Here is a 54,348-nt window from a genome sequence, read left to right as displayed (position 1 = left end):
ACCGAGGTACCGCAGGTGCTGCAGCAGCGGAAGCGTCCGGCCCACGAATGGATGGAGCGGGTGGGTGATGATCACCGAATCCTGCGACGACGGCTGCTTGGATGGGGTGCGCTGAGATGGGTTTCCCCGAACCCGTCACGAAGGTCATCGCGGTGGCACTGACCGCGGCGATGGTGGCCTACCTGGGGGTGGTGCCGGTCTGGGAGATGGGCCGGGGCTTCGTGCGGCTGTGGGACGATGCAGAGAGGGCAACGAGCATCATCGAGTTGCAGGACATCGGACACCGCTTCGGGCGTGTATTGGGGGCGAACGGCACACGCGTCCTGGTTCTGCTCGTTACGGCAGCCCTTGGCGGCAAGAGCGCGATGGCGGCCCAGGGGCCCAGGCTCCCGGGCTTCCCCCAGGCCGCGATTCGGGCGCAGGCTGAGTCAGGATTCCAGCTTGCGGAAGCTTTGAGCGGCGGGGTGGGCTCAATCTCGTTGCCGGCTGCCGGTGTGCTCAACGTGACGCTGGCTCCAGGAGCTGCGGCTGCACTGGCGATGTACTCGGACGGGCGGTTTCCGGGTGACGAGACGGGACCTGTTCATCACATCTGCTCGAACAAGAACCCCATCTCCGATGCTACCGGCGGTCCTTGGACGCCTCGGTGCGAGAAGGTTTTCAAGAAGGCTGGGATGACGCTCGAAGATGTCGCGAACAAGGTGCGGCTCAACGGACACAAGGGGCCGCATCCAGAGCGCTACCACAAAGAGGTGATGGACCGCTTGGAGCGAGCTGTCGAGCGATGCCGAACGACGGAAACCTGCCGGGACAGCTTGATGAAGGAGCTTGCGAGGATCGCGAACGAGCTTCTGACACAGGGCTCCGACTTGCGGAGTCTCCTTGTGAAGGCGGAGGGATGAGGTGGAGCGCTATTTCTATTGGGTGAGGCTGGGTGATGTGCCGCAATGGCTCATCGAGACACCGACACGGGGTTCAGGTGAGGCCTTTGACGAGCCCTGGATGTTCGCTGATGGCCGTGTCCTTGATGAACCGGGGGGGATGAAGGCCCTCATTGCAACCCCAGGCAAGAGGCGGGCGTTCGTATTCTCCGTGATCGAACGGGCCCCCATTGTCAGCCATGCCATCGCGAACGTTTTCCGGGCACTGGCCCCCGATGACGTTCAGCTCTTTCCGGTGATGGTGGAGGGAGAGGCCGACCCCTTCTTCGTCGTCAATGCGACCAAGGTGATCGATTGCATCGACGAGGCACGGTGCCGGGAGGTTCACCACGATGACGAGGACGACTCCTCCCCTGAATATGAAGGGGAGTACCGGTGGATCTACGGACTGCGAATCGACCCCTCGAAGACCGAGGGCGCGCATGTCTTTCGGCTGAAGAAGTTCAAGACAGCGTTCATCGTGTCGGAAGACATCAAGAACGCACTCGAGGGGGTCGGGAACCTGGGTGTGTCGTTCGAGCGCGTGACCGGAGCACCTGAGCCCCACTGACGGAGGAGCGCGCTCAGGGCGCGAAGCGCGCCAGGAAGACCTTGTACTGGAGCGAGACGAAGAGCGTCTTCGGCGCCACCAGTCCCGCCTGCGCGAACATCGCGAACAGCGCGGCGTCGGACTCGATGGGCTGCATCTTCGCCATGCCCTGACTCCGGGCCTCCAGCTTCTCCCTCGTCACGCCATACGCCCGCAGCCGCCGGAACTCGACGTTCGTCAGCTCGGGGTCCTGGCCGATGCGGCAGCCCAGCACCAGCGGCGCTCCCGGCTTGAGCCTCCGCGTCACCTCCCGCAGCAATTCGATGCGGGCGTCCTCCCCTTCCACGTGGTGCAGCACGCCCATCAACTGCACGCCGTCGAACGGAGAGCCATGCGGCAACGTCCGCAGCTCGCCTTCATGCAGCTGCGTGCGGGAGAGCAGCCCTTCCTCCTCCAGACGCTTGCGCGCGACCTCCAGCATCGCGCCCGAGGGCTCCACGCCCGTGAAGCGCCAGCCCGGCACGTCGAAGCGTTTATAGGGCAGCAGCTCCGCGCCCGTGCCCAGACCCACGTGGAGCAGTGACGCCGTCTCCTGTCCGTCCAGGTGAGCAGCCAGGGCACTGACGCCCAGCTCGTATGCCGCCTGGTAGCCGGCGAGGCTGACCGCCGCCTGGGCGTCGTAATGGGGCGCGCGGTCGGCTCCAAAGCCATGCACCGGCGCATGTGCGGAATGATCGTGGGTCATGACCGGAAGATGCATCCGCCCCGCGCTGAATGGCAGAGCGGGGATTCAGACGGAATCAGCGGATCTTTCGATGGAGGCCTACTCCTCCGGAACGAACCCTTTCCCCTCGCGCCGGAACACCGCGCCGACCGGCGCGTCCAGGATGGCGTCCAATTCCTTGTACCGGCCCAGCAACGAGCGCAGCGGGACGATGACCGCGTTGTCGCTGTCCTCCATGTACTCCTCGGTCTCCAGGCCCGAGGTGAAGAGCCAGCCGCTGTCCTCCTCCGCCGCGGGCTCCGAGCGCTCCGCGAAGCGGATGGGTTCCCCGTTCTCCGTGATGAGGCGCGTGACGAGCGCCTTGCGCTGACGCAGCCGGATGCCGCGCATCATCCGCTGCCGCTCCTCCGTGCCCAGCTCCACCCGGACACGCACCGTCCGCCCTTCCGCGTCCAGGTGCCGGCTGACCGTGAAGATGCCGTCTCCCCAGCGGTTCCCACACCCCACCACGCGCGCACCGTCCAGCACGAGCGAGGCCGTGTCCTCCTCGCTCTCCCGCAGCCCGGCGTTCAGCTTCTCCAGGTTGCAGTGCGGCCGGTAGTCCACGCCCACCGCGAGCCCTTCCTTCTCGAGGCGCTCCTGCAACGGCGTGGCCTTCTCCCCCACCCGCTCCATGGGCAGGTCCTTCCACCCATACAGCCCGCCGCCCAGGTCGCTCGCGCCCAGCTCCTTCGCGAGCTTCGGCGCGTCCCGGCCGTGAAACACATAGTCCGCCAGCCCGTCCTCCGGCTCCCACATGCGGAACCGTCCCATCGGGCCCAACCCGGTGAACAACAATTGACCGTGGTCCACCATCACCCCGGCCACCTGCTCCGACCGGGTTGCTTCCGCCTTCCCGTCCACGACGAGGTCGATGGACCGCCAACGCCCGCCGAACTCTCCCGGCGGCATGGGGATTCCAATCACTTTCAACCCACGACCCGAGGGCAGGTCACCCACGACCACCGCCCACAGGCCGTTGTACTTCACGACCCCCAATCCCTTTCCAGCCTCCAGCGCCAGCCGCGCCCGCTCCGTGTGCGGAATCCGCGCTGACAGCACCTCCGCTCGCGCGTCGAAGCCCCGCTCCTTCGCGAACCCCGCGAAGTGCGCCGCCGCGTCCGCCGGGTCCTTCCTGTCGAAGAGGAAGCGCGGGTCGAACTCGCGGTCGTAGGCCTGGCCCGCCGCGTCCGCGTCTGGCCCGGTGATGCGCAGGTCGTGCTCCGGCGGCGCCTTCTTCCGGGGCGACGCCGGCTCCGCGTCATGCCGCCAGAAGCGCCCCAGGCCTGGATCCAGGATGAGCAACACCCCCCCCGGCAGGTCGATGTCTCCCAGCTCCACGGGCTTGGGTGTCGTCGCGGTTCGAGCCATGGCTCCGGACCCTACGCCACGCGGTCAAACGCGCCCCGGACAAACATTCCAAATCCTGGACTGTGTGCCCCTACCGGTGCCGACACACACACAGCTGTCTTCCAAATCCAACCAACCCGTAAGGCTTTAACAAGGTTCTAAAGGAATCAGACCTATTACGTTTTCTTTTCAGTACCGGCACTGGGGGCCGCACGATGAGAGAAGAACTCGACAATTCCGACATGGAGTACGCCGATTTCGCGGTCCGTCATCAGCCCATCCTGATGGCGGTCGCGCGAAACATCTGTGGGGGGAATGCCACGGCTTGTGACGACCTGGTCCAGGACGTCCTGCTGCGGACCTTGCTGAAGTGGGACTCCTTGCGCGGCTGGGCGGAGCCGGAGCGCCGCGCGTGGCTGGTGCGGGTGCTGCACAACCGCTTCCTCGACCAGTGCCGCCGGACGCGCACGGAGGCCACCACCGTCATCAACCTGGGCAACGTGCACAAGCTCTTCGAGGAGCCGCAGGCCCCGGACCTGGAGCTGTGGGAGTGCATCACCGAGGCGGAGCTGCAGAAGGCCGTCGCGACGCTGCCCTTCAACCTGCGCCGCACCTTCGAGCTGCACTCGGAGGGGCTGCGCCACGCGGAGATCGGCCGCCTGCTGGGGTCGCCCGTGGGCACGGTGGGCACCTGGCTCTACCACGCGCGGCTGAAGCTGCGTGACCAGCTTCGCGACATGGCCGAGGCCCGTCGGAAGCTGGGGAGCGGATGAACAGCCACTGCGCCCACCTCCCGGCATTCGTGGACGGGGAGCTTCCGCTCGAACACCACGAGGACTTCCGCGCGCACCTGGCCTCCTGCGAGGACTGCGGCCTGCGGTTCCATGACCTGCTCCAGGCGGACATCCTGGGACGGCTGGCGCACGCGAAGGCGCCGCCAACTCCCGAGGCCACGGGGATTCCCCCCACTCCGTGGCCCCTCACCCCATCCCAGCCCGCTGGCGTCAGGGCACCTCCACCGCATCCCCGCCGCTGGCACCCCCACTGGAGTCACGTGGGGGCGTTCGCCCTGGCCCTCGCCGCCGTGGGCACGTGGGCGGCGCGCGTCACGCGAGAGCCTTCCTCGCCGTGGCCCGCGCCTGCATCCACCCGCTCCCTGGAGGCCCGGCTGACCTCCGAGCCCCTGGATACGCACCGCCCCTACGTGCCCATGCGCGGAGGGACTCCCGCGGCGGCCCCGCTGCCGCTGCGGGCGCTGGCCGGGATGGAGGACCGTCAGGACTGGCGAGGCATCGCCTCCGTGTACCTGCTCGCGGGCGACGCGCGGCAGGCCCTGAACTACCTGGGCAACGCGCCCGCGTCCCCGGACGTGGACTCCGACCGCGCGGTGGCGCTGGCGCTGGCCCATGCCGGTGCCTCCGAACAGGCGTCGCTCGACGAGGCCCTGGCCGTGCTGGAGGACGTGCTCCGGAAGCGGCCGGAACATCCGCAGGCCCTGTGGAACCATGCGCTCGTCCTGCGCAACCTGGACCTGCCCCTGCTGGCGGCGGACGCCTTCGACGCCGTGGCGAAGCTGGGCGAGCCCGGCTGGGGTGAGGAGGCGAGGGCCAAGGCACGCGGGCTGCGCGAACAGACGCTGGCCCGGGGCCGCGCCTGGAAGCAGGCCTTCGCGGCGACACAGGACCTGATGGCGGACGCCAACGCACCGCTGCCATTGGAGGATGCCGCGAAGCTGCCGGGCATCGTCCGGCTGGCCTTCTATGACGCGGTCCGCGCGACGCCCTCGAAGGACGCGGCGCTGCGGCTGCTGCCGCTGGCGGACACGCTGGACCGGGCCTACGGCGGCGGCACGGTGCTGCGCGCGACCGTCACCCGCGTGGCCGCTCGGAACTTCCAGAAGCGCGGGCCGCTGGCACGGGACTACGCGCGGTTCGTGCGCGGCAGGACTCCGTTCCCTCCGGCCTTCCTGGAGACGCTGCGGCACTCCGGCGAGGACGACCTGTACGTGGGCGCGCTCGGCTACGAGCTCCAGGCGGGACGGCCCGTGGACGTGGCGGCGTTCGCTCGCGCCGCGGACGGACTGGGTGATCCGTGGTTCCACCTCATCGCCGAACGCGAGCGCGCCAACCAGGAGGTGCGCGACGGCCAGTGGTGGAAGGCGGAGGCGCGCGTGCTGGAGGCGCTGCGCACCTGCGAGGCGGAGCAGCTGGACTACCGCTGCGTCGACCTGCGGGCGTGGCTCACGGACATGTACCTGGGCGAGCTGCACCGGCCCGCCGAGGCCCAGGCGCACGCGCTGGCCGGCTGGCGGCTGGCGAAGCAGCAGGGGGAATGGCAGCAGGAGCGGTTGTTCCTCCAGGAGCTGGCGCAGGTGGCGCGCTTCCACCACGTCGCCTCCACCTCGGGCGCGTACCTCCGGGAGTCGCTGGCGCGCGTGCCGGACGACCCCGCGCAACTGGGCTACGTGCACCGCAACCTGGCCACCCTGGCGTGGATGGACTTCCGAGTGGACGAGGCCCGGCGGCACCTGGAGCGAGCGATGGAGTCCGGCGTGCCGCTGGGGCTGAATGGCGCGGGCGTGCTCGCGGACCTAGCCCGCTTCGGTCCCATGCCCGGTGCGGCGGACGCGCTGTCCCGCGCCCTCTCCGGACTGAGACAGGGCCAGCCGCGCCCCGGCGAGCGCGCGCTGCTGGACGCCCTCCAGGGCGAGTTCGAGCTGGAGCGCGACCCCGCCGCCGGACGCGCCCTGCTGCACGGCGCCCTCACTCAAGCGGAGCACGCGCCCGACGACATGTACGCCCGCCGCGCACGGGCCCGCGCCTCCGCCGCGCTCATCTCCGACGCAGGCCGTACGGGCGCGTCCTTGGAGGCGCTCACCCTCGTGGGCCGCCAGCTCCAGATGACGGAAGTGCCGGAGCGCTGCGTGCTCGCGGTGTCGGTGCAGCACGAGCGCACGCTCACGGTGGCGAGGGGGCCTTCGGGCGCGGTGCTCGGGGACTTCAACCCGACGCGCACGGCGCCGCTCGGACAGGACGCGTCCGGGCTGGTGCCCCCTGCGTTGCAGGAAGCGCTGCGCGGGTGTGACCAGGTGCTGGTGCTGGCACCGCCTCCGGTGAACGGCCTGCCCCGGCTGCTGCCTCCGGACATCGCCTGGAGCTACCGGTCGGGCCACACGACGGTGCGTCCGCCTCCGCTGGTGGACGGCGGCACGCACCTGGTCGTCTCCAACGTGGACACGCCCGCGGCCCTGGGCCTCCCGCGCCTGCCGCCCATGTCTCCTCCCACACGGGAAGACACCCGGCGCGTGATGCTGGAGGGTGCGCGGGCCACGCCCGCGCGCGTGCTGGAGGCGATGTCCACCGCCACCGAGGTGGAGATCCACACGCATGGCGTGTTCAGCCCGGAGCTGTCGGACGCATCGCTCCTCATGCTGGCGCCGGAGCGGGATGGCCGGTACGCGCTCACCGCCAGACAGGTGCGCGCGCACGGACTCCCCAAGGCACCGCTGGTGTTCCTCGCGGCCTGCGGCGCCGCGCGCACCGCGCCCTTCACGCACGAGTCCTTCAGCCTGCCGGTGGCCTTCCTCGACGCCGGAGCGCGCGCGGTGCTGGCCGCCACGGTGGACATCCCGGATTCGGCGGGCCGCTTCTTCAACGACGTGCGCGAGCGCATCCACGCGGGCGCCGCGCCCAGCGTGGCCCTGCGTGACGAGCGGCAGGCGTGGCTCCAGGCCTCCCCTGGAGATCGCTGGGTGCACGACGTGCTCCTGTTCGAATGACGCCCTGTCAGGTCGCTTAAAAGAACCCGACCTGGAACGTCTTCAAGAGGAAGCCGCACGCGGGGGTTGGTGAGGCCGGCCCCCGCGGCGGCCGCGTCAGGAGGACACGGTCATGTCGAGATGCCGGATCAGCCCCATCCTGGTACCCATCCCCCACAAGCCCCAGTAGGACCTCCCGGACAAGCCGCCCCCGGGACCCGCTGGGCTGGATACGAAGACCGCCGTGTCGCCGCGGAAGCCCCGCCACCCGCCCCAAGACGACCTGCCGGCCAGGCCTTCGCCATGGCCGGATGGCTTCGATCGCTGACGCTTCAAGGCATGGCGCGGACCTATGCTCCCGCGCCATGCCGTCGCATCCGTATGTCGTGAGGGCCGTGCAGTCCCGAGACGAGCTGGAGCAGGTGCTGGCCCTGCAGCGCCGCAACCTGCCTCCCGCGCTGTCACCCGAGGAGCAGCACGCCCAGGGCTTCGTCACCGTCCAGCATGACCTGGCCACGCTGGAGCACATGCATGCGCTCGTCCCCAGCGTCATCGCCGTGCAGGGCTCCGACGTCGTGGCGTACGCGCTGGTGATGCCTCGCGAGTGCCGCGCGCGGGTCCCCGTCCTGGACCCGATGTTCGCGCTCCTCGAAGGGCTCGAACACCGGGGCCGGCCGCTGAAGGACCAGCGCTTCTACGTGATGGGGCAGGTGTGCGTGGACAAGGCCCACCGGGGGAAGGGCCTCTTCGACGCGCTCTACCACCAGCACCGCGAGCAGCTTCGCTCGCGCTTCGACTGCGTCGTGACCGAGGTCTCGGTGAGAAACCCCCGCTCCCTGCGCGCGCACGCGCGGGTCGGGTTCGAGACCGTCCACACCTACCGCGACGCCAGCGACACGTGGGCCGTGGTGCTCTGGGACTGGGGCGCGGGCACGTCGCGCTGAAGCACGGGGTCCACACGCACTACCGGCGTGGGCCGGTTCGCCATCCGCTTGTGGTGCATACCGGACAGTTTCAGCGCCAGCTCCGGACCGGTGACACCCTTGGGGATGTAGCCGTCCGCGCCGGACGCGCGCACCAGCTCGCGCAGCCGTGACTCGTCCATGGACGAGTACAGGATGAAGAGCGTGTCCGGACCCGCGAACTGGCGCACCACGCCCAGGATGCGGTCGCCGCTCAGCGCCGGGATGTTCACGTCCAGGAGGACGATGTCCGGCTGCTCGGTCCTCAGCAGGTTGGCCACGCCCAGCGCCGCGCGCGTGGTGACGACCTCGAAGCCGTAGCGGCTGATGGAGCGCTCCACCAGCTCCAGCACGAGTGGGTCATCATCCACCACAAGCGCCTTCAACTTGCCTTCCGCCATCGCGTCTCCGCCTTTCAAGACCTCGGGGGAAAGGTCTGAAGTGCATTACGTCCAGGTAGGCTGTGCAATATACGCCATAACTGTATTCGCGCACAATGCCCCAAGGTCTGAAGACCTGGGAGTCCCGTACATTGAGTACGAATTCCAGGTCTTGATGTCGCGCGAAGGTAGGGAAAAGGGCCCTACGCCGCAGGGGCGGCCGCGACACCGGACTGATACTCTCGGTGAAGAACGGGAGGCCTCGCGCGGGTGGGAGGCCGGGCTTCGAAGCGGCCTTCGGCGCGGGCGTGGCAGTTGTCGCAGCGGGCGCAGTCGTCCTCCAGCGGCTCCTCGAACCAGGTGCCCAGCACCTTCCAGCGGCACGCGGTGGTGCTCCCGTAGCGCATCATCGCGTCCAGGCGCTCGCGGTCTCCCTGGTGGCGGTCCTCGTAGGCGCGCAGGTACGCATCCAGCTCCTCGGGCGTCTCGAACGCGCGCAGCTGCTTCAGGCCTCGCGCGCCCTTCTCCAGCACGCCCGCGGCCACCAGCTGCGCCACCAGCACGCGGGTGCGCTTGTCGCCCAGGCCGCTCGCTTCCGACAGCCGCTTGAGGGCCACGGCCTTGCCTTGCGCGCACAGCGTGTTCGCGGCCTGGTAGAGGCGCTGGCTCTCGTCGCGGCGCGGGTACTTGCCACCCAGGAAGAAGCCCTGGATGCGCCGGTCCTCCAGCCGGTACAGCAGCGCCGCCTTCGCGGGCAGCCCGTCTCGGCCCGCGCGGCCCGCCTCCTGGTAGTAGCTCTCCAGCGAATCGGGGAAGTGGTAGTGCACCACGAGCCGCAGGTCCGGCTTGTCGATGCCCAGGCCGAAGGCCTTCGTCGCCACCACCACCGGCGTGGTGCCGTCCATGAAGTGGCGCTGGTTCTCCTCGCGCTCGGCGGCCTTGAGCTTGCCGTGGTAGCGGCCCGCCTCCAGTCCTTCCGCGCGCAGCCAGCGCCATAGCTCATCCGCCTTGCGCACGGTGGCCGTGTAGATGATGGCGCTGCCGTCATTGGCGCGCAGCAGCTCCAGCAGCTTCTGGCGCTTGAGCTCCGGATTCACCGTGCGGTGGACCTCCAGCGTGAGGTTGTCGCGCTGGATGCCGGTGCACACCACCACCGGATCCTCCATCCCCAGCTGCGCGCGGATGTCCTCGCGCACGCGGGGCGTGGCGGTCGCCGTGAGCGCGAGCACCCGAGGCCGGCCGAGCGCGCGGATGGCGTCCCCCAATGACAGGTAGGCGGGCCGGAAGTCGTGCCCCCACTGCGAGACGCAGTGCGCTTCGTCCACCACGAAGAGGCTCACGTTCGCGCGCTTGAGCAGCGCCAGCCGCTCCGGGTTCTCCAACTGCTCGGGGGTGACGTAGATGAACTCGTGCTCGCCCCGGCGGATCTCCTTCTGGAGCGCCTTCAGCTCGCCGGCCTTCAGCGTGGAGTCCAGCTTCGCGGCGTCCAGGTCGTAGCGCTCCGTGAGGTGTTCGCGCTGGTCGTGCATCAGCGCGAGCAGCGGGCTCACCACCACCGTCGCGCCGGGCACGAAGAGGGCGGGCAGTTGGAAGGTGAGGCTCTTGCCCGCGCCCGTGGGCAGCACGCCCAGCACGTCGCGCCCCGCGAGCACCGCCTCGATGATGTCCCGCTGGCCGGGCCGGAAGTCCTCCACGCCGAAGCGCTCGCGCGCCTCCTGCTCGAGCTGGGGCCAGAGGGGGGAGCGGTCCTGCGTCGCGGTGGGCATGGCCTGAAGGTAGGGATGGCCCTCGTCCGGCTCCTCCCCGTCACGCGCGGTGCGCTTGGCCGCCTGCCGGGCTGGGAGGGGTTGTTTTCCCAGGTGTTCCGTTCACGGACCCGCGCAGGAAAGCCGTGCGCGGCCAGGCGGGGCGAGGCAGCTTTGGGGGATGGCTCCTGGAACTCCCGCCAACAACGACTTCGCCCTGCTGGTGGCGGTCCTGCCGCCGTCGCTCCAGGAGGCGGTGCGGCAGCTCCCCGAGGCGGAGCTGCTGGAAGTGGTGATGGACCTGGGACGGCCTCCGGAGGCGCGGCTGGTGCACGGCGTGGCGCGCCTGTCGGAAGCGCCCGTGGATCAAGAAGCGCTCCAGGCGGTGCTCGCCCACGTGGGAGAGGTGGGCGGCGACAACCGCGCGGGCATCGAGCGCACGCTCCACCGCGTGTCCGCCATCCGCAACCGCCAGGGCCGCGTGGTGGGGCTCACGCTGCGCGTGGGGCGCGCCATCCAGGGCACCATCGACATGCTGCGCGACCTGGTGGAGTCCGGGCGCAACCTGCTGCTGCTCGGGCGGCCGGGCGTGGGCAAGACGACGAAGCTGCGCGAGGTGGCGCGCGTGCTCGCGGACGCGCTGGGTAAGCGCGTGATGGTGGTGGACACGTCCAATGAGATTGGCGGCGACGGGGACATCCCGCACCCCGGCATCGGCGGCGCTCGGCGCATGCAGGTGAGCCGGCCGGACCGCCAGCACGACGTGATGATCGAGGCGGTGGAGAACCACATGCCCGAGGCCATCGTGGTGGATGAGATTGGCACCGCCGCGGAGGCCGCCGCCGCGCGCACCATCGCGGAGCGCGGTGTGCAGTTGGTGGCGACGGCGCACGGCAACACGCTGGAGAACCTGGTGCTGAACCCCACGCTGTCCGACCTGGTGGGCGGCGTGCAGACCGTCACGTTGAGCGACGACGAGGCCCGGCGCCGGGGCACGCAGAAGACCGTCACGGAGCGCAAGAGCACGCCGACCTTCGACATCGTGGTGGAGATGGTGAACCGCGACGAGGTGCGCGTGCACCGCGACACGGGCGGCGCGGTGGACCGACTGCTCACGGGCGCGGAGGTGGGCGGCGAGAAGCGCCGGCAGCAGGACGGCGCCGTGCACGTGGAGGCCGCGCCGGAGGTTGTGGAGGCCACGCCACCAGGAGGCAGTGTGCCGAAGGGGACACCCGCGTTGGGTGCGCCCCGGCCCGGGCCCACGCGCATCGCCGCGCACGCGGTGAGCCGCGAACTGCTGGAGCGCGTGCTGCGCGACCTGCCGGTGGAGGCCGTGGTGGTGGGTCGTCCGGAGAACGCGGAGGTGGTGCTCACGCTGCGAAGCCGCGCGAATTCGCCCCGGCTGCGCCGCGCGGCCGAACGCGTGGGCGCGCGGGTGCTGGCCATCAAGCGCAACAGCGCCACGGAGATCCGTCGCGCGCTGCGCACGGAGTTCCACCTGCTGGAGGGAGTGGACCCCGCGGATGTGCACGCCGCGGTCGCGGACGCGGAGGAGGCCATCCAGCGCGTGCTCGCGGAGGGCATCAGCCTGCCGCTCGCGCCGCGCCCGTCGCGCCTGCGGAAGTTGCAGCACACCCTGGTGGTGAAGAACCACCTGGAGGCCGTGAGCGTGGGCAGCGAGCCCCTGCGCCACCTGGTCCTCTATCCCCTGGGCACCGTCCTCACGGAAGCGTCCGACGCCGCGCCGGAGTACGTGGACGCTCCGGAGCCGGACGACGAGGTGGAGGACGACGACGCCTTGTCCGCGGACGAAGAGACCGGGGATGACGAGGACGCGAACCCGGAAGCCTCGCCCGCGGACGAAGGCATCTCCGAGCCCCCTCGAACCTGAGCACTGCCGCCTCTCCGGCGGCGACCCGAAGAAACCTGTCCGACTGTCGGACAGGTTTTGGACCGGGGCCGGGCCGGAGGTGGACCACGCGAACTTGTCCGACTGTCGGACAGGTTTTGGACCGGGGCCGGGCCGGAGGCGGACCGCGCGAACTTGTCCGACTGTCGGACAGGTTTGGACCGGGGCCGGGCCGGAGGTGGACCGCGCGAACTTGTCCGACTGTCGGACAGGTTTTGGACCGGGCGGGCCCGGACAGGGGCGCCCCTGGGTGCGCAGCGCGCTGCACACGCCGCATGGAGTCATGGGAGCCCCTTTCCCTGGGGTTTCGCGGGGTTGAGGGGGGCATGCCGGTTGCTGAAGGCTCGGGGTACGGTCCCTCGCGATGGCGCGGGGGGAGCCGCACCGTCTTTCCGGAGATCTTCATGCGCCGCATTGCCCTCGCCGCCCTCGCCGCCCTCGCCACCACCGCCTGTGGAGACAACGTGCCCACGCAGGAGGAGATCGACGACGCGAAGGCCCGCGTGGAGCGGCTGGCGGCCTCCACGCACCAGGTGCGGGGCGCGTTCGAGATGCTGGGCCTGATGCCCGTGTACACGTGCGGCGAGCCCCGGCGCTCCTTCCTGAACCGCGCCGTGGAGGGGCTGAGCGCCTCGGTGACCTGCGCGACCTTCCGGGTGCAGGCCGTGGACGCCGTCACCGACTCCGTCGTCGTGTCCTTCCCGTCCGCCTGTGACGTGCACGGCCTGCGCTTCACCGGACGCGCGGTGCTGGAGTACCGCGGCGGCGAGGACCTGATGGAGATGAAGGCGGACCTGCGCGAGCTGGCCGTGGATGGCCAGACGCTCCAGGCGAAGGTGGGCTACGGCACGTGCTCGGACGAGACGCGCCTGTTCGCGGAGGTCGAAGGCCAGGTGCCCGGCCGCGAGAGCCACAGCTTCCACATCAACAGCACCGTGGGGAAGCGCGCCGGGCTGCCCATCATCGGCGGCTCGTCGCTGGTGTTCGACGGTCCGGGCGAGCTGACGGGTCCGAACGGCACGGACCGCATCACGCTCACGTCGCTCGAATATGAAGTGGGCAACTACCTTCCCAAGGAAGGCACGGCCCTGGTGGAGACCGCGGACGGACACCGCCTGAGCTTCGCGTTCCAGCCGGTGCTGTGGCGCGTGGGCAAGGTGCAGGTCACCGTGGACGACAAGGACCCGGTGACCGTGCCCGTCGTGCGCTGAGGCCTACTCCTGGAACGACCGGGTGAGCCGGGCAATGGCGCCCGGCAAACCTCTCACGCGCAGCCGGCTGCCCGTCTCGTCGTAGGCCTGGGACACCACGGTGGTGTGCTCGTACACCTCACCGATGCGGGCCTGTCGCGCGTAGGGAATCACCAGGTCCGCCTCCACCATGGAGGCCTCGAAGAAGGCGATGACCTCCCGGCGCAGCCCGGCCACGTCCTCCGGCCGGTGCGCGGACACGAGGAGCGCTTCGGGGTGCTCGGCCCGGAGCGCTTCCTGGGCCGCCGCGTCCAGCCGGTCCACCTTGTTGAAGACCAGCTTGCCCGGCACCACGTCCGCGCCAATCTCCCGGAGCACCGTGCGGGTGACCTCCCGCTGCGCGGCCCAGGTGGGGTCGGACGCGTCCACCACGTAGAGCAGCAGCGACGCCTCCAGCGCCTCGTCCAACGTGGAGCGGAAGGACGCCACAAGGTCGTGCGGCAGCTTCTGGATGAAGCCCACCGTGTCGGAGACGAGGATGCGCGGCCGGGTCTCCGGCTGCATCGCGCGCACCGTCGTGTCGAGCGTGGCGAAGAGCTGATCCGCCACCAACACCGTGCTGCCCGTCAGCGCCCGCATCAGCGACGACTTGCCCGCGTTCGTGTAGCCCACCAGCGCCACGCGCAGCTGGTCCCGGCGCGCGTAGCGGCGGTGGTCCTGGTCCTTCTGGATGGCGGCCAGGCCCTCGCGCAGCTCCGCCAGCCGGTCGCGAATCTTGCGGCGGTCCAGTTCCATCGCGGAGTCGCCGGAGCCGCGGCCCTGCTGGCGCTCGCGGCCTCCGGGGGCTTCGCGCAGGCGCGGGGCCAGGTAGTTGAGCCGGGCGATCTCCACCTGCATGCGCGCCTCGTGGCTCTTGGCGTGCCGGTGGAAGATGTCCACGATGACGCCCGCGCGGTCCAGCACCTGCACGCCCGTGGCGCGCTCCAGGTTGCGCAGCTGGCTGGGGGACAGCTCGTGGTCCACGACCACCACGGTGGGCCTGGGGCCCGGTTCGATGGCGGTGGCCTCCACGTCCGCGTCTGATTCCGCGTCCGTGTCCGTGTCCGGGAAGGCGTCGTCGTCCTCCTCCGACGGGTCCTCCACGTCCGCGCCCACATCGCCGGGAGCCGCCGGGGCGTCCGGGTCCTCGGGCTCCGCGTCGGCTTCGGCCTCCCACTTCTCCCGCGCCTTCGACGTCTTGCCCTGCGCGCCGGACGGGATGACGCCCGAGCCGCCGGTGAGCGCGGACAGCTCCTTGAGCTTGCCGGAGCCGAGCACCGTGCCGGTGGCCAGCCGCTGCCGGCGCTGGGACACGGTCGCCACCGCGTCGAAGCCCAGCGTGTGCACCAGCCGCTTCAGCTCCGCCAGGTCGGCGGCATGCGCTTCATCCGTCACCCCGGGAAGCTGGACACCAACGAGGACGGCGCGCGGGCGCTCGGGAAGGGTTTTCGCCATGCATGGGCTCGTAACACGCCGGGCCCCGGGATGAGCGGTATGGTGTGTCTGTTGACGGGGGCCCGTCGGGGCTCCCACGGGGGGCAGGCATGTACTACTGCACCATCTGCGGCTTCTACGGCTCCTTCATGCTCCAGCCCCAGAGGTGCCGGGGCTGCAGGGCCATGGGTTCCATGAAGAAGGTCACCCGGGTCATCTTGAAGGGGAAGCCCAACCGCAGGCCCGGGACCTACACCCTCCGCAGCGGAGAGGTCATCCGCCGGTCGGGCTTCAAGGTGTCCCCGCGCTCCAACGAGGCCCGCAGGGAGATCAAGAGCTTCAAGGCCCCGCTTCCCGACAACCTGCGCTCCCGCGGAAAGCAGCGGCAACCGCTGTCGGGCAAACGGCCCTCCCGGCGGTCGCCGCCGCCCATCGAGCTCGCGATGGTGGTCGACGAGAAGGAGGAGGAGGCCGCGCTCGACCTGGGCGTGGGCACCTTCAACATCAACCACTTCAGCGCGAAGACGGAGCAGGACAAGAAGGACCTCCTCCTGCGCCTCTTCCTCCAGAACCCCTGGCTGGACGTGCTCGTGCTGCAGGAGATCAACAAGAAGGCGCTCCCCCTGCTGCTGGAGATCGACTTCGAGAAACACGGGCTCGCCCTGGCGCTGGGGCCGCAGATGCAGGCGGTCTACCCGAAATACAAGGGCCAGAAGGTCACCGAGGAGGACTCCGACGACGAGGAGGAGGAAGAGGACCTCGAGGCAGAGGAGAAGGGGACGGGCGACTGGAGCCTGGGGAAGAGCCAGTGCGAGTGGTACCCCATCATCTACAGGAAGAGCTCCTGCGCCCATACCGGCTGGCGCGCCTTCAGCGATGACTCGGTGGTGCGGCGGAGCTCCAGTAAACGCGCCAAGGAGCCCATCCACTGGGCCAAGCCGGTCAACCGCACCAAGGCGCCCAAGGGCTGGAGCACGCAGTTCCCCAAGCTCCTGGCGGAGCGCAAGCAGCAGTACGAGCAACTCAACGAACGCTTCATCTCCTGGCGTCCGGTGGTGGTCCATGACGTGCGCATCGGCGGGCGCGACGTGCACATCGGCGTGGTCCACACCTCCCCCGCGGGGAAGGGGCTGGGCCGGCTGGGTGAGTACGAGCAGGTGTCCGGCTTCTTCGAGCACGTCTCCAAGAACAACGACCTGCCGTGGATCATCGCGGGCGACTACTACATCGACCCCGAAGCCTCGGTGGGCGTGAACTCGGACACGAAGAACCGCAAGTGGGACGACCTCTTCCACGAGAGGGCCGCGGCGCTGGAGCTCACCCTGGCGGTTCCCCTCTCCGCCACGAACCAGTCCCCCCAGACCGGGCGCAGCGTGAACTCGAAGAAGAACAAGGAGCAGTTCGAGCAGCAGGGGTACATCAAGGACTGGGCCCAGGTGGGCACGAGCTTCAAGCTCAACAAGCGCGCCGACTTCTTCGTCATCAGCCGGGCCTTCGCCCTCCATCACACCGGCATCTTCTCCCCCTTCAAGGGGCTGCTCCCGGTGGATCCGAACCACCAGGCGCTCAACTTCTGGTCCCGCACGAGCGACCACGCCCCCACCGGGGGCATCTTCTGCACCACGCCGTTGTCCTCGAAGTGGGCCCAGAACCGGCAGCTCATCTCCGAGTCCCTGGGCTCGCGCCAGTCCCAGGCCCAGCTCCAGGTGTGGGAGCTCCACAAGCAGGCGGTGGACGCCTTGCAGTGCTCCACCACCCAGCTGGGCTCCCTGCTGAAGCGGCTGCCGGAGGATGCCCAGCGGCTGACGCAGCGGCTGTGCGTCCTGGTGATCAAGGCGCTCAACTCGCCCGCGGCCATCGCCATCCAGGGCAGGCCCTACCCCCATGACGCGCAGGCGTACGCGGCCTGGAAGCTGAACTCCCAGAACGTGACCGAGCAGCACCTGAGCGACTTCTTCGGCCTCTGCGCCCAGGTGGATCCCTCCACCGTCTGGCTGAGCAACAACCCACTGGATGAGCTCGCGGTGGTGTTCCGCAATGCCTACCGCGCGCTCCAGCAGCTGGCCGTCCGCGCGGGCAGCTTCGACCTCACCCCGGAGGGGGAGACGTACTCGAAGGTGAAGCTGGGCGTCCTGTCGCCGTCGTCGAGCCTCAAGGGCAAGGAGCAGGCGACCGGGGAGCTGGAGGAGGACATCATCGGGATGCTGAGTAAGTACCTGGAGCAGCGGCGCGACCAGGGGTCTCCTCCTGAAGTCCTGCCCGGCTGCACCCAGGGAAGCGTCAACCAGTTCCAGGTCCCGGGAGGACGGACCGCCTGCTCCGCGATGGCGGTGCTGGGGATCGCGGCGCTGCTGTCCAACCCGGACGGGCTCGACACCGGCGGCATCGACAACGTGCTGCTGGAGGGCACGGCGCTCTACCAGCGGATGAACACGGCGACCGAGGACGAGGCCCTGCTGATGCAGGCGTTGGCCCTGTCCTGCGGCGGGGTGGTGGATCCGCTCGTCCTGCAGCCCCAGGCGCCCTACTACAACCCGCTGGAGATTCCGGAGGAGGACGTCATGCAGCGAGGGCTGCTCATGGCCACCTCGGGGTCCGTCCACCGGGACACCCTGCCCCAGGAGCTGCTCGGCATCCTGAAGCAGGCGCCCCGAATGGGGGTGGCGCTGGTGCTCGGTGGCTACACGGTGGCCGTCGTCCGGAGGGACGATGCCTTGTATCTCTTCGACTCCCACGGCTGGAAGACCCGGAGCAACGCCTTCGTGCAACGGTATGCCTTCGTCAACCAGCTCCTGGACGACGTGGCGAAGATGGCGAGGAATCGCGCCCTCTTTGATCCCGAGATAGGCGTCACCCTGTACCTGCCCGCCGAGAACTCATGACGCCCCTGCGTGGTGATGTCGCCGTCCTGCTGGAGAATGCTCCGCCGAAGCGCCAGGCGCTGGCGGAGGCCGCGTTCGTGTTCTTCGCGGTGCTGGGGCCCTCGTCGGTGGCCCGGCTGGGCCGAGGGGCCGCCGTGGCGGTGGAGCTGGCGCTGCTGGCGTGGGGGCTGCTGCTGCTGCGTCCCTGGGAGTCCTCTCGCCGGGGCGCGTGGTGGGGCGTGCTCGGCCTGGTGGCGGCGCTGGGCGGCGCGGGCGCGGGCGCGTGGGTGGCGTCGGACGCGGAGATGACGAAGGGCTTCTCGCTGTCCATGGCGCCGCTGGTCATCCGGGCGCTGGGCATGTGCCTGCTGGTGGCGGTGCTGTTGTGGCGTGACGGTCAGGGGCCCGCGCAGGTGGGGCTGGTGCGCGAGGGCTGGGCGCGCGAGCTGCTGCTGGGCGGAGGGGTGCTGGTGGGCACGTACGTGGTGCACCTGGCCGCGTCGGTGCCACTGGCGGCGGTCGCGGTGGCGTTGAAGCTGGCGGGCGAGGAGCTGGCGGCGCGCAAGGGCGTGGCGGCGGCGCTGCTGGACACGGGGCTGGGCATCCCGGCGTTCGCGGCCATCATGGTGGTGGTGACGGGCTTCGAGGAGTTCGTCTTCCGGGGCTTCCTGGTGCCCCGGCTGAAGGTGGTGCTGGGAGGCTGGGTGCCGGCCATCCTGGGGGCCGCGGTGCTCTTCTCCGTGGGGCACTTCTACGAGGGCACGCTCGCGGTCTTCCAGACGTTCGTGATGGGCGCCTGGTTCGGCTTCGTCCTCTGGTACCGGGGACGGCTGCTGCCGCTCATCGTGGCCCACGCGGCCTTCAACACCATCAGCTTCGCGCTGATGCTGTGGCTGTCGCGCTCGGGCTTCCTGGAGAAGCTGCCGCCCCTCTGATGCTCTGGCTCAGAGTTCCGTGCCGTACTCGAAGCCCTCGTAGTCGAAGGCTCGCTCGATGGCCTTCAGGTCCGCTTCGGTGCCACCACTGTGGCTGACGACGTCGCGCCAACGGGACGACACGCGGGCCTTCATCGCGTCGATGACCCGGGTGGCTTCGTTCCTGGACAGGCGGAAGCGGGCGCATTCGCTCAAGAGGTTGCGGCGATTGGCGCGGCGATGCTGGGCGCTTCCCAACTCCTTCGCCAGGTCGCGCTCCGTGCTGGCCTGGGGCGCCGGGGTCAGGTCATAGGCGGGCGACAGGCTCCAGTGGGCGTCGGGTGCGATGAGCGCATGGTTCCGGGGATGGTCGTCGATGTTCGAGATGAGCGCGTTGAACACCATCCGGGAGAACAGCTCGCGAAGGTCCTCGTCCGGGTCGCGGACCCAGCGTTTCAATTCATCCGCCAGCAGCAGGTATGACCAGCTCCTGCGCTCGCGAGGATCCGCTCGTGGATCTTCATCCGCACGGAGCACCGTCAAGGCGCTGACCATCCGGTGGCGCAGGTAGTTCGGACCGGTACGCTCCCGGTCGAAACGGCGCACCAGGAGCACGTCATTCCCCGCGACCCGGATGAGCCTCCCGGAGGCGGCGCGAAGACCACACTCGCGTGCGAGCTCCAGCATGCCGTGCTCGACCACGGCGTTGTTCCACCGGTCACTTCTCGATGGGAACTTGGCGATCCACAGGCCGTCATCGTCCTCGACGACGTTCTTGGGACGCGCGCCGCCCATGGAGCTGCCGGGCTGCACCAGCGCGTCGACCTGGGGTGACTGCGGCAGTCCCTGTTCGACGCGACTTGCCTCCTCGAGCAACTGCCGCAACTGGAGCACCTTGTTGAACTGATGAACGGGAGCGGGCGGCGTGGTGCTCTCCCCGAACGACAGTGCACCCGCGCGGTCCTCCGGCGAGTTGAGCAGGAAGCCGACCTCATTCAGGTCCCCGCGCCCCAACTGACGTTCGATGACCCTGCGTCCCCACGCATCCGGAGACGCGTCTCGCAGCGGACCGAAGATGCCTCCCAGCTTCGCTGTCGTGAAGACGCCTTCGCGTAACGGGAGTTCGAATGGATCCAGCGCGACGGCGCGGGGGTTGGCCAGGTAGCTCCTGCCGTAGACAAACTGCCCCACGCCTTCCTGCTGCACGTAGCGTCCGCAGGTTACGACGTCGAGCGACGCCGGAAGCTGGAGGTACACGTAGCAACCGGACGGATCAGAAGTCGCCATCGAGTCCTCCCTTCGCCACGAGATCCACCCGCGCGCGCTGGCGCGCGGACTCCAACGTCTTGCCCTCTTCATCCCGGTCCGGCGAGGCCAGGTCGCCGAACTCGCGCTCAAGCCCCAGCGCCCAGAGAACCGTGAAGTAGGCGCTGAGCGCCGTGGTGGGGCTTCCTTCCTCGATTCGACGGATCGTGCCAAGGGCCAGCCCCGTCTTCTTCGCGAGGTCCACCTGCCGGAGTCCGCGCCGGGTCCGTGCGCGCTCAATGTTCTGCCCCAGGGTGGTGATGGAGCGGGCCACGGCGAATGGCGTCGTGTCGTGGGTCAGATTCTGGCGAGGCATGACCAATAGATTGGTTCTAACTGCGATTTAAAATCAATCTATTGATTGAATTCGAGCCAGCACACCAGGCATCAGCTCGGACGCCAGCTCCCTGACGAGCCTGCGGGCCACTTCCGCGGTGGGCAGCCCTGAGTGGCGGGCCACTTCGTCCGGCAGGTGGCTGGACGCGGCGTCCCGCTCCAGTTCGCGCCAGGCTTCGCGGCGAGCTGCTTCCACTCGCTCGCGGGCGACCGGGGACAGTTGCTCCAGCGCCCACGCGTCGATGGCCCAGGACAGCTCCGCGTGCCTCAGTTCATCCGGGGCGATGGTGCCCAGGGACTCGCGCACCTGCGCGTCCTCCGCGCTCCGGGCCTGCCAGCCCGCCAGCAGCGCGCCAAAGGTCTCCCGCACGCAGCCCTCCACCGCGTTCTCGATGGCGAGCGCCTCCAGTGACCGGGACTGGAAGGGCTCCACCTTCAGCTCCGGCATCGGCGCTCCGTGACGGCGGGCCAGCGACTCCATCGCTTCCGCGTGGCGCACCTCGTCCTTCGCGGAACGCCTCGCGGCGCGCACCAGGTGCTCCGGCGCGCCGTGTTCAGCCAATTCTTCCGCGAGCCTTTCGAAGGCCGGCACGGACGCGGCCTCCAGGTGCGCCATCTTCGCGAAGAGCGATCCCAGCGTGGTCGTCCCCAGCGCCACCGCGCCGTCGCTGCACAGCCCTTCTGGCCTCCGACCCTCGCAGAGGAAACGGGCCTCGCAGCTCACCTCATCGCGCAAGCCGCCGTCCTCCCCCGTATGGGGCCCCTGGACGCGAGCGCAGGGCGGCCTGGCCCCGAGCGCCTCGCATAACTCCTCACAGGAGGTGTCCTGGGTGGGGACGCTTCCGTCACGCAGGGTGGCGGGAAGGAAGAAGGTCTGCTGTTCCCAGTTCTCATCCGAATCACATCCCCACGTCGAGGAACACCCCACCCCCAACGTGGCGACGGGCGCGAGCAACCACAGACGCTTGAACATGGGACGCAGCTTGCCGCGGGACATGCGGACTCCTGCTTCCACCACGAACCCGCCGGCCCCCGGGCAACCGCAGCCTACCTGAATCCTTGTCAGGCCTGGGGCGCCTGGGTCTGCGCGGAGCGGCGCCGCAGCCAGTTGCGCAGGAAGGCCTTCACCTCCGGGTGCTGCGACTGACGGAAGTGGTCCGGCGGGCCGTACTCCACCACGCGTCCCTCGTGCATCAGCGCCAGGTTGTCCGCCGTTCCGAAGGCGGAGGCCACGTCCGGCGTAATCACCAGCGACGTGGCGCCCAGCTGCTGCTTGCCCGTGGTGATGATCTCATTCACCGCCGCCGTGGTGAGCGGATCCAGGCCCGCCGTGGGGTCGTCGTAGAGCAGGATCTTCGGCTGGAGGATGGTCGCTCGCGCGAAGCCCACGCGCTTCTGCATGCCGCCGGACAGCTCTCCCGGGAAGCGCGTGGCCGCGTGCGACAGGCCCACCTTCCCCAGCGTCTCGTTCACCGTCTTGGTGATGTCCGGCTCGGACATCTTCGTGCGCTCGCGCAGCGGGAACGCCACGTTGTCGAAGACGTTCAGCGAGTCGAACAGCGCGTTCGCCTGGAAGAGGATGCCCAGCTTGCGGCGCATCTGGTTGAGCTCGGTCTCGTTCATCTTCGCCACCTCCGCGCCCTCCACCAGCACCACGCCCCGGTCCGGCCGCATCAGGCCCATGATGTGCTTCATCAGGACCGTCTTGCCGGAACCGGACACGCCCATCAGCACGCAGGTCGTGCCCTCCGGCACCACCAGGTCCACGCCCCGCAGCGCCGCCTGCCCGCCAAACGACTTGTGCAGGTCCCGCACCTCGAGGGTCAGCTTCGGCGCCGGCTCACGGCTCGCGTCACTCATCGCCCTGGAACCCTACCGCGCACGCCCTGCCGGCCGCTCTGGATTCACGCTTGCCCGCTCCCCCGCTTCCGGCGCGCGCGGCGCATCCCGAGACCCCACAGCCCCAACGCCAGCAGTCCCGCTCCCGCGGACAGCCCCAGGAGGACACTCCGCCCCATGCCCCCGGCGGCGGGCCGCACCGGCACCAGCGCCGCGTCCCCCATCACCCCCAGCCCGGCCCACATGGCCGCGGGCTCTCCGTCCTCCCATGCCTCACGCTGGGCCTCGCGCAGCGCCGACGCCGCGCCCTGCCCCGCCGCCAGGTGCCGGTAGTAGCGCTCCAGCAGCTCCGCGGCCTCGGCGTCGCGCATGGGCCACAGGCTGGCCACCACGGCTCGCGCTCCCGACTCGAAGAAGGCCCGCGCGAGGCTCAGCACGCCTTCGCCCGCGAGCTGCGCGCCGGAAGCTCCCCGGCAGCTGGAGAGCACCACCAGCGCGTCCCGCAGCCGCAGCTCCGCGATCTCCCGGGGCTGGAGCAGGCCGTCCTCCCCCGCCGCGCCCGGGGCCAGCACCAGGGCGGAGCGCTCGGGGGACTCGACGTCCACGACCGCGTGCGCGGCCACGTGGAGGATGCGCACCGCGTCCCAGTGGGACGCCTTGAGGGCCTGCTCGGACGCCTCCGTCCCCATGAGCAGCCGGGGCTTCACGGCCGTGTCCTCCAGGGCCTCGCTCACGGTGCGGCCCTCGCGCCGCGCCTCCGGAAGCGCGCCCAGGCTCGCGGTCTCCAGGAACATGCCGCCCCTCGCGGAGGCCACCGCCGTGCCCTGAAGGGTGCCACCCCGGTCTGGATCCGCCAGGACCAGGGCCTCGCCTTCCGGAGGCCGTGCGGGCTGTTCGCGCCAGTGGTGGAGCAGGCTCGCGGAGGGCACCCGCGCCAGTTCGTACCGGGTCATCAACGGCGGAGCGTCCGCGTGCTCCCGCAGCGCGGCGAAGGGCAGGTCGTGCAGCGGACCATCCGGCACCAGCAGCAGGCGCGACACCTTGGGTGGCAACTCACGCAAGGCGGGGGCGAGCAGCTGCGCGTACAGCGCCGCGGCGGCCGCTGCCTCCGAACCGTCACGGCGCTCGATGAGGCCCGACAGGAGCGCCACCATGGGGCGCAGCCGTGCGCGCTCAGGGATGCGGTACGCGCGCGTGCCTTCGCGTGTCACCGCCAGCACCCACGCGCCTCCCGCGCGCTCGCCCTGAAGGTCGTGGTCCGTGCCCGCGAGGAAGACGAGCAGGGCCTCCTCCTCGCCCAGGCGCTGCTCGGTCGCGGACAGCGACGCGAACGACAGCTCCGCGCGCTGGGTCGCGGGTCTCAGCTCGCGCTCGCGGCGCTCCAGTTCCTGGAGCTCTCCCAGCAGCCGCGTGCGCTCGGACGCGGACAGCGCCGGATCCAGGAGCCGCCGCTGGGTGGCGGACAATCCGCGCAGCACGCCGTCCCGCGCCTTCCGTTGCTCCGGTGGCTCCTCTTGCGTCGGGAGCGCGCGCGAGGCCACCAGCGCCTCGAACAACGTCCTCGCCCGCAGGCGCTCACTCACCGCGAAGGCACGCTCCAGGGCTTCGCGGGGAGGCACGGCGGAGGCCTCTCCCGCCTCCAGCGTTCGGCCCGCGAGCCGGTGATAGTCACTGGCCCAACTGGAGAAGAGCTCGGCCTGGCTGGTGGCATCCCGCTGCCACTGGCGCAGCACCTCCACCGCGGCGAGCGCGCGCTCCGCCTCCCCCAGCGCCTCCGGCAACGGGCTCGTGCGGAAGGCCACCATCGACCGCGCTCGCCACGCGGAGGCGAGGTAGAGCGGGTTGTCGTGCTCGGCGGCCAGTGCCAGCGTCTCGTCCACGTCCCGCCACGCGGCGGCCGCATCCACCGCCGAGCGGCGTTCGGCGCGCGTCCACAGACAGGAGATGCGCCGCTCGGGCAGGCCCGTCTCCCGGGCGATGTCGATGCAGCGGCCCAGGGCGTCTTCCGCTTCGTTCCGCTCCTCCGGCCCGTCGCCCAGCAGCTCCGCCACGAGGCGCAGCGACATCGCCTCGAAGGCCTTGCTGCCCGCGCGCTCGGCGCTCGCGAGCGCCTCCCGCGCGAGCCGCAACAGCTCCAGCCGCCCCCCGGGCTCGGGACGCTCCTCCTGCCGCCGCCAGGCGAGGTTCGCGAGCGCGAAGCGGACGCGCGCCTCCGTGCCCGCGTCCTTCGTTCGCTCCGCCAGCTCCGCGAGCCGCGCGAAGATGTCTCGCGCCTCGTCGAAGCGCCCCAGGTTCACGCTCACCGTGGCCAGGGGGCTGAGCAGCTGCTTCTTCATGCCGTCGGTGCCGTCCGGGAACGTCAGGGCCTCCGCGCGCTTGAGCAGGCGGTAGGCGCGGCCCAGGTCCTGGCCCAGGTCGGACAGCTCGGCCGCCTCCAGGATGAGCGCGCGCACCTCCAGCTTCGGATCCCCGGAGGCCCGGGCCACCTCGCCCACCCGCAGGACCCACTGGTGCGCTTCCTCCGTCCGGCCGCGCATCCCCAGCACGCTGCGCAGATTGATGCCGGCCAGCACCTCGCCCTCCGCGTCCCCCTGCTCGCGGAACGCGAGCGCCGCGCGGAGGTAGGACGCCTCCGCCAGCGCGGGCTCGGACAACAGCTCCATGTGCCCGAGCACCAGCGTGAGCCACGGACGGTCCGGGTGCCGCGCGATGAGCCCCTGGAGCCTGCGCCGGGCCTCGTCGCGCCCCGGGAGCCCCTGGGCGTTCCGGAAGAAGCACATCGCCGCGTCGGAGCCCTCCGGGTGGGCGTCGAAGGACTCCTCGCACCGGGCGAGCGAGGAGGGCTCCGGAGGGACGGCGGCCCACGCGGGGGCGCACAGGGCCAGCCCCACCCCCAGGGTGAAGCCGCCCAGCCACCCCACGCGCTGTCGCCGCCCTCCGGTCACCTCAGGACTCCTCGGTCTCCACCCAGCATTTCCCCATCGTGACAGGCTCCGGCATGGTTGTGCCGGGGTCCCCAGCGCGGGGAATCAGGCAGTGGAGCTCCCCGGGCGGCGGCGGCGGATCCCCCAGCCCTTCCCGCGTGAGGATCAGGTCGCCAGCGGTGAGCTGCTCGGCGTCCTTCGGCAGGATGAGCTGCGCGCGGACCCCGGCGGAAGAAGGGGCCCTGGCGCTCACCCACAGGGGCGCCGTCAGGCTCGCGATTCCCGTGACGCTCGCGAGCACGGCGCCGTGTTCATCCAGGATGAGCAGGGTCATGGGCACCGGGGCCCCCCTGCGCAGGACGGACGCATCCACGGAGGCCTCCACCGTGTCACGCGTGGCCCCCGCCAGCGAATCCGTGGTGATGACCCAGCTGTCCTGCGGGGGCGCTGCCTGCGCCGCGGCCGAAACGCCCCACAGCAGCGCCATCACCGCCAGCGCGCGCACCCATTCCCTATCGACATTGATTGTCTTCATACATCCCCCTCTGTTTGTCATTGAGCCGCCGGCCTGGCCCAAGTGGTACGGCACTCACCGCAACCGGTTCATGAACGTACTGCCGCGCTGGACGCTTCCATCCGGAAGCAGCGCTTCCACCTGCCACAGGACGCGCGCTCCGGAGGGCAGCTCCGCGAGCACGTCCGGCGGCACCGTGTACTCGCGCGACCCCAGCCGCTCCGCGCGATGGAACACCTTCAAATCCTCCGACGACACCTGCACGCTCCAGGACACTGCCTGGGGCACTCCGCTCCAGCGGAGCACGAACTGCTCGCGGGGAAGCGCGGTGGCTTCCGGCACGCTCGAGGTGATGGCCTCCGCCGCGCCGCCACGGATGAGCGTCGGATCCACTTGCGCCTGCTGCTGCCGCACCACCACGACCGCGCCCACCAGGACCACCACCGTCGCCGCCATCGCGGTCATCGCCTGCCGTCCCTGCCAGAAGCGCCGGGCGGTCAGAGACACCACCTTCGCGGGAGTCTCCACGGCTGTCGCGGGCACCTCCGCCTTCACCACCGCCGGAGCCCCCCGCTCCGCCTCCGCCGCTGCCTGCGACATCGCCTTCGCCAACCGCCAGGCTTGCGCCCACGCGGGATCCGCCGCGACGCGCTCGATGACCGCCCGGCGCTCCTCCACCGGCAATTCCTGCCTCACCGCGCGCCAGACGAGGTCCGCGTCCACCGGCTCCCCTGCCGCGTCATCCTCGCGCAGCGCCGTGCGCAGCCGCTCCACGCCCGCGGCCTCCAGCGTGTCATCCTCGGGACGGCGGTCGCTCACGGCTGGACTCCCTTCAGGGAGAGACAGGCACGCAGCGCGCTCAGCCCCCGGTAGATGAGGTTCTCCGTCCGCTTGGCCTCCCACCCCAGCAGCTCCGCGGCCTCCGGGACGGTGTGCCCTTGCAGGTGCAGCGTCACGGCGAGGCGGCGGTCCTGCACCAGCCCCTGAAGACAGTCACGCACGGCCCGGGCAATCTGCGCGGCCCCCGCCGCTCGCTCCGGGTCGCCTGGCGCCACCGGTTGGGCGGGCCCCTGCTCCACCTCCTCCAACGCCACCTCCTTGCGCGCCCCCATCCGGCGAAGCTCGTCGACGAGCGTCGTGTACGCCACCCGGTACAGGTACGCGGGGGTCAGCTCCGCCTGGCCCTGGGTGCGCCCGCGCAGCTCCACCACCTTCATCATCGCGACCTGCAACAGGTCCTCCCGCCGGTCCGCGAGCGACGCGGGACAGACGCTCGCCAGCGCCCGGCCCAGGTCACGCCGCAGCGTCTCCAACCCGGCGTCCGCGGATGCTCCCGCCCATGGGCCGTGCCGCAACTCCAAGATGCCTCCCCTCGCGAAAGGGCGCCGAGCGTCGTTCGAACGCATCATCGGCGGCCAGGAGAAGCCGGGCAATCCGGGAAAATTCCCCAGAGCCCGCGGGCTCTGGGGACGACACTCGCGCTACCGGAGGTTCGCTTCCCAGGCAATCAGCCGCAGGTCCCCGCCTCCCGTGCCCGTCGTCAGGCGCACGGCGGTGATGACGAAGCGGGTGCCCACGGTGGTAGGGGTGGCGGCCATGCCGGACACGATGGCGCCCGCGCGCTCCTTGCCGGAGCGGTGCACCTTGCCCTCCAGGTCCACATCCCAGGTGTAGACGCGCAGGTTGCCCGCGGTGTCACGCACCGGGGTCACCAGGTGCTGGGCCCCCACGCGCGCCGAGCCGACCTCCAGGATGGCCTCACCGTCCTCGTGGTCACGGCGCACGAACTGTCCGGCCGCCGAGACGTCGAAGGAGATGTTGCGCAGCACGCCGTTGGTGAGGCGCACGCTGGCCACCACCATGTCGCGCACGCTGTTGCCAATGGTGACAGTGCTGATGGACACGTCCGTCACCGCGCCCGCCAGGTGGGTGCCCCGCTGGATGAGCGTCTTCTGCGGGGTGATTTCCCACGCCGTCAGGCTCAGGTTGCCCGAGGGCGTGCGCACCGCCGTGACGACGCCGGTGAAGCGGTTCACGTCCCCGTCCACGCGGCCGTTGAGGATGGGCGTCAGCGCCACCTTCGTCGCCTCCTCGCCGAAGCCGTTGCTCCTGCGGGTCACCGTGTCCTGCGTCGCGGACGTCTCCCACGTGCTGACCTTCAGGTGGCCCGTGGAGTCGCGGAAGGCGCTCACCACGCCCAGCCCCTCCGGGAGAGCGGCCAGGTTGATTTCCGTCGCGTCCGCGTCGCCGCCGGCCTCGCCCTTGCGCTCGATGGAGCCGTTCGAGGCAACCCGCCAGGCGATGAGCTTGAGGTTCCCGCTCCCGTCCCGCAGCGCCGTCACCACGTCGCGCGTGCTGCTGCTGCCAGGGTGGGCCATGGCGATGGAGGTCGCCGCGCCCGCGGAGGCGTCATGCAGCTTCGTGAAGTCGCCGCCCGGCGACAGCTGCCACGAGTTCAGCGCCAGCCGCCCCGTCACGTCCCGCGTGGCCGTCACCACCATGCTGCCCGAGGCCGCCATGGCTACCTCCAGCGCCGGGTCCCCGGTGATGTCGCCCCGGCGCAGCAGCGGATCCGGGTGGATGGCGGAGGGGAACAGGTCCAGCGCCTCGTTCTGCATCGGGGCGAAGCCAATCGACGAGTTGTGGTCCGCATTCCCGCTCTTCCGCCATGCATGCGAGTAGGGCAGCGGCAGGGACGTGCCCACCGTCGTCTCGCTCGTCATGGGCTGCAGGTGCACGTGCAGGTGGGGATGCGCCGAGGCGCCGGAGCTGCCCACGCGGCCCACGAACTGCCCGCGCTTCACGCGCACCCGCTGCGCCGCGGGGACGATGACCTCCCGGGGCAGGTCCCCCACGCGGTCCTCCGCGTCCGCCACGTAGGTGTTGTTGAAGGGGCAGAGCTCCTCCGGGACGCTCCCGGGCTGCAGGTGCGCGTAGAGGATGATCTTCCCGTCGTCCGTGCGGATGTTCACGTGGTTGCCCGAGCGCGGGATGCGCAGCGGGTTGGAGGTGCGGCCCGGGTGGGGCACGTCGTCACCGCCGTGCACCATCGGCTTGAGGCCCTCCGGGGCGTTGCGCCAGCAGGTGAGCACCTCGCCATCCGCGATGGCGGTAACGGGCAGCCCGTAGATGACCCAGTCGGAGTTCTTCGGGTCGGCCGCGTAGTCCGCGAAGGGAATCTTCACGCGGGTGAAGCGCTTCTCGTCGTCGTCGAAGCGCACGGCGTGCAGGTCTCGGTTATGCGTGCCGCCGTGGTCATTGATGATCCACCAGTGGCTGCCCTCGGGAAGGTCCGCGCTGTTGCCGGGAAAGGCATACGTCTGCGCGGACGCGCCGAAGCCCAGGGTGGTGAAGGCCACGGCGGTGAGCCGGACCACGGAACGGAGGCGTGGGGACGGTGACATGGGGTGCTCCCGAGGAGTGACGCCCGGCGGCCGTGATGGCCATCCGGTTTCGCGCCTGCCCCCACTCAACGGAAATGCCCCTTTTTTCCCCTCACCCCCGCCGCGCGATTCAGACCATGCCGCCGTTGGCGCGGAGGACCTGCCCGTTGATCCACCCGCCCTCCGGGCCCGCGAGGAACGCGACGGACGCGGCGATGTCCTCCGGCGTACCCAGCCGCTCCAGCGGGTTCAGCTTCGCCATGCGATCCACCAGCTCCGGGGACTTGCCGTCGAAGAAGAGCTCGGTGGCGGTGGGGCCGGGCGCCACGCAGTTGACGGTGATGTTCCGGCCGCGCAGCTCCTTGGACAGGACGGCGCTCATCGTCTCCACGGCGGCCTTGGTGGCCGAGTAGACGCCGTAGTTCTCCATCCGCAGGCCAATGACGCTGGTGGAGAAGTTGATGACGCGCCCACCGTCGCGCAGGCGGCGCGCGGCTTCACGCAGGCCGTTGAACGTGCCCTTGATGTTGACGGCCACGTGCTGATCAAACAGCGCGTCGTCGAAGTCCGTGAAGCGGATGAACTTGCCGATGCCAGCGTTGTTCACCAGCACGTCCACGCCACCGAACGCTGCTTCCGCCGCGTCGAACATCCGGGGGAAGGCGGTGGGGTCGGCGACATCCGCCTGGATGCTCAAGGCCCGGCCCCCCGCTGCTTCAATCCTGCGCACCAGGGCCTCCGCCGCGTCCCGGCTGCCCGCGTAGTTGACGATGACGTTGAAGCCGTCGCGCGCGAGCCGCTCCGCCACCGCGGCGCCGATGCCGCGCGAGCCGCCCGTCACGAGGGCCGTCTTCTTCTGCTGGGTCTGGGTCGTCATGGGTCTTCTCCTCCGGGGTCCGCCGACGTCCGCGCTGGGGCGTCAGGTGAGGACAAGATGGACCTTTCCGCGCCACGGATAATCGGCTTTGTTTCGCCATCACTGTTCGACAGGGCGGACAATGGACCGGTTCGACGCCATGAAGGCCTTCACGCGCATCGTGGAGCGCCGGAGCTTCACGCAGGCCGCGAAGGACCTGGGCCTGCCGCGCTCGTCGGTGACGGACGCGGTGAAGCAGTTGGAGGAGCGGCTGGGCGTGCGACTGCTCCAGCGCACCACGCGGCACGTGAGCCCCACGTTGGACGGCGAGGCGTACTACCAGCGCTGCGTGTCACTGCTGGCGGACCTGGAGGAGGCGGACGCGGCGTTCGTGGGGGGCCAGCCGAAGGGGCTGGTGCGCGTGGACGTGCAGGGGACGCTGGCGCGCAGGGTGGTGCTGCCGCGGCTGCCGGAGTTCCTGGAGCGCTACCCGGGCATCGAGCTCTACATGAGCGAAGGCGACCGGCTGGTGGACCTGGTGCGCGAGGGCGTGGACTGCGTGCTGCGCGCGGGTGAGCCCAAGGACAGCGACATGGTGGCCCGCCGGGTGGCGCTGCTGGAGGAGGTGACGTGCGCGTCCCCGGCCTACCTGGCGCGGCACGGCGTGCCGGCGAGCATCGAGGCACTCCAGCACGGGCACCGCATGGTGGGCTTCCGTTCGTCGCTGACAGGGAGCCTGATTCCGCTGGAGTTCACGGTGGGCAGCGAGGTGCGCCACGTCGTGCTGCCCACCACGATGTCCGTGAACGGCGCGGAAACCTTCGTCGCCGCCGCGCGGCTGGGTCTGGGCCTCATCCAGGCGCCGCGCTACCGCCTGGAGGAGGACTTCGAGCGGGGCACGCTGGTGCCCGTGCTGCCCCAGCACCCACCGACGCCCACGCCCGTGTCCCTGATGTACCCACGCAACCGGCAGCTGTCCCCGCGCGTGCGCGTCTTCATCGACTGGCTGACGCGAGGCTTCACCGCGCCCTGAAGCTCGGAGCGCTCAGCGCAGCTTCAAGCCCTTGGGCCGGGCCTGCAGCCGGTCCACGTAGGCCTCCAGCTTCGGCCGCCCCGTCGCGCCGCCCTGCATGCGCTGGTAGATGAACATGGAGCCGATCATCACGTCCGCGGCGGTGAACCAGTCGCCGAAGAGATAGGGCCCGTCCCCCAGCTCACGCTCCATGGCGTCCAGCGTCTGCGCGTACTCCGTCCACCCGCGCTGCGGCAGCGTGGGGGCCTTGGCCATGTGGTCGCCCATCGACGGCTCCAGCTGCGACGTCGAGTACACCATCAGCGACAGGTACCGGCCGCGCTCGGGCGCATCCACCTTGGGCGCCAGCTTCGCCTGCGGGTACTTGTCCGCGACGTAGAGACAGAGGGCCGCGTTCTCGAACACGCGCGCCTCTCCGTCCACCAGCGCGGGCAGCTTGCCGGCGGGGTTCACCTTGAGGAACTCGGGCGACTTCTGCTCCCGCTTCTCCAGGTCGATGGGCACGATTTCGTACTCGACCCCCGCCTCATCGAGCATCCACTTGCCAATGACCGCCCGGCTGCGCGGATTGAAATAGAGCTTCATGCAGGCACCTTTCGTGAGCACCACGTGGAACCGCCCCCCGGACTCAACGCCCGGGGCGCGGACCGCATTCGCTCACATCCGGTGCGCCTATGGCACGGCCTTCGTCGCGGGCGGCCCGGACTGCTGCGCACCCAACTTCTGGAGCGCGGCCGCCGCGTTGGAGTTCTTCGGGTCCAGTTCCACCGCCTTGCGGTAGTTCACGCGCGCCTGCTCCTTGTCGCCAACCACGAGGTACGCCTCCCCCAGGCTGTCGTAGCCATTGCCCACCTGGGGGAACATCTCCACGTTGAGCTTGAAGATTTCAATGGAGTCCGCCGCGCGGCCCGTCCGGAGCAACTGGTAGCCCAGGCTGTTGAGCTGATCATCGGAGAAGTCATACGCGTCCGGCTTCGTGGCCTTCAGCTCGCGGTAGCGCGCGACGGTCTTCGCGATGGGCTCATTGTTGACCGTCATGCTCAGCATCTCCCGGATGCCCAACCGGGGCGCCTTGGGCGGGATGCCGTGGAGCACGCTGAAGAGGCCCGCGGCCAGCTCCTTGAGCTTGTCGCCGCGCGACGTGTTGTCCAGGAGGATGACCACCTCCTTGCCCACCGGCACGCGGTAGATGCGCGAGCTGAACCCGTTGATGCCGCCGCTGTGGCCATTGGTGGCGAGCACCGTCTTGCCGTCGTTCAACGGCAGCGGGTCCATGGTCAGGCCGAAGCCGTAGTCCTCCAGGCCGGGCGTGAACATCTTCTGCTTGAGGGCCTCCGGCAGGAGCTTGTTCTCGTAGAGCGCGCGGTCCCAGCGGTAGAGGTCCTCCACCGTCGAGTACAGCGACCCGGCGGCATGGGCCAGGGACATGTCAATGTAGGCGGCGTGGATGTAGCCGTCCGACGTGAGCTGGTGGCCGCTGGCCCGCTTGGGCAGCACCGTGGCGTAGACGTCGTAGCCGGAGTCCTTCATGCCCAGCGGCGTGAAGATGCGCTCCTGCACCGCCTGCGCGTACGTCTTGCCGGTCGCACGTTCGATGATGGCGCCCAGCAGGAAGTAGCCGGAGTTGCTGTAGGCGAACCTCGAGCCGGGCTCGAACTCCAGGTCACCGCTGGCGAACTGCTTCACGAAGTCCGCGACGGCGTAGGGATTGCGAGACACCTTGGAGAAGAAGTCCGCCGCGTTCGTGTAGTTGGGGATGCCGGACGTGTGGTTGAGCAGGTGCGTGAGGGTGACGCGCGAGCCCGTGTCCTTGCGGTAGTCCGGCAGGGCCGACACCAGCGTGTCGTCGAGCTTCAGCTTCCCCTCCGCGACCAGCTGGAGGATGACCATGGCGGTGAACTGCTTGGTCATGGAGGCGATGCGGAACTTCGTGTCCGGCGTGTTGGGCACGTTCCATTCGAAGTTGGCCTGCCCGTAGGCCTTCTTCAGGATGACGCCCTTCTCGTTGGCGACGAGCACCGCCCCGTTGAACTGGCGCATCTGGTGGTACTGCGTCAGCAACTTGTCCAGCTCCTGCTGTCGCGTCGCGGCACTGGCGGCGACGGGGATGAACAACAGCGCCACGGCCAGCAGGCGCAACGGGTTCCAGGTCATTCGGTCTCTCCCACGCATGAGCCTCCCTACGTCCCGTTGGCGGGACGATTGCATCCTCAGGCGGTATCGAAGCGGCGGAAGAACCAGCGGTTGAGCACCACCGCGCAGCCCAGGTACAGCGCCACCAGTGCGCCCAGCGATACGAGGATGGCGGGCGGCGGCGGCACGAAGCCGAAGTAGTGCCCCAGTGGCGTGAAGGGCAGCACGCAGGCCACCGCCACCACGCCCAGCGACGACAGCACCAGGAGCCGCGCGGGGGGACTGCGCGCCACGCCGCCCCGGGTGCGGATGATGAAGATGACCAGCACCTGCGTGGTCAGCGACTCCATGAACCAGCCCGTCTGGAAGAGCGGCGCCCCGGCGTGGAAGACGTGCAGCAGCACCGTGAAGGTGGCCGCGTCGAAGAGCGAGCTGAGCGTGCCGAACACCGCCATGTAGAGGCGCACGAAGCGCAGGTCCCAGCGCGTGGGCCGCGAGAGCTGCGCCGAGTCCACCGTGTCCAGCGGGATGGCCAGCTCCGACACGTCGTACAGCATGTTGTTGAGGAGGATCTGGATGGGCAGCATGGGCAGGAACGGCAGCACCAGCGACGCCAGGGCCATGCTCAGCATGTTGCCGAAGTTGGAGCTGGTCCCCATGCGGATGTACTTCATGACGTTGCCGAAGGTGCGCCGCCCCTCCAGGACGCCCTCGTGCAGGACGCCCAGCTCCTGGCGCAACAGCAGCAGCGCCGCGGCCTCGCGCGCGACGTCCACCGCGCCCGCGACGGAGATGCCCACGTCCGCCTCGTGCAGCGACGGCGCGTCGTTGATGCCGTCCCCCAGGTAACCCACCACGTGGCCGCGCTGTCTGAGCGCGCGCAGGATGCGGCTCTTCTGCGAGGGGGACACGCGCGCGAAGACGGTGGTGTCCTCCGCCCGCGCGCGCAGGCCCGGGTCGTCCAGCAGGGCCAGCTCCGCGCCGGTGAGCACGCCTTGCACCTCCAGCCCCAGCTCCTGGCAGACGTGCACCGCCACCCGCGCGTTGTCGCCCGTCACCACCTTCACCGCGATGCCCGCCTCACGCAGCGCCGCCAGCGCGGGCCGGGAGCTCTGCTTGGGCGGATCCAGGAAGGAGGCGAAGCCCGCGAAGACGAGTCCCGTCTCGTCCTCCGGGGACAGCCGCCCATCCTGGGACGGGACGTCGCGCCAGGCGAGCCCCAGCACCCGGAAGCCCTGTTCGCCCAGGGCGTCGGCGCGGGCTTGCAGCTCCTCCCGTGCGGCCACGTCCAGGGCTCGCGGCGGCCCCTCCGGGACTTCACACGCTTCGCAACGGGACAGCAGGGCCTCCGGCGCGCCCTTCACCACCAGGACGCGGCGGCCGTCCTTCTCCAGCAGCACGGACACGCTGCGGCGCTCGAAGTCGAAGGGCAGCTCGTCCTGCTTGCGCCAGCCCTGCGTGCACTCCACGCCCCGGGCCAGGATGGCCTCGTCCATGGGGCTGCGCAGGCCGGTGGCGAAGTGGCTGTTGAGGCAGGCCCACGCGAGGGTGCGCTCGCTGTGCTGGGAGGTGGCGTCCTCGGTGCGCTCCAGCCGGATGTTCGCCTCCGTGAGCGTGCCCGTCTTGTCGGTGCACAGCACGTCCATGCAGCCCAGGTCGTGCACCGCGCTCAGCCGCTTGACGATGACGTCCTGGTCCGCGAGCCGCAGGGCGCCCCGGGCGAGCGTCACCGAGACCACCATGGGCAGCAGCTCCGGCGTGAGCCCCACCGCCAGGGCCATGGCGAAGAGGAAGGACTCCAGCAGCGGACGCTCCAGGGTCAGGTTCACCAGGAGCACGAACAGCACCATCAGGACCGTGAGCCGCATCAGCATCACGGAGAAGCGGCGCGTGTCCCGCTCGAAGGCGGTGGAGGCGACGGGCGCGTCCAGGCCCCGGGCGATGCCGCCGACCTCGGTGTCGCGGCCGGTGGCGAACACGAGCGCGCGGCACGTGCCTGCCAGCACCGACGTGCCGGCGAAGACGGTGTTGCCCACCTCCGCGAGCGGTGCGTCCGCGGACGCGAGGCCCGGCGCCTTCTCCACGGGGTAGGGCTCGCCGGTGAGCAGCGACTCGTTCACGGACAGCGCGTGTGATTCCAGGAGGCGCGCGTCCGCGGGGACGCGGCTGCCGGTGGCCAGCAGGACCATGTCCCCGGGGACGAGCTCCGTGGCGGGCCGCTCCTGCTCCACGCCGTCGCGCAGCACCCGGGCGCGCAGGGCCACGGCGCCGCGCAGGCGCTCCGCCGCGTTGCTGGCGCGGTGCTCCTGGACGAAGTCCAGCGTCACGCTGATCAACACGATGACGGCGATGATGGCGGAGCTGGTCAGGTCATGGACGACGGCCGAGATGCCGCACGCCACCAGCAGCACCAGCACCAGCGGGTTGCCCAGCCGCAGCAGCAGCTCCAGCGGGAGCGGCCGGCGGCGCCGGGACTCCAGCTCATTGGGGCCCAGGGACTCGAGCCGCGCCTCGGCTTCCTGTGGGGTCAGTCCCTGTGAGGTGCTGCCCAGCCGGGCGAGGAGGGACTCGGCCGGCTCGCTCCAGGCGGGTGGCCCTTCGCGCTTCGGTGCTGGCCTCCGCCGGGAGTGGCGCGGGGGACGAGCCACGGGCCTGGTGCCCTGGCCGCTCGAGCGTTCGGCGCCCATCCTCGCAACGTGGACAGTGTCCTCCGGGGTGACCAGCCGCCAGCGCGGAGCAGGGGCGCGGCGCTCGGAGGGACGGCCCCGTGCCCTAGCTGGCGTCGTCTCTCTTGAAGGAGAGGACCAAGGCCCCGTCCAACGCCTGGAGGAAGCGGATCGCGAGCGGCAGTGCGACGCGGCCTCCCACGCCGCCGCCCTCCACGAACACCGCGAAGCCGATGCCGTCACGAACGCCGACGAACCACGCGTGGGTTTCGGGCGGCACGGACAAGCCGAACTCCGCCGTGCCTGTCTTGCCCATGAGGCCCGGCATGCTTGCGGCGGACTTCGCCGTGCCGTCCGTCACCACCGAGCGCATCAGGTCGCGGAGCATGGCCGTCGTGCCCGCGCCCAGCCGCGCCTCCGGGCCGGGCTCCGCGTCCGCGAGCAGGCGCGGCGCGTGCCAGACGCCGGTGGCCGCCGCCGACACGACGGTGGCCATGTGCAGCGGCGTGACCAGGACGCGGCCCTGGCCCATGGCGTCCGCCGCACGCTCGGCGTCGTCTTTCGGCGGGGGGAAGGTGGCGCCCGGTGACGGCAGTCCCACGTCGTAGGGCACCCCGAAGCCGAAACGCCGGGCCGCGTCCTCCAGCACGCGGGGGTCCAGCTTCGCCGCGAGCTGGATGAACGTCGTGTTGCACGACAGCGCGAACGCCCGCCGCAACGTGGTGGTCCCCAGCACCTCGGATTCGAAGTTGCGGAAGCGCTTGCGGCCCACCGTCACCTCCAGGGGACAGTCCACGCGGGAGTCCGGCTTCAGGCCGCTTTCGAGCAGCGCCGTGGCGGTCACGAGCTTGAACGTGGAGGCCGGGGGATAGCGCCCCATCAGCGCGCGGTGCCACCCCTCCCCGAGCGGCCGGCTGGCCATCGCCAGCACCTCGCCCGTCTTCGTGTCCACCGCGACCAGCGCGGCGGGCTGGGTGACGTCCACGAGCGCCGCCTCCGCCGCATCCTGCACGTCCATGCGCAACGTGGTGCGGACATCGCGGCCCGGCTCTCCGTCGAAGCGGTACAGCAGCTCGCCGCCACCGGCACGGCGCTGGAGCCGCACCTCACCGGAGGGACGTCCCGCCAGCGTCCGCTCCTGCGCGCGCTCCAGGCCGGACAGGCCCACCACGTCGCCCGGCTGGTAGGGCTGGCCCAGCGACTGGAGCGCCTCCGCCGTGATTTCCCCTACGCGGCCCAGCGTGTGCGCGGCGAAGCCCTCCGCGGGGCTGAGGCGCGCGGGCTTCTTGCGGAAGAAGATGCCGGGCACCGGCGCGAGCACGGGGCGAAGCTGCTGGTAGCGCTCCGGGCGCACGTCGATGAACGCGAGGAACTGCTCGGGTTGCGCGCTCGATGCATTCAGCGCGGCGAGCACCTTCGCGGGGTCCACGCCGAGCTGCGACTGGAGCACGCTGGCCACGGCCGCGCGGTCCTTCACCCGGCCCGGCATCACGCCGATGCGAATCACCTCTCCCGGAACGGTGAGCGGCTCCCCATTCGCATCGAGCAACCCGGCGCGAGGGCCCCAGCTCCGCGTGCGGCCGAAGCGGTCTCCGGGCCGTGCGTCCGGATGGAACACCTCCGGCGTCCAGCGCAGGCTCCAGCGCTTGCTCCGGAGCACGAAGCGCAGGCGGGACTCGACCTCCCAGTCACCCAGTCCGCGCAGCGTGTGCACGCCGTGGAACCTCACCACCGCCGTGGTGGCGTCCTGGGACTCGAGCACCACCTGGTCGAAGCGCGAGGCGATGACGCCCAGGTCCTGCCTCCAGCGCGCGTGCTGCGCGTCGAAGTCCTGGGGCGCGTCCACGAGCCCCTGGCGCTGCGCGGCCACGTCGTTGCGTGCCCAGGCCTCCAGGTACCGAAGGGCCAGGTCCTCGGCGCCTCCGGGCACCACGGCAGGCGTGGTGGGCGCGGCGGGCTTCGTGGCTCGCGGCGCGCACGCGGGAAGCAGCAACAGGAGGCAGAGCCCCACCCAGGAAATGACCGCCCGTCCGTACACGCGCCCTCGTCTACCGCGCCCTCTTCGCCGAGGCGAACATCCGGCGGTTCTGAACTTCATCTGGACCGACTGTCGGTCCACCGCGCGCACGCACAGCGTGGCTCAGCGGACCGTCTGCACCTGGGTCTTGCTCGCGCCGTCGCCCGTCGCCGTGATGGTCAGCGGGCCGGCGGTCGCGGCGCGGAAGTAGAAGATGCCTTCGCGCTGCTCGTTCTTGAGGCTCACCACCGACACGGGCTCATCCGCGCAATCCGACCGCAGGTGGAAGGTCGCGCCCGGATCCGACGCGGCCAGCGTCACCTCCGGCACGGACAGCGGGGCCAGGTTGCCCATCAGGTCCCAGCCCTGCACCACCAGCTCCTCCGAGCATGTCTCCGCCTCCAGGGTCCGCTCCGGAGTGACGAAGCCCACCTGACGACCAGCTCCCTGCGTCTCCACGTCCACGGCGACGGCGTTCTCGTACACCTCGCCGTTGTACCCGTCACCGGTGATCCGGTTGCGGCTGATGAGGTTGGCGGTCCCGTTGTCATAGATGGCGGCCTGGTAGGAGGTGTTGGTCAGCTTCGCCTTCGTCAGCGTGTTGCCGAGCACCTGGATGCTCTGGGGCTCAGCGGGAGGCGTGAAGCCATCATCCACCGCCTGGGACAGGTCGACGCCGACGTCGTTCTCCTCCAGTTCGTTGTCCTCGATGCGCAGGTCGTGGCACAGCTCCCGCCTCGGGCCGTAGTACTCGCCGCCCACCACCAGGATGCCGGAGCCCGTGGCCGCACGCTTCGGGTCCCCGTCCCACAGGTACGCATTGCCGTGCACCCGGTTCCCCGCCACCTGCCCGGAGACGCCGTATGCGAGCTGGATGCCGATGCGCGCGATGCGGTCGGTGGGCGCCAGGCCATCGATGACGTTGTCCTCCATCGTCACCTCGACCCGCCCCTGCACCGCCACGCCCACCTTCTGGTAGCCCGTCAGCTCGCTGTCCCGGATGACCAAGGTCACCGGCGTGGCCCCCGCCGCGCTGTTGCGCACGTCGATGGCGAAGCCCTCCTGGCATCCGCTGCTGCCTCCCTGGTTCAGGTCCTTCACCGCCGTGTTCTCGATGGTGCTGCTCGCGTCCTCCAGCAGGATGCCGCGCAGCCGGTCCACGCCCTCGTCACACACGTCCGACAGGTTGCGCGCCGTCACCGTCACGTCGCGCACGTTCGCCACCGCGCCCCGGTTGCGAAGCACCGCGCCCTTGTAGTTGTCCCCCGCCCCGTCCTCGGACGCGGTCAGCGTGCGCCCGTCCCCGTTGAACGTGAAGCCGTCCGGGATGAACACCGCGCTCTGCACCACGCAGTCCTCGCGCAGCGTCACCTGTCCGGGCGACAGGGTGATGGCGCAGGCGGTCTCTCCCGGGCCGCAGCGACGGCCCATCCAGGTCACGGGGAAGGAATGCCGCGAGCTCGCGCCCGAGGCGTTCGTCACCACCAGCTCCACGGTGGGCGTCACGTCCGTCGGCACGCAGGAGAGCTCCGTCCAGTCCACCGTGCTCGTCGCGCCAGTCCCCACAGGCGTGCCGAGCGCGCCCACGTTTGACGCCCAGGCGAACGTCATCGCCTCGGCGCGCGGATCCATCGCTTCCACCGTGAACGTCACGCGTTCGCCCGCGAGCGCGCTCGTGGCGGACTGCGACGCGGTCTTCACGATCGGCGGCGCCTCCGCCCGCACGCACAGATTCACGAGCTGCTCCGTGCTTCCACCAAAGCTGTCCGTCACGGCGCCCTTCAGCTGACAGCCGCAGTCCAGGGGCGCCGCCGTCGGAGTGAAGGAGGGATTGGCCCGGGTGACACCCTCGAAGGTGCCTTCGCACGTCGCGCTCCAGGCGTAAGTGAGCGCGTCTCCGTCCTCGTCCGTCACCGTCGCCTGGACCTGGAAGGGAGTGCCCAGCATGACCCGCTGGGGCTCTCCGGCCACGGCGGCCACGGGCGAGCGGTTGAACCACGTCTTCCGCAGCGACGCGGGCCCGCGCACGGTGCCCACGCCGATGTGGAACTGGAGCGTGGACTCCGCGCCCTGTGCGTCCGTGACCCGCAGGAGGATCAACGCGTCATCCTTGAGGGTCGGGTCGTATCCGGTGCCAGCATCGGGGACCGGCGGGCGCGCTGCTGTCCATTCACAGGTCGCGTCCTCGCAGGCGAGCACCCCGCCAGAGGCGGTCCATTCATAGGTCAGCGCCCCCTCCTCCTGGTCACTCACCTGCGCGCTCAACGCCACGGTGTCGCCAGGAGCCACGATGCCGCTTTGCGCCCGCACCGCGTGGATGCGAGGCGCATGGTTGGCCAGCCCTGGCGCGCCAGACTCCGGCAGGGGCACCAGGACCAGGAGCGCCTCCCCATACAGCGGCAGCTTCACCCCGGCATCCACACTCAGGGGAGCAATCCCCGCCTCCGTGGAATCCCGGGCGGTCACGGCCAGCTGGAGCTCCTCCTCGGGAGACTCCGGCTTCACGACAGCCGACCACGCGATGCCGCCATCCGGATCCGTCGCGGACGTCAGCGCCTTCGTCTCCGTGGTGCCCGACGCGTGCGTCACCGAGGCCGTCACCTCGATGACCTCCAGGGACCGGGGCGGCGCGACCACGAGCCGCGCACCACCGGCCAGCGGCGCCGTGAAGGCGGGCTCCTCCTCCACGCAACCGAACGTGCTCAGCAGCAACAACCCCACGAGGTGCAACACACGGGCGGGTTTCAGGGTCACGGCATCCTCGGGGAAGGCGGACGGGATGAGAACGATACCGGCTCATTCCCACCCGTCCAATCCACGGGACCCGCCGCCCCTGTGCGCACCACACGCCGTCCAATGCCTGCCAATCCCCCGCGACCCGAGGGCCGGTGCTACGGCAATCCTTGCTCGGCGCTGTACGGCTCGACCGGTCGTTGCCCAGCTCCGCTCCGGCAGGAGGGCTTCACACCGCGACGGCGAAGTCCTCTCGCGAGCGTTCGCGCCACCCTCCCGCCGCATGGTCCCGGACCGCATCGCGGTGCTGCATTCCACCGAGTGCACCCGCCCGAGTCCCGCCGTCCCCAGCCCTGGCCCATCCGGCTCGCCCACTGGGCCAACGTGCCGCTGCTCGCCATCCTCGCGGCCAGCGGGTTGCAGATCCTCGTCGCGTATCCGCTCATGGGAGCTCGCGGGAGGCCCTTCGCGCTCTATCCCTTCCAGGACGCCGTGCCGCCGTCGTGGCTGCGCCTGGGGGACTGGCTCGCGGGGGCGCGCAGCTGGCACTTCGCGTTCGGCTGGTTCCTGGCCCTCAACGGGCTCGTCTACGTGCTCTACCTCGCGCTCAGCGGCGAGTGGCGCCGCCGCCTGTTCCTCCCGCGCCGCGACACGCGCGATGCCCTGGCCACGCTCGCGTACTACCTGCGGCTGCGCCCCGCGCCCGCGCAAACGGGGCTCTACAACGGGCTCCAGCGGCTGGCGTACAGCGCCACGCTGCTCATGGGCGCGCTGTCCGTCCTGTCCGGGCTCGTCCTCTACAAGCCCGTGCAGCTCCAGTGGCTCACGGCCCTCTTCGGTGGCTACGACCCCGCGCGCTTCGTGCATCTGCTGCTGCTCGCGCTGTTCGCGTTCTTCACCGTGGGCCACGTCATCCTGGTCGCCCTGCACCCGCGCACCTTCGGGGAGATGATCACCGGCGGGAGGAAGCCCGATGTCTGAGCGCGTCCTCACCCGCCGCCGCGTCCTCCTGGGCGCCACCGCACTCGCCACCAGCGCCTGCGACTCCCAACGTCCGCGCGCAGGCTTCCTCGGCGTGATGGACCGCTTCAACGAGCGCGCCCAATCCGCCCTCTTCCACCCCAGCCGGCTCGCCCGCGAAGAGCCCGTCGAGCAGCTCACCCCGCCCGGCGACTTCCCCCAGTACTTCCTCTCCGAAACCGTGCCCCTGGCCCCCGCTGGCTGGCGGCTGGAGGTGGGCGGGCTGGTGGCCCGGACGCGCGCCTTCACGCTGGAGGAATTGCAGCGGCTGCCCCGGACCGACTACCGGATCCGCCACCACTGCGTGGAGGGCTGGAGCGCGGTGGCGTCGTGGCACGGAGTGAGCCTCCGCGACCTGGCGCAAGCCGTGGGCGCGGACACGCGCGCGGGGTTCGTGGAGTTCCGCTCGTTCGACCAGGGCTACTACTCGTCCTGGGACGCGCCGAGCGCGCTGCACCCGCAGACCGTGCTCGCGTATGGCATGAACGGAGCGCCGCTCATCCCCGGCCACGGCGCGCCGCTGCGCCTCTATTCGGGCGTGAAGCTGGGCTACAAGATGGTGAAGTACCTCACCACCGTGCGCTTCCTCCCGGAGGCCACGGGGGGCACCTGGGAGGACCGGGGCTACGAGTGGTTCGCCGGCGTGTAGCGCACGCCTTCAGCGCTTGGAGTTCACGACACCCGGCAGGAACGGCGTGAAGCCGCGCTTGCGCAGGCTCTCGCGCTCGGCGAGCAGGGCCGCCAGGGCGGCCTCGCGCGTGGGGAAGTGGTTCACCGCGGCGCCGTTGATGACGCCGCTGGTGCCAATGTACATGAGCGTCATCTCGTCGCCGCCGTAGCGGTACGAGCGGTGCGTGTTGCGCTCCAGCACCTCGCGGCGCACCTTGCCGAAGGTGCGTCCCGCCGTGTGGCGGACGATGAGCCCACTCAGGTTGATGAGCAGGTCCACCCGGCCGTTGAACTTGGCGAACTGCGCCTCCACCTCGTCCCGCCAGCGAAACACGTCCTCGTCCGACACCAGGATGCAGTCGGTGAAGTGCGCGGTGACGACGTCGTGCTCGGCGTCGCGCTCGAACGACATACCCCAGGCCATGGCACGTCCTCCTTCAGGCCTGCGCGGTGTTGCCCGCGAGGAACGCCGACACCAGCGCGGCCGTCTCCGCCGGACGCTCCACCTGGGGGTAGTGCCCCGGCCCCGGCAGGTGCGTCATGCGCGCGTTCTGGATGAGCCCCACCACCGCCTGCTTGAGGAACACGGGCGGCAGGAACGGATCATCCGTGGCCACCACCAGCGTGGGCGCGGTGATGGCGGACAGCCGGTGCGCGAAGCCGCCCGCCGTCCAGGAATCGAAGCACTGCTCGATGGCGTCCTTCGACACCGCGCCCGAGTCCTTCAGCAGGACCTCCAGCGACTCCGGCGACAGCTGCTTGCAGGCCAGGCCCAGGATGGTCTTCTGCTTCTCCCGGTCCCCCGCGGAGGTGCGGAACAGCCCGGCCGCGTCCGGAGGCAGGGGCAGCCCCGACGCGGGCACGGTGTTGAGCAGCACCAGTCCGCTGACGCGCGAAGGCGACTCCGCCGCCACCCACTTGGCGATCTGCCCACCCATGCTGTGGCCCACCAGCGCGAAGCGCTGCGCCTTCGCGTGGTCCGCCACCGCGAGCACGTCCTTGGCGTACTGCTCCAGCGTGTACCCCGACGCCGGCCGTCCGGACGCCCCGGTGCCCCGGTGGTCCGGGACGATGAGCCGCAGGCCGGTCATGTCCAGCTTCTCCAGCATCGAGTCCCACACCGCGCCGGACACCATCCACCCGTGCACCAGCACCACGTCGCGAGGACCGTCCCCGAACACCCGGTAGTTCAGGGGTGTTCCATCCGTCGCGGTGGTCGTGGGCATGGGGGCTGTCCTCTTCGGGGGGAAAGACTGAGAAGTCACGTCTTGCAGGGGAGGCGTAGCAAGCCACGAGTGGGGCATGGCCGTCCACCTGCTCGAGGGTTGCCTGACGGTCCGAGGGGCGAGCTGTCCTGACGGGTAGGTGCACGTGGAGGGAATGAAGGGTGGGAGCGGGTGCGCGCTTACGGCAGACTCGGGTGCGTCATGACGGATGGACGCAGCGGGACGACGGGAGCGAAGCGCACGGTGTACTGCGAGGACGCGCTCGCGTGGCTGGACGCGCGGCCGGTGTTGGAGGGGTGCTCGATGGTGGCGTCGATGCCGGACGTCTCCGAGTTCCCGCAGCTCACGGTGCCCCAGTGGAAGGACTGGTTCGTGGGGGCGGCGGCGAAGGTGTTGTCGCGGGTGCCGGCGGATGGGGTGGCGGTGTTCTACCAGTCCGACGTGAAGAAGGACGGGGCGTGGGTGGACAAGGGCTACCTGGTGTCGAAGGCGGCGGAGGCCGCGGGGTGCGACACGCTCTGGCACAAGGTGGTGTGTCGCAGAACGCCGGGGACGGTGACGTTCGGGAGGCCGGCGTACTCGCACCTGCTGTGTTTCAGCCGGGGGTTGAAGACGGACGCGGCGAAGTCCACGGCGGACGTGTTGCCGGACCCCGGAGAAGTGACGTGGACGCGAGGCATGGGGCTCAACGCGTGCCTCGTGGCATGCCGCTTCATCCTGGAGCAGACGCGCACACGCACGGTGGTGGATCCATTCTGCGGCCACGGCACCGCGCTCGCGGTGGCCAACGCCCTGGGCCTGGACGCGGTGGGCGTGGAGTTGAGCCGCAAGCGAGCACGCCGCGCGAGGAACCTCCAGGCGGCGTGGACGGGCGGGAAGCTGGTGCTGTCCAGTGCGAGCGGTGACGGAGACGAGTCATCGCCGGGTGGAGACGACGAAGCCTGACGGCTCAGGCGTCGTCCTCGAAGGATGCGCGCAGGTGGCTCAAGGGCAGGAACAGCCGCTGGGGCCACTCCGGCGCTCCGGGCCTGACGCCAATGAGCGGCCGGTAGCCGAAACGCGAATAGAAGCGGGCCGCGAACGCATCCTTCGCATCCACGATGACGAGCACGACGCCCGCGTTCTCGCCGATGGCCAGGGCCCGGCGGTGTGCGTCGTCCAGCAGCTGTTCGCCCACACCCGCGCCCCGGACCCGCGAGTCCCGGGCAAGCCGTCCGACGATGACCGCCGGAAGGGGATAGCGAGGCAGACGCTTGACGACCGCTTCCGGCGCTTCGTCGCGCGACACCTGCCCCACGGAGAGCGTGTAGTACCCGAGCACGCGGGGCCAGTCGGGCCGGGTGTCCGGACGGCGCAGCACCCAGGTGCGGCTGACGTCGCGGCGCTGGTTCTGGCCCGCGTCCTGCCAGAAGAAGCGGTTGAGCGCCTCGTGCTCGCACTGGAAGCCACTGGCCGCGTCCTCGCGGGTCAGCGCTTCCGTGAACGGCGCGGGAATGACCGGGGGCTTGCGGCTCAAGGACGCTCGCGACGGCGACGGCGGGAGAGCTCACGGAGCGCGCGCGACGGCTTCGGGGGTGCAGCCACCGCCTTGACCACCCGGTCGAAGTCCTTCGCGGGCAGGACGATGGACTCCTCGTCCATCGCCTTCCACTCCAGCCGGGTCAGCGCTGGAGAGCTGTATTCGCGCAGGGGCTGTCCGGGCTGGAGCGGCACGAAGGCGAGCCGCGAGCCCCGGCGCGCCTCCAGCACCACCTTGTCCAGCAGGCTGATGGCCTCGGTGATGATCTCCGAGACGTCCCCACCCAGCTCGCGCCGCAGCCGTTGGACCTGCTCCATGACCGGGTCGGAAACGGTGGGTTGCAATCGATGGGACATGGCGAGCACTCCTGACTCACTTCTGATGCGGAAGTGAGTCACTTAGTCCTCGCGCTTCGGAGATGCAATCAGGCCGCTTGCGCTCCCGCGAGCGCCTGGGCCACGTCCTTCTCCAGCTGGGTGAGGAACGTCTCGAACAGGCGCTCCTCCAGCGCGAGCGCGGGCTCCAGCGTCGTGCCCACCTTCTCCAGGCGCTCCATGCACGCGTCCTCGATGGCGCGGCGGTGGGACTGCTCCTCCACCACCACGCGCCCCAGCTCCTCGCGCACCACTGCGTGCCGCGTGGCCGCCTTGTAGAGCGGATAGAGCACCATCGCCCGGCGCTCCACCACCGACGTGGTGAGCAGGTAGTGCAGGTACACGTCCGTCGTCCCCGTGACGCCCGTCACCCACTCCGCCAGTTGCCGATCCAACGACTGGAACCACGCGGACGCCGCGCCCACGCTCAGGAACTCCGTCACGTCCTCGCGGCCCGCGACCTCACAGGCCAGGCGCTTGAACGTGAACGCGTGGCGCGTCTCGTCCGCCAGGTGCCCCAGCACCTCCATCGACGGGTGCCGGTCCGCCACCGTGCGCGAAATCTTCCGCGCCCCGATGAACTCCAAGAGCGACAACGTGTGCAGCCACCGCACCTCCAACTCCGGAACCTGGGCCAGCTGCCGCAACACCGTCTGGATTCTGTCACGCATGGGGCGCCCCTCTATCGCGCCCCGCACGCCCTCCCAAGCACTGTCGCTCCGGACAGGAGTCATCACGCTCCCTGACCGGGAAGCCAGGGACGGCGGACTGGCCAACAATGTCCATGCCCCCGCGTTTGACCGGGGAGCCCCCGTCGCTTTTGCTTCTCCGTGTCGAGGGCTGTGCCTGGTGCCGGGGGGTTGACCAGCATGCGTCCATATCGCGGAGACCTTCATCCGTCCGGGCCCCGTCCTGCCCGCGCCGCCGTGTCCCGGTCCGGCACCGGAGCGCGCGCATGAAGTCCCCGCCCCTGTCCTCCTGCCAGGGAGTGACGGCCTTCCGCCGCTGGATGCGCGCCCAGGACGCGGGCCGGCTCCTCGCGTCCCTGCGTGCGCGCCCCCTCGCGGGCTACCTCCTCCGGGGCTCGGCGCTCGTGGGCGCGGTCGCGTGGGCACCCGGCGCCCACCCCTTCTTCGCCGTGCCCTTCACCCCCGCGCTCGCGTGCTTCCTGCCCGGCGCCGTCCACCGCGTCGCCTTCGCCTGCGTGCACGCGCGCCACCGGCGCGTGGGGGCCGGGAGCTGGCTCGCGTGGCTGCCGGGCCTGGCGCTGGAGCACTTCTTCCTCGCGGGCCTCACCGCGCTCGCCGCGCCTCGCGGAGCGCTCGTCCTCGGCGTGCTGCTCATCGGCACCTCGGCGGTGCACGGCCGGCGCTACCGGGTGACGTGGCGCGAGCCCTTCCTCATGGTCGGCACGCTCGTGGCCCTGCTGGGCGCGGCGGCCCTGGCGTGGCACTCCCAGAACGGGCTGCTCCTCGCCGTCGTGGGCCCCGCGGCCCTCGTCGCCCAGCTGTACCTGGGCTCGCTCGCCATGCGCTACGACCAGGCCCGCTCGGACGCGGACCGCCTGCGCGCCGCCGTGCACGCGCAGCTCGTGGAGCAGCAGGAGCGCGACGTGGGCCGCCTCACCCAGGCCATGGCGGAAATCCTGGGCCACCAGCAGGGCATGGACCAGGCGCTGCACGAAGCCGGCACCGCCGCGGACATGATGAAGGCCTTCGGCACGCAGCGCGGCGTGCTCGCGCGCACCGGCTTCGAGGACCAGGCCCGCCAGCTCCAGGACAGCCTGCGGCAGCTCCAGGAGATGGTGAAGGAGGTGCGCGCCAAGAGCCGCCGCTTCGCCGGCACGGAGCCGGAGGCCGTGGACCTGGGACTGGTGCTGGAGTCCGTGCAGGCCCAGGTGTCCCTGCGCTTCCCCGACGTGGACATCCACGTGGAGATGCAGATGTCGCGGCCGCCTCGAGCGCTCCTGCGCGGCGGGCCGCTCACGCTGCGCCGGGTGGTGGAGAACCTGGTTGTCAACGCATGCGAGGGCAATGGCGAACAGGGCGCGTCCCGGGTCTTCATCCGAGCGCGCACCGAACCCCTCAGCGGACGCCTGGAGGTGGAGATCGAGGACGACGGACCTGGCTTCCCTCCGGAGCGCCTCAACGCGCCCGCGGAGGAGCTCTACACGACCAAGTTCCAGGGCACGGGACTGGGCCTCTACACCAGCGAGTGCCTGCTCCGCGCCAGCGGAGGCCTGCTGCACCGGCACAACGGACCGGGCGGCGGCGCCCTGCTCCGCATCCTGCTGCCCCGGGAGTACCCATGAAGCCCCTCAGCGCCCCCACCCTGACGCCGTCCACGACCCTGACGCGCGGGCGCGACGCGAATGAGGCGGTGGCCCCGTCCAGAGGCCCGCCCCTGCTCACCCTGTTCGACGTGCGCGCCTACCATGAAGCCCTCGCCGCGCGCGGCCTCGCGCGCCAGGGCACGAGTCCGCGCGTGTACTGCCACACGGGCCTGGTGGACCGGCTGCCTCCGCCCGGCACGCCGGGGCCGGAGCTGCGCGAGCGGCTGAGGGACTCGCAGGAAGCGATGCTCGCGGAGCTGGCACGCGCCATGGGCCCCTTCCCGGACGGCGGTGAGGTGCTCGACATGGGCAGCGTGCTGGGCGGCAGCGCGCTGTACTGGGCCCAGGAGCACCGCGCGCGCGTGACGGCGATGGTGACCGTGCCCACGCACCTGGAGCAGGTGCGCCGCTTCGTGCACGAGGCGGGCATGGGCGCGCACGTGCAGGTCCGGCAGTGCACTGGCGAGCCGCCCCGGACCCGCGAGTGCTACGACGCCGTCATCGCCGTGGAGAACACCTGCGCCCTGCCCCGCGCGGAGTGGCTGCGCGGCATGCACGCCCGGCTCAAGCCCGGCGGCATGCTCGCCGTCGCGGACTGCTTCTGGGTGCGGCCCAACGCCGTGCATCCCTCCGAGAACGCGTGGAGCCGGCACCTGGGCAGCGTGAACGCGTTCCTCGCCGACGCGCGCGATGCGGGCCTGGAGCTGGAGGCGCACGACGACGTGTCCGCGCAAGCGGTGGGCTTCTGGACGCTGGGCTCGGAGCTGCGCGTCCACGAGCACCTGGCCCGTGCGCCCACGGACGCGCACAGCCTGCGCGCCGCGCTCAACGCCGTGCGCACCGAGTCGCGCCGCGAGCACCTGTGGCTGCAACAGGGCCTGCTGGATGGAGGCCTGGAGTACGCGCTGCTCGTGCTGCGCCGTGAGGCCTGATCCATCATTCCCGGGCATGCGGCCTGGCGGGCCCCTGCCCCATGGCACGTGGGGAGGGCGGCCCGGCGGCGTGCAGCCCCCGGACGATGTCCCTGCGTCGCCGCACCCCCAGCCTTGGGTTCGTCACACCAACAAGGGGGGTCGAGCATGAAGGGTTTCACGCGATGGATGGTGCTGGGGGCGGTGGCGGGCGCGCTGGCCCTGACCGGGTGCCAGAGCAAGGACCGCTCGCAGGAGAACATGGGCGGCGGGACGGGAGGCTCCGGAAGCACCCAGGGGACCCAGGGCACCGAGCCCGGCATGGGTGCGGGGCATGAACAGAGCACGAGCCCGCCCCCGAGCCAGGGCGAAGGTTCGACGATGGACCAGGGCATGGGCGGATCCGGCCACGACGCGGGCACGGGCGGATCCGGCTACGACTCGGGCACGGGTGGCTCCGGCTACGACTCGGGCACGGGCGGCTCCGGCATGGAGGAGGGCACCGGCACCGGCATGGAGGGCTCCGGTGGCTCGGGCAGCACCACCGGCGGCAACACCGGCTCCGGCACGGTCCCCGAGCCCACCCGCTAGGCACTGAGCCTCGGGACGGCGCGGGCGTGCCCTGGTGGCGCGCCCGCGCCCCTCCTCGAATCTTCATCAGCGCCCGCGTTGCCGGGCACCCAGGAAGCGCAAGAGGGCTGGACGCGCATCCAACGTGCCGGATTTCCACCGGTGAACTCCCCGTACGACCTGGGGACATGTCCTGTGTCCACAGGCGCATCACACCTGGGGGCGGGAAAGTCGAGGGACGACGGGACTCGGGTACGGTGCCCGCACGATGCGCTTCTCCTTCGTGCACGCTGCGGATCTCCATCTGGACACGCCGTTCCGGGGAGTGGCCACGCACGGCCCGCTCCTGGAGCGCTTCCAGCAGTCCACCTTCCACGCGCTCGCGCGCATCGTGGACGTGTGCCTGCGCGAGCGTGTGACGTTCCTCCTGCTGGCCGGGGACCTGTTCGACGTGAAGGACCGCTCGGTGCGCGCGCGGCTGGCCCTGCGCACGGAGCTGTCGCGGCTGGACCGCGCGGGCATCCAGACCTTCATCGTCCACGGCAATCATGATCCGCTGAGCGTGGACACCGGCACGCTGGGGCTGCCCGCGTCGGTGAAGGTGTTCGGGCCGGAGTGGGAGGACGTGGAGGTCCAGCGCGAGGGCCGCAGGCTGTGCCACGTGCAGGGCGTGTCCTATCCGGACGTGGAGGTGCGCGAGAACCTGTCCGCGCGATTCCGCCGCACCGGCGAGCACTTCAGCGTGGGCCTGTTGCACGCGAACCTGGGCGGCGACGCGGGCCACGCGAACTACGCGCCCTGCACGGCCGCGGACCTGGCGGCGGGCGGGCTGGACTACTGGGCCCTGGGCCATGTGCACACGCGCGCGGAGCACCTGCTGCCCGGCGGCGGCGTGGCGGTGTACCCAGGCAACCCGCAGGGCCGGCACGTGCACGAGACGGGCGAGCGCGGCTGCGTGGTGGTGGACGTGGAGGACGGCGTCGCGAGCAGGAGGTTCGTGCCGGTGGACCGCGTGCGCTGGCACCGGCTGGACGTGCCGCTCGCGGGCGTCACGTCGCTGGACATGCTCCAGGCGGTGGCCACGGAGGTGGTGGAGTCGCGCTGCGCGGAGGACTTCGACGGGCACGCGGTGCGCCTCACGCTGGCTGGACGCGGCCCGCTGCATCGGGAGCTCGCGCGGCCGGGAGCGAGGACGCAGCTGGAGGCGGACCTGCGCGAGCGGTTGGCGCGCGCGCACCCGCCGGTGCTGCTGGAGTCGCTGCGCGATGGCAGCCGGCCGGAGGTGGACCTGGAGGCGGTGCGCGCCGGGGGCGGCTTCCTGGGCACGCTGCTGGAGGAGGCGCAGGCCCTGTCCCATGACGACGAAGCGCTCGCGTCGCTGTGGGACGACGAGGACCTGACGACGCTGGGGCAGCGCCTCAAGCGGTTGGGCGTGGATGCGCTGGAGGCGCCCCGGCCGGAGCTGGTGGCACAGGCGGGCCAGCGCGGCGTGGAGCAACTCCACGAGGAGGCATCATGAAGCCGGGCCTGCGCATCAACCGCTTCCAGGTGGACGGCTTCGGGCACTTCCGGGGGTACTCGGGGACGCCGGGGCCGGGGCTCACGCTGCTGTACGGGCCCAACGAGGCGGGCAAGAGCACGCTGCTGGCGTTCCTGCGCGGCGTGCTGTTCGGCTTCGAGAAGCGCGGCCAGCCAGAGCGCTACGAACCGGAGGGCGCGCTCTTCGGCGGCGAGCTGTGGCTGGAGACGGCGTCGGGCCCGCTGGTGGTGCATCGCCACGGGGGCAAGCGCGCGTCGGAGGGCACGCTCACGGTGCGCGGCCTGGATGGACAGCCGCTGCCGGAGACGCTGCTCGACCAGGCGCTGGCGGACGTGCCGCGCGAGCTGTTCTTCGAGGTGTTCGCCTTCCGCCTGGATGAGCTGTCGTCGTTCCAGCGGCTCGCGCAGCAGCGCGGCGTGTCGGAGGCGCTGTTCGCCGCGGGCATGCAGGGCGCGCGAAGGTTGCCGGAGGCGGTGGAGCGGCTGCGCAAGGACGCCGAAGCGCTGTACGCGCCGCGCGGGCAGAAGCCGGAGTTGAACCGCGTGATGAAGGAACTGGAGGAGGTGCAGCAGACGCTGCGCGAAGCGGGAGACCGGCCCGCGCTCTACTTCTCCACACGCGACCAACTGGCGGAGCGCATCGCGGAGGGCCACGCGCTGGAGGTGGCGCGCAAGCACACCGAGCATGAGCTGGACCACGCCTCGCGCCTGGAGTCCGCGCTGGGGGACCTGGCGGTGCTCGCGCGCGACCGGGCGGAGCTGGCCACGCTGCCGGTGCTGGACACCTTCCCGCCGGGCGCGGAGACGCGGCTGGAGGACGTGCTCCAGCGGCGCAAGACGTACCGGGCCCAGCAGGCGCAACTGCATGAGCGGCTGACGCCCATCGAAGAAGCTCGGGAGCGGCTGGCGGCCCCATGGCCCGTGCGCGAGCGCGCGGAGTCCCTGCGCACGGCGCTGGCCACGTACTCCGGACACTCCGAACAGCTTCGCTCGCTGCCCGCGCGCAGGGCGTCGCTCACCTCGCGGCGGCGGCAGCTGGAGCAGTCGCTGGGAGAGCTGGGGCTCGCGGTGGACGCGGGCGGGCTGCTCGCGATGGACCTGGGCGCGCGGGCGCGAGGAGAGCTGGAGTCGCTCGCGGGGAGGCTGGACGCGGCGGACACGGCGCTCGCGCAGTCGGAGGCGGAGCAGGCGCGCACGCGAGAGGAACGGGCCCGGCTGGAGACGGCGCTGGGGCGGGTCCAGGCGGAGCTGGAGGCGCTGCCCGAGGAGCGGCCCGCGCAGGTGCGGCAGCGGCAGGCGGCGGTGGGACGGATGCGCGCGGTGCGCGGGGACCTGGAGCGGCTGGCCGAGCAGCGGCTGGAGCAGCGCCGTCAGATGGACGGAGTGCGGGCGCCCACGGACGCGGTGCCGCTGCGCTCGCTACTGCCGCTGTCGTGGGTCGTGGCGGCGGCGCTCGTGGCGCTGGGGTTCGCGGCGCTCGCGGCGTGGCTCGCGGGTCCGTCGGTGGGCGTGCTGTGCGCGGTGGGCGGCCTGCTGCTGGTGGGGTTGCTGCTGTTCGTGCGCCACCGCGTGGAGACGGCGCGCAAGGCCAGCCTGGAGGCGCAGGCGGCGCGGCACCGCTGGCGGCAGCAGGAGGAGGAGCGCTTCCGTTCGGTGCAGGCGGCGATGAGCGCGCGCGAGGAACTGCTCCAACGCGAGCTATTGAACGCCTCCGGCGCGGCGGGGCTGTCCCCGGGCGCGTCGCTGTCGGACCTGGCCGCGCAGGAGTCGCAGCTCGCGGAGCAGCTGACGCAGGCCGAGCGGCGCGAGCTGCTGGTGCGCGAGGAGGACACGCTGCGCACGGCCTGGGACGCATCGGTGCGCGAGGACCAGCGCGTGAAGGAGGCGCGGCTGCGCGCGAGCCAGCGCGAGGAGGTGCTGCGCGAGGAGTGGATGGCGTTCCTGGTGGCGCGCCGCTTCCCGGAGGCCCTCTCCGCGGCGTCGGCGCTGACGCTGTGGCTGGACGCCGCGGCGCTGCGGCAGCGGCTCTTGGACCTGCGCACGGACGAAGAGGAGTTCACGGTGGCGGAGGCCGCGTGCGACGCGGTGACGACGCGGCTGCTGCAGGAAGCGCGGGCGGCGGGCCTGCCCCAGGGGCCGCCGGAGACGGTGGCCGCGCGGGTGTCCGTGGCGCTGGAGGAGGTGCGCTCGAGGGCGGCCGACCAGCGGCACCTGGACGGCCAGCGCGGCGAGCTGCTGGCGGAGAAGGCGCGCCTGGACCAGCTGGCGCTGGACGAGGACCAGGCGTGGGAGGCGCTGCTCACGGAAGGCGGCTGCCAGGACGAGGCCACCTTCCGCCGCCGCGCGGTGCAGGCACGAAGGTACGCGGAGCTGGCGGCCCGGGTGCGCGAGCACGTCCAGCGGGTGCAGGCACTCACCGGCCTGGGTGAAAACGCGGCGAACGAGGAGGTCCACGCGGCGGGCGGTGAGACGGGCCTGAAGGAACAGCTCGCCACGCTGCGCGAGCGCCACAAGGCCGAGGGCGAGCGGCACAAAGCCGTGCTCACGGAGCAGGGCAGCCTGAAGACGCAGCTGTCGCAGTGGGAGAACGACGACCGCGTGTCGCGGCTGCGCATCCACGAGGAGACGCTGCGGGCGAAGGCGGCGGAGCTGGCCACGCGCTACGCGGCGGACCGGCTGACGCTGGCATTGCTCGGAAGGGCACGCCGGAGGTTCGAGGAGGAGCAGCAGCCACGCGTCATCCAACTGGCGAGCGAGCTGTTCTCCGAGCTGACGGCGGGGCGCTACCGCCGCGTCTTCATCCCGGCCGGGGACGCGCGCGAGCTGCGGGTGAGCGACGGCGCCAGGGACTGGAGCGCGGAGCAGCTGTCCCGGGGCACGCGCGAGCAGCTGTTCCTCGCGTTCCGGCTGGCCGTCATCCGCGATTTCGGGGAGACGCGGGGCGCGCTGCCGCTCATCACGGACGACGTGCTGGTGAACTTCGATCCGGAACGGGCCCGGGGCGCGGTGCGGCTCTTCGCGAGGCTGGCGGAAGCCCACCAGGTCATCGCCTTCACCTGCCACCCGTGGCTGCGCGAACAGTTCGAAGCGGAAGGCGCCCACGTCCTGGAGCTGCCCGGCGCCACGAAGTCCTCCCGCGAAGGTGCCCAACCCTTACGGGTGGTCTCCAGCGGATAGGCAGGCGCACAAAAAAATACTGGGAGCGCGCCCCCTCGACGCGCTCCCAGTAACTCAACCCCTCCCCCGAGGGGTCCCCCTCATCCGGATGCGGCCCCCAAAGCTCCGCGTCCGTCCTGCTTTTCCTTCAAGACGTCGACTACCGAAAACCTTGAGTCCCGGAAGATCGACCCCCGAAACCCTTTCCCCCTCTGCCCGGTCCGCTCTGCGTCCCGAGCCCTTGGACCCTGGTGGCTCTGCCCCCAGCATCCCCACCTCGCCTTCAATACGTCGGCCGCGGAAAACCTTGGTTCGGCCCTGTTTTTTTTCGCCGTCCCCTCTGACGCGGCCTGCCGGACGGCCCTCCCCGGGGCCTGCGTCAGCGCTGCTGCTACAGTCGCCCACCCTGGAGGGGCGCCATGCGGAAGCCGTCGGCGGTGGTCATTGGAGGCGTCGTGCTCGCGCTCCTCATCGGAGCCGGGGTCTTCTGGTGGCTGCGCCCCACTCCCACCACCCCCG

Annotated in this window: 42 protein-coding genes and 1 pseudogene; 18 read left to right on the top strand and 25 right to left on the bottom strand. The window is 70.8% G+C overall.

What is annotated here, in order from left to right:
• Positions 1–116: 116 nt before the first annotated feature.
• Both D7Y21_RS13885 and D7Y21_RS13880 read left to right on the top strand, forming a co-directional pair.
• A pseudogene (locus D7Y21_RS13885) lies at positions 117–902 on the top strand (AHH domain-containing protein); the annotation flags it as partial.
• 1 nt (position 903) lies between these two features.
• Entirely contained in the window at positions 904–1,491 is a 588-nt protein-coding gene (locus tag D7Y21_RS13880) for an imm11 family protein (protein WP_199724541.1), read from the top strand.
• Between the two features lie 13 nt (positions 1,492–1,504).
• On the opposite strand, the gene D7Y21_RS13875 is transcribed toward D7Y21_RS13880, so the two are convergent.
• Positions 1,505–2,215, bottom strand: coding sequence for a class I SAM-dependent methyltransferase (locus D7Y21_RS13875; RefSeq protein WP_121713681.1), 711 nt, complete (start codon positions 2,213–2,215; stop codon positions 1,505–1,507).
• 78 nt (positions 2,216–2,293) lie between these two features.
• Positions 2,294–3,604: a DUF2185 domain-containing protein gene (locus D7Y21_RS13870; protein ID WP_121713679.1), complete on the bottom strand. Its 1,311-nt coding sequence runs from the start codon at positions 3,602–3,604 to the stop codon at positions 2,294–2,296.
• Positions 3,605–3,825: 221 nt separating this feature from the next.
• Here D7Y21_RS13870 and D7Y21_RS13865 point away from each other — a divergent pair, with 221 nt between their 5' ends.
• The 3 genes from D7Y21_RS13865 (at position 3,826) to D7Y21_RS13855 (ending at position 8,284) form a co-directional block, all read left to right on the top strand.
• Entirely contained in the window at positions 3,826–4,356 is a 531-nt protein-coding gene (locus D7Y21_RS13865; protein ID WP_233612095.1) for an RNA polymerase sigma factor, read from the top strand.
• Positions 4,353–7,361 carry a CHAT domain-containing protein gene (locus D7Y21_RS43445; protein WP_121713675.1) on the top strand — a complete coding sequence of 1,003 codons (3,009 nt, stop codon included), beginning with the start codon at positions 4,353–4,355 and terminating at the stop codon, positions 7,359–7,361. The genes D7Y21_RS13865 and D7Y21_RS43445 overlap by 4 nt, the downstream gene beginning before the upstream one ends.
• 344 nt (positions 7,362–7,705) lie before the next feature.
• Positions 7,706–8,284 carry a GNAT family N-acetyltransferase gene (locus D7Y21_RS13855; RefSeq protein ID WP_120565457.1) on the top strand — a complete coding sequence of 193 codons (579 nt, stop codon included), beginning with the start codon at positions 7,706–7,708 and terminating at the stop codon, positions 8,282–8,284.
• On the opposite strand, the gene D7Y21_RS13850 is transcribed toward D7Y21_RS13855, so the two are convergent.
• Both D7Y21_RS13850 and D7Y21_RS13845 read right to left on the bottom strand, forming a co-directional pair.
• Positions 8,218–8,703, bottom strand: a complete 486-nt coding sequence (locus D7Y21_RS13850; protein WP_120565458.1) for a response regulator — start codon at positions 8,701–8,703, stop codon at positions 8,218–8,220. The genes D7Y21_RS13855 and D7Y21_RS13850 overlap by 67 nt on opposite strands.
• Before the next feature lie 182 nt (positions 8,704–8,885).
• Positions 8,886–10,448, bottom strand: coding sequence for an ATP-dependent DNA helicase RecQ (locus D7Y21_RS13845; RefSeq protein WP_121713674.1), 1,563 nt, complete (start codon positions 10,446–10,448; stop codon positions 8,886–8,888).
• 160 nt (positions 10,449–10,608) lie between these two features.
• On the opposite strand from D7Y21_RS13845, the gene D7Y21_RS13840 reads away from it, so the two are divergent.
• Both D7Y21_RS13840 and D7Y21_RS13835 read left to right on the top strand, forming a co-directional pair.
• Positions 10,609–12,318, top strand: coding sequence for a R3H domain-containing nucleic acid-binding protein (locus D7Y21_RS13840; RefSeq protein WP_121713672.1), 1,710 nt, complete (start codon positions 10,609–10,611; stop codon positions 12,316–12,318).
• Positions 12,319–12,740: 422 nt separating this feature from the next.
• The gene (locus D7Y21_RS13835) at positions 12,741–13,547 is read left to right on the top strand and encodes a hypothetical protein (protein ID WP_233612094.1); all 807 of its coding nucleotides are present in this window, start codon (positions 12,741–12,743) and stop codon (positions 13,545–13,547) included.
• Positions 13,548–13,550: 3 nt separating this feature from the next.
• Here D7Y21_RS13835 and hflX read toward each other — a convergent pair whose 3' ends face one another.
• Positions 13,551–15,020 (bottom strand): GTPase HflX, encoded by a 1,470-nt coding sequence (gene hflX, locus D7Y21_RS13830; protein ID WP_121713668.1) that lies wholly within the window; start codon positions 15,018–15,020, stop codon positions 13,551–13,553.
• A gap of 89 nt (positions 15,021–15,109) precedes the next feature.
• On the opposite strand from hflX, the gene D7Y21_RS13825 reads away from it, so the two are divergent.
• Both D7Y21_RS13825 and D7Y21_RS13820 read left to right on the top strand, forming a co-directional pair.
• A complete protein-coding gene (locus D7Y21_RS13825) occupies positions 15,110–17,881 on the top strand; it encodes a hypothetical protein (protein ID WP_121713667.1) in 2,772 nt (923 codons plus the stop codon).
• Positions 17,878–18,795, top strand: a complete 918-nt coding sequence (locus tag D7Y21_RS13820) for a CPBP family intramembrane glutamic endopeptidase (RefSeq protein ID WP_233612093.1) — start codon at positions 17,878–17,880, stop codon at positions 18,793–18,795. Before D7Y21_RS13825 ends, D7Y21_RS13820 begins: the two co-directional genes overlap by 4 nt.
• A gap of 9 nt (positions 18,796–18,804) precedes the next feature.
• Here D7Y21_RS13820 and D7Y21_RS13815 read toward each other — a convergent pair whose 3' ends face one another.
• From D7Y21_RS13815 to D7Y21_RS13770, 10 genes are all read right to left on the bottom strand, one after another.
• Entirely contained in the window at positions 18,805–20,061 is a 1,257-nt protein-coding gene (locus D7Y21_RS13815) for a type II toxin-antitoxin system HipA family toxin (protein ID WP_121713665.1), read from the bottom strand.
• Positions 20,048–20,395 carry a helix-turn-helix domain-containing protein gene (locus D7Y21_RS13810; RefSeq protein ID WP_120565465.1) on the bottom strand — a complete coding sequence of 116 codons (348 nt, stop codon included), beginning with the start codon at positions 20,393–20,395 and terminating at the stop codon, positions 20,048–20,050. The genes D7Y21_RS13815 and D7Y21_RS13810 overlap by 14 nt, the downstream gene beginning before the upstream one ends.
• 33 nt (positions 20,396–20,428) lie before the next feature.
• Positions 20,429–21,412, bottom strand: coding sequence for a hypothetical protein (locus D7Y21_RS13805; protein ID WP_121713663.1), 984 nt, complete (start codon positions 21,410–21,412; stop codon positions 20,429–20,431).
• 65 nt (positions 21,413–21,477) lie between these two features.
• Entirely contained in the window at positions 21,478–22,275 is a 798-nt protein-coding gene (locus D7Y21_RS13800) for an ABC transporter ATP-binding protein (protein WP_120565467.1), read from the bottom strand.
• A gap of 44 nt (positions 22,276–22,319) precedes the next feature.
• Positions 22,320–25,199 (bottom strand): CHAT domain-containing protein, encoded by a 2,880-nt coding sequence (locus D7Y21_RS13795; protein ID WP_121713661.1) that lies wholly within the window; start codon positions 25,197–25,199, stop codon positions 22,320–22,322.
• Position 25,200: 1 nt separating this feature from the next.
• Entirely contained in the window at positions 25,201–25,713 is a 513-nt protein-coding gene (locus tag D7Y21_RS13790; protein ID WP_147469277.1) for a hypothetical protein, read from the bottom strand.
• Between the two features lie 54 nt (positions 25,714–25,767).
• On the bottom strand, positions 25,768–26,511 hold the full coding sequence (locus tag D7Y21_RS13785; RefSeq protein ID WP_121713656.1) for a hypothetical protein: 744 nt from the start codon (positions 26,509–26,511) through the stop codon (positions 25,768–25,770).
• Positions 26,508–27,053, bottom strand: coding sequence for an RNA polymerase sigma factor (locus D7Y21_RS13780; protein ID WP_233612092.1), 546 nt, complete (start codon positions 27,051–27,053; stop codon positions 26,508–26,510). Before D7Y21_RS13780 ends, D7Y21_RS13785 begins: the two co-directional genes overlap by 4 nt.
• Before the next feature lie 120 nt (positions 27,054–27,173).
• Positions 27,174–29,096, bottom strand: coding sequence for a M23 family metallopeptidase (locus tag D7Y21_RS13775; RefSeq protein ID WP_121713654.1), 1,923 nt, complete (start codon positions 29,094–29,096; stop codon positions 27,174–27,176).
• A 109-nt stretch (positions 29,097–29,205) separates the two neighbouring features.
• Positions 29,206–29,952: an SDR family oxidoreductase gene (locus D7Y21_RS13770; protein WP_121713652.1), complete on the bottom strand. Its 747-nt coding sequence runs from the start codon at positions 29,950–29,952 to the stop codon at positions 29,206–29,208.
• A gap of 121 nt (positions 29,953–30,073) precedes the next feature.
• Between D7Y21_RS13770 and D7Y21_RS13765 the strand changes: the two genes are divergently transcribed.
• The gene (locus D7Y21_RS13765) at positions 30,074–30,964 is read left to right on the top strand and encodes a LysR family transcriptional regulator (protein ID WP_121713650.1); all 891 of its coding nucleotides are present in this window, start codon (positions 30,074–30,076) and stop codon (positions 30,962–30,964) included.
• A 12-nt stretch (positions 30,965–30,976) separates the two neighbouring features.
• Here D7Y21_RS13765 and D7Y21_RS13760 read toward each other — a convergent pair whose 3' ends face one another.
• The 5 genes from D7Y21_RS13760 to D7Y21_RS13740 all read right to left on the bottom strand — a co-directional run bounded on the left by D7Y21_RS13760 (position 30,977) and on the right by D7Y21_RS13740 (position 40,534).
• Positions 30,977–31,549: a glutathione S-transferase family protein gene (locus D7Y21_RS13760; RefSeq protein ID WP_120565475.1), complete on the bottom strand. Its 573-nt coding sequence runs from the start codon at positions 31,547–31,549 to the stop codon at positions 30,977–30,979.
• Between the two features lie 87 nt (positions 31,550–31,636).
• On the bottom strand, positions 31,637–33,118 hold the full coding sequence (locus tag D7Y21_RS13755; RefSeq protein WP_120565476.1) for a serine hydrolase: 1,482 nt from the start codon (positions 33,116–33,118) through the stop codon (positions 31,637–31,639).
• Positions 33,119–33,174: 56 nt separating this feature from the next.
• Positions 33,175–35,745: a magnesium-translocating P-type ATPase gene (gene mgtA / locus D7Y21_RS13750; protein WP_233612091.1), complete on the bottom strand. Its 2,571-nt coding sequence runs from the start codon at positions 35,743–35,745 to the stop codon at positions 33,175–33,177.
• Between the two features lie 124 nt (positions 35,746–35,869).
• Entirely contained in the window at positions 35,870–37,774 is a 1,905-nt protein-coding gene (locus tag D7Y21_RS13745; RefSeq protein WP_370038566.1) for a peptidoglycan D,D-transpeptidase FtsI family protein, read from the bottom strand.
• Positions 37,775–37,903: 129 nt separating this feature from the next.
• A complete protein-coding gene (locus D7Y21_RS13740; protein WP_147469276.1) occupies positions 37,904–40,534 on the bottom strand; it encodes a right-handed parallel beta-helix repeat-containing protein in 2,631 nt (876 codons plus the stop codon).
• A 300-nt stretch (positions 40,535–40,834) separates the two neighbouring features.
• Between D7Y21_RS13740 and D7Y21_RS13735 the strand changes: the two genes are divergently transcribed.
• Both D7Y21_RS13735 and D7Y21_RS13730 read left to right on the top strand, forming a co-directional pair.
• Positions 40,835–41,494, top strand: coding sequence for a cytochrome b/b6 domain-containing protein (locus tag D7Y21_RS13735; protein WP_121713642.1), 660 nt, complete (start codon positions 40,835–40,837; stop codon positions 41,492–41,494).
• On the top strand, positions 41,487–42,182 hold the full coding sequence (locus D7Y21_RS13730; protein WP_121713640.1) for a molybdopterin-dependent oxidoreductase: 696 nt from the start codon (positions 41,487–41,489) through the stop codon (positions 42,180–42,182). The genes D7Y21_RS13735 and D7Y21_RS13730 overlap by 8 nt, the downstream gene beginning before the upstream one ends.
• A 9-nt stretch (positions 42,183–42,191) precedes the next feature.
• Here D7Y21_RS13730 and D7Y21_RS13725 read toward each other — a convergent pair whose 3' ends face one another.
• Positions 42,192–42,626, bottom strand: coding sequence for a hypothetical protein (locus D7Y21_RS13725; RefSeq protein WP_121713638.1), 435 nt, complete (start codon positions 42,624–42,626; stop codon positions 42,192–42,194).
• 13 nt (positions 42,627–42,639) lie between these two features.
• Positions 42,640–43,428 carry an alpha/beta fold hydrolase gene (locus D7Y21_RS13720; RefSeq protein ID WP_121713636.1) on the bottom strand — a complete coding sequence of 263 codons (789 nt, stop codon included), beginning with the start codon at positions 43,426–43,428 and terminating at the stop codon, positions 42,640–42,642.
• A gap of 201 nt (positions 43,429–43,629) precedes the next feature.
• Here D7Y21_RS13720 and D7Y21_RS13715 point away from each other — a divergent pair, with 201 nt between their 5' ends.
• Complete coding sequence (locus D7Y21_RS13715; protein ID WP_121713634.1) at positions 43,630–44,373, top strand: SAM-dependent methyltransferase; 744 nt, start codon at positions 43,630–43,632, stop codon at positions 44,371–44,373.
• A gap of 4 nt (positions 44,374–44,377) precedes the next feature.
• On the opposite strand, the gene D7Y21_RS13710 is transcribed toward D7Y21_RS13715, so the two are convergent.
• The 3 genes from D7Y21_RS13710 to D7Y21_RS13700 all read right to left on the bottom strand — a co-directional run bounded on the left by D7Y21_RS13710 (position 44,378) and on the right by D7Y21_RS13700 (position 45,992).
• Positions 44,378–44,944 (bottom strand): GNAT family N-acetyltransferase, encoded by a 567-nt coding sequence (locus D7Y21_RS13710; protein ID WP_121713632.1) that lies wholly within the window; start codon positions 44,942–44,944, stop codon positions 44,378–44,380.
• A complete protein-coding gene (locus D7Y21_RS13705) occupies positions 44,941–45,303 on the bottom strand; it encodes a hypothetical protein (protein WP_147469275.1) in 363 nt (120 codons plus the stop codon). The genes D7Y21_RS13710 and D7Y21_RS13705 overlap by 4 nt, the downstream gene beginning before the upstream one ends.
• 68 nt (positions 45,304–45,371) lie before the next feature.
• A complete protein-coding gene (locus tag D7Y21_RS13700) occupies positions 45,372–45,992 on the bottom strand; it encodes a hypothetical protein (protein ID WP_121713629.1) in 621 nt (206 codons plus the stop codon).
• A 284-nt stretch (positions 45,993–46,276) separates the two neighbouring features.
• Between D7Y21_RS13700 and D7Y21_RS13695 the strand changes: the two genes are divergently transcribed.
• The 5 genes from D7Y21_RS13695 (at position 46,277) to D7Y21_RS13675 (ending at position 53,850) form a co-directional block, all read left to right on the top strand.
• A complete protein-coding gene (locus D7Y21_RS13695; RefSeq protein WP_121713627.1) occupies positions 46,277–47,632 on the top strand; it encodes a sensor histidine kinase in 1,356 nt (451 codons plus the stop codon).
• On the top strand, positions 47,629–48,585 hold the full coding sequence (locus tag D7Y21_RS13690) for a cyclopropane-fatty-acyl-phospholipid synthase family protein (protein WP_121713625.1): 957 nt from the start codon (positions 47,629–47,631) through the stop codon (positions 48,583–48,585). Before D7Y21_RS13695 ends, D7Y21_RS13690 begins: the two co-directional genes overlap by 4 nt.
• 147 nt (positions 48,586–48,732) lie before the next feature.
• Positions 48,733–49,155 carry a hypothetical protein gene (locus D7Y21_RS13685; RefSeq protein WP_199735416.1) on the top strand — a complete coding sequence of 141 codons (423 nt, stop codon included), beginning with the start codon at positions 48,733–48,735 and terminating at the stop codon, positions 49,153–49,155.
• Between the two features lie 247 nt (positions 49,156–49,402).
• Entirely contained in the window at positions 49,403–50,653 is a 1,251-nt protein-coding gene (locus D7Y21_RS13680; RefSeq protein ID WP_121713623.1) for a DNA repair exonuclease, read from the top strand.
• The gene (locus D7Y21_RS13675) at positions 50,650–53,850 is read left to right on the top strand and encodes an AAA family ATPase (RefSeq protein WP_121713621.1); all 3,201 of its coding nucleotides are present in this window, start codon (positions 50,650–50,652) and stop codon (positions 53,848–53,850) included. The genes D7Y21_RS13680 and D7Y21_RS13675 overlap by 4 nt, the downstream gene beginning before the upstream one ends.
• The last annotated feature ends 498 nt before the right edge of the window (positions 53,851–54,348 follow it).

The sequence above is a fragment of the Corallococcus sp. AB045 genome, from assembly GCF_003668895.1.
GTDB lineage: Bacteria > Myxococcota > Myxococcia > Myxococcales > Myxococcaceae > Corallococcus > Corallococcus coralloides.
This window is presented reverse-complemented; position numbering and strand designations above follow the sequence as displayed.

Bases quoted from the DNA above. Each gene is read 5' to 3' on its own strand.
- D7Y21_RS13875 (WP_121713681.1), bottom strand. From the start codon at position 2,215: ATGACCCACGATCATTCCGCACATGCGCCGGTGCATGGCTTTGGAGCC.
- D7Y21_RS13870 (WP_121713679.1), bottom strand. From the start codon at position 3,604: ATGGCTCGAACCGCGACGACACCCAAGCCCGTGGAGCTGGGAGACATC.
- D7Y21_RS13865 (WP_233612095.1), top strand. From the start codon at position 3,826: ATGGAGTACGCCGATTTCGCGGTCCGTCATCAGCCCATCCTGATGGCG.
- D7Y21_RS43445 (WP_121713675.1), top strand. From the start codon at position 4,353: ATGAACAGCCACTGCGCCCACCTCCCGGCATTCGTGGACGGGGAGCTT.
- D7Y21_RS13855 (WP_120565457.1), top strand. From the start codon at position 7,706: ATGCCGTCGCATCCGTATGTCGTGAGGGCCGTGCAGTCCCGAGACGAG.
- D7Y21_RS13850 (WP_120565458.1), bottom strand. From the start codon at position 8,703: ATGGCGGAAGGCAAGTTGAAGGCGCTTGTGGTGGATGATGACCCACTC.
- D7Y21_RS13845 (WP_121713674.1), bottom strand. From the start codon at position 10,448: ATGCCCACCGCGACGCAGGACCGCTCCCCCCTCTGGCCCCAGCTCGAG.
- D7Y21_RS13840 (WP_121713672.1), top strand. From the start codon at position 10,609: ATGGCTCCTGGAACTCCCGCCAACAACGACTTCGCCCTGCTGGTGGCG.
- D7Y21_RS13835 (WP_233612094.1), top strand. From the start codon at position 12,741: ATGCGCCGCATTGCCCTCGCCGCCCTCGCCGCCCTCGCCACCACCGCC.
- hflX (WP_121713668.1), bottom strand. From the start codon at position 15,020: ATGGCGAAAACCCTTCCCGAGCGCCCGCGCGCCGTCCTCGTTGGTGTC.
- D7Y21_RS13825 (WP_121713667.1), top strand. From the start codon at position 15,110: ATGTACTACTGCACCATCTGCGGCTTCTACGGCTCCTTCATGCTCCAG.
- D7Y21_RS13820 (WP_233612093.1), top strand. From the start codon at position 17,878: ATGACGCCCCTGCGTGGTGATGTCGCCGTCCTGCTGGAGAATGCTCCG.
- D7Y21_RS13815 (WP_121713665.1), bottom strand. From the start codon at position 20,061: ATGGCGACTTCTGATCCGTCCGGTTGCTACGTGTACCTCCAGCTTCCG.
- D7Y21_RS13810 (WP_120565465.1), bottom strand. From the start codon at position 20,395: ATGCCTCGCCAGAATCTGACCCACGACACGACGCCATTCGCCGTGGCC.
- D7Y21_RS13805 (WP_121713663.1), bottom strand. From the start codon at position 21,412: ATGTCCCGCGGCAAGCTGCGTCCCATGTTCAAGCGTCTGTGGTTGCTC.
- D7Y21_RS13800 (WP_120565467.1), bottom strand. From the start codon at position 22,275: ATGAGTGACGCGAGCCGTGAGCCGGCGCCGAAGCTGACCCTCGAGGTG.
- D7Y21_RS13790 (WP_147469277.1), bottom strand. From the start codon at position 25,713: ATGAAGACAATCAATGTCGATAGGGAATGGGTGCGCGCGCTGGCGGTG.
- D7Y21_RS13775 (WP_121713654.1), bottom strand. From the start codon at position 29,096: ATGTCACCGTCCCCACGCCTCCGTTCCGTGGTCCGGCTCACCGCCGTG.
- D7Y21_RS13770 (WP_121713652.1), bottom strand. From the start codon at position 29,952: ATGACGACCCAGACCCAGCAGAAGAAGACGGCCCTCGTGACGGGCGGC.
- D7Y21_RS13765 (WP_121713650.1), top strand. From the start codon at position 30,074: ATGGACCGGTTCGACGCCATGAAGGCCTTCACGCGCATCGTGGAGCGC.
- D7Y21_RS13760 (WP_120565475.1), bottom strand. From the start codon at position 31,549: ATGAAGCTCTATTTCAATCCGCGCAGCCGGGCGGTCATTGGCAAGTGG.
- D7Y21_RS13755 (WP_120565476.1), bottom strand. From the start codon at position 33,118: ATGACCTGGAACCCGTTGCGCCTGCTGGCCGTGGCGCTGTTGTTCATC.
- D7Y21_RS13730 (WP_121713640.1), top strand. From the start codon at position 41,487: ATGTCTGAGCGCGTCCTCACCCGCCGCCGCGTCCTCCTGGGCGCCACC.
- D7Y21_RS13725 (WP_121713638.1), bottom strand. From the start codon at position 42,626: ATGGCCTGGGGTATGTCGTTCGAGCGCGACGCCGAGCACGACGTCGTC.
- D7Y21_RS13720 (WP_121713636.1), bottom strand. From the start codon at position 43,428: ATGCCCACGACCACCGCGACGGATGGAACACCCCTGAACTACCGGGTG.
- D7Y21_RS13715 (WP_121713634.1), top strand. From the start codon at position 43,630: ATGACGGATGGACGCAGCGGGACGACGGGAGCGAAGCGCACGGTGTAC.
- D7Y21_RS13705 (WP_147469275.1), bottom strand. From the start codon at position 45,303: ATGTCCCATCGATTGCAACCCACCGTTTCCGACCCGGTCATGGAGCAG.
- D7Y21_RS13700 (WP_121713629.1), bottom strand. From the start codon at position 45,992: ATGCGTGACAGAATCCAGACGGTGTTGCGGCAGCTGGCCCAGGTTCCG.
- D7Y21_RS13695 (WP_121713627.1), top strand. From the start codon at position 46,277: ATGAAGTCCCCGCCCCTGTCCTCCTGCCAGGGAGTGACGGCCTTCCGC.
- D7Y21_RS13690 (WP_121713625.1), top strand. From the start codon at position 47,629: ATGAAGCCCCTCAGCGCCCCCACCCTGACGCCGTCCACGACCCTGACG.
- D7Y21_RS13685 (WP_199735416.1), top strand. From the start codon at position 48,733: ATGAAGGGTTTCACGCGATGGATGGTGCTGGGGGCGGTGGCGGGCGCG.
- D7Y21_RS13680 (WP_121713623.1), top strand. From the start codon at position 49,403: ATGCGCTTCTCCTTCGTGCACGCTGCGGATCTCCATCTGGACACGCCG.
- D7Y21_RS13675 (WP_121713621.1), top strand. From the start codon at position 50,650: ATGAAGCCGGGCCTGCGCATCAACCGCTTCCAGGTGGACGGCTTCGGG.